The 45,039-nt window shown below is 74.4% G+C and carries 36 protein-coding genes and 2 pseudogenes (1 of these 38 running past the window's edge); 16 read left to right on the top strand and 22 right to left on the bottom strand.

What is annotated here, in order from left to right; all coding sequences use genetic code 11:
- Together ABT092_RS18200 and ABT092_RS18195 are read right to left on the bottom strand one after the other, a co-directional pair.
- The coding region (locus ABT092_RS18200) for an FAD-dependent monooxygenase (protein WP_502968458.1) at positions 1-1,243 on the bottom strand (1,243 nt) is incomplete at its 3' end.
- Between the two features lie 138 nt (positions 1,244-1,381).
- Positions 1,382-2,119 carry a TVP38/TMEM64 family protein gene (locus ABT092_RS18195; RefSeq protein ID WP_351244951.1) on the bottom strand — a complete coding sequence of 246 codons (738 nt, stop codon included), beginning with the start codon at positions 2,117-2,119 and terminating at the stop codon, positions 1,382-1,384.
- A 354-nt stretch (positions 2,120-2,473) separates the two neighbouring features.
- Here ABT092_RS18195 and tuf point away from each other — a divergent pair, with 354 nt between their 5' ends.
- Positions 2,474-3,652: an elongation factor Tu gene (gene tuf, locus ABT092_RS18190; RefSeq protein ID WP_351244949.1), complete on the top strand. Its 1,179-nt coding sequence runs from the start codon at positions 2,474-2,476 to the stop codon at positions 3,650-3,652.
- A 66-nt stretch (positions 3,653-3,718) separates the two neighbouring features.
- Entirely contained in the window at positions 3,719-4,579 is an 861-nt protein-coding gene (locus ABT092_RS18185) for a spermidine synthase (RefSeq protein WP_351244947.1), read from the top strand.
- A gap of 10 nt (positions 4,580-4,589) precedes the next feature.
- On the opposite strand, the gene ABT092_RS18180 is transcribed toward ABT092_RS18185, so the two are convergent.
- Entirely contained in the window at positions 4,590-5,867 is a 1,278-nt protein-coding gene (locus ABT092_RS18180; RefSeq protein ID WP_502968457.1) for an MFS transporter, read from the bottom strand.
- Positions 5,868-5,942: 75 nt separating this feature from the next.
- A complete protein-coding gene (locus ABT092_RS18175; RefSeq protein WP_351244943.1) occupies positions 5,943-6,983 on the bottom strand; it encodes a DUF8017 domain-containing protein in 1,041 nt (346 codons plus the stop codon).
- A 250-nt stretch (positions 6,984-7,233) separates the two neighbouring features.
- On the opposite strand from ABT092_RS18175, the gene ABT092_RS18170 reads away from it, so the two are divergent.
- Together ABT092_RS18170 and ABT092_RS18165 are read left to right on the top strand one after the other, a co-directional pair.
- The gene (locus tag ABT092_RS18170) at positions 7,234-7,806 is read left to right on the top strand and encodes a helix-turn-helix domain-containing protein (protein WP_351244941.1); all 573 of its coding nucleotides are present in this window, start codon (positions 7,234-7,236) and stop codon (positions 7,804-7,806) included.
- A 26-nt stretch (positions 7,807-7,832) separates the two neighbouring features.
- Positions 7,833-8,390: a YbaK/EbsC family protein gene (locus tag ABT092_RS18165; RefSeq protein WP_351244939.1), complete on the top strand. Its 558-nt coding sequence runs from the start codon at positions 7,833-7,835 to the stop codon at positions 8,388-8,390.
- Positions 8,391-8,407: 17 nt separating this feature from the next.
- Here the strand turns inward: ABT092_RS18165 and ABT092_RS18160 are convergent, their stop codons facing one another.
- The gene (locus ABT092_RS18160; protein ID WP_351244937.1) at positions 8,408-8,815 is read right to left on the bottom strand and encodes a CoA-binding protein; all 408 of its coding nucleotides are present in this window, start codon (positions 8,813-8,815) and stop codon (positions 8,408-8,410) included.
- A gap of 118 nt (positions 8,816-8,933) precedes the next feature.
- Between ABT092_RS18160 and ABT092_RS18155 the strand changes: the two genes are divergently transcribed.
- Genes ABT092_RS18155 through ABT092_RS18145 form a run of 3 tightly spaced genes read left to right on the top strand, consistent with a single transcriptional unit; the run spans position 8,934 to position 13,779 of the window.
- Positions 8,934-9,560: a YigZ family protein gene (locus ABT092_RS18155; protein ID WP_351244935.1), complete on the top strand. Its 627-nt coding sequence runs from the start codon at positions 8,934-8,936 to the stop codon at positions 9,558-9,560.
- Between the two features lie 56 nt (positions 9,561-9,616).
- Positions 9,617-10,780, top strand: a complete 1,164-nt coding sequence (locus tag ABT092_RS18150) for an exonuclease SbcCD subunit D (RefSeq protein ID WP_351244933.1) — start codon at positions 9,617-9,619, stop codon at positions 10,778-10,780.
- On the top strand, positions 10,777-13,779 hold the full coding sequence (locus ABT092_RS18145) for an AAA family ATPase (RefSeq protein WP_351244931.1): 3,003 nt from the start codon (positions 10,777-10,779) through the stop codon (positions 13,777-13,779). The genes ABT092_RS18150 and ABT092_RS18145 overlap by 4 nt, the downstream gene beginning before the upstream one ends.
- Before the next feature lie 25 nt (positions 13,780-13,804).
- Here ABT092_RS18145 and ABT092_RS18140 read toward each other — a convergent pair whose 3' ends face one another.
- A complete protein-coding gene (locus ABT092_RS18140) occupies positions 13,805-15,496 on the bottom strand; it encodes a DUF885 domain-containing protein (protein ID WP_351244929.1) in 1,692 nt (563 codons plus the stop codon).
- Between the two features lie 242 nt (positions 15,497-15,738).
- On the opposite strand from ABT092_RS18140, the gene ABT092_RS18135 reads away from it, so the two are divergent.
- A complete protein-coding gene (locus ABT092_RS18135) occupies positions 15,739-16,266 on the top strand; it encodes a hypothetical protein (RefSeq protein ID WP_351244927.1) in 528 nt (175 codons plus the stop codon).
- Here ABT092_RS18135 and ABT092_RS18130 read toward each other — a convergent pair.
- The 4 genes from ABT092_RS18130 to pdxR form a co-directional block, all read right to left on the bottom strand.
- Entirely contained in the window at positions 16,152-17,597 is a 1,446-nt protein-coding gene (locus ABT092_RS18130) for a GNAT family N-acetyltransferase (protein WP_351244925.1), read from the bottom strand. The two genes, ABT092_RS18135 and ABT092_RS18130, sit on opposite strands and share 115 nt — an antisense overlap.
- Before the next feature lie 95 nt (positions 17,598-17,692).
- On the bottom strand, positions 17,693-20,407 hold the full coding sequence (locus tag ABT092_RS18125) for a DUF7824 domain-containing protein (RefSeq protein ID WP_351244923.1): 2,715 nt from the start codon (positions 20,405-20,407) through the stop codon (positions 17,693-17,695).
- Entirely contained in the window at positions 20,404-21,846 is a 1,443-nt protein-coding gene (locus ABT092_RS18120) for an SWIM zinc finger family protein (RefSeq protein WP_351244921.1), read from the bottom strand. Before ABT092_RS18120 ends, ABT092_RS18125 begins: the two co-directional genes overlap by 4 nt.
- 131 nt (positions 21,847-21,977) lie before the next feature.
- Complete coding sequence (gene pdxR / locus ABT092_RS18115; RefSeq protein ID WP_351244919.1) at positions 21,978-23,441, bottom strand: MocR-like pyridoxine biosynthesis transcription factor PdxR; 1,464 nt, start codon at positions 23,439-23,441, stop codon at positions 21,978-21,980.
- Between the two features lie 47 nt (positions 23,442-23,488).
- On the opposite strand from pdxR, the gene ABT092_RS18110 reads away from it, so the two are divergent.
- The 3 genes from ABT092_RS18110 (at position 23,489) to ABT092_RS18100 (ending at position 26,453) form a co-directional block, all read left to right on the top strand.
- Positions 23,489-24,451, top strand: coding sequence for an EamA family transporter (locus ABT092_RS18110; protein ID WP_351244917.1), 963 nt, complete (start codon positions 23,489-23,491; stop codon positions 24,449-24,451).
- 54 nt (positions 24,452-24,505) lie between these two features.
- Positions 24,506-25,387: an RNA polymerase sigma-70 factor gene (locus ABT092_RS18105; RefSeq protein ID WP_351244915.1), complete on the top strand. Its 882-nt coding sequence runs from the start codon at positions 24,506-24,508 to the stop codon at positions 25,385-25,387.
- A gap of 304 nt (positions 25,388-25,691) precedes the next feature.
- Positions 25,692-26,453, top strand: coding sequence for a GntR family transcriptional regulator (locus ABT092_RS18100; RefSeq protein WP_351244913.1), 762 nt, complete (start codon positions 25,692-25,694; stop codon positions 26,451-26,453).
- Between the two features lie 95 nt (positions 26,454-26,548).
- On the opposite strand, the gene ABT092_RS18095 is transcribed toward ABT092_RS18100, so the two are convergent.
- From ABT092_RS18095 to ABT092_RS18085, 3 genes are all read right to left on the bottom strand, one after another.
- A complete protein-coding gene (locus ABT092_RS18095) occupies positions 26,549-27,706 on the bottom strand; it encodes an ROK family transcriptional regulator (protein ID WP_351244911.1) in 1,158 nt (385 codons plus the stop codon).
- A gap of 166 nt (positions 27,707-27,872) precedes the next feature.
- Positions 27,873-28,535 (bottom strand): response regulator transcription factor, encoded by a 663-nt coding sequence (locus ABT092_RS18090; protein ID WP_351244910.1) that lies wholly within the window; start codon positions 28,533-28,535, stop codon positions 27,873-27,875.
- A 4-nt stretch (positions 28,536-28,539) separates the two neighbouring features.
- A complete protein-coding gene (locus tag ABT092_RS18085) occupies positions 28,540-29,931 on the bottom strand; it encodes a sensor histidine kinase (RefSeq protein WP_351244908.1) in 1,392 nt (463 codons plus the stop codon).
- A 107-nt stretch (positions 29,932-30,038) separates the two neighbouring features.
- Here ABT092_RS18085 and ABT092_RS18080 point away from each other — a divergent pair, with 107 nt between their 5' ends.
- The gene (locus tag ABT092_RS18080; protein ID WP_351244906.1) at positions 30,039-30,965 is read left to right on the top strand and encodes an ABC transporter ATP-binding protein; all 927 of its coding nucleotides are present in this window, start codon (positions 30,039-30,041) and stop codon (positions 30,963-30,965) included.
- Position 30,966: 1 nt separating this feature from the next.
- Complete coding sequence (locus tag ABT092_RS18075; protein WP_351244904.1) at positions 30,967-31,704, top strand: ABC transporter permease; 738 nt, start codon at positions 30,967-30,969, stop codon at positions 31,702-31,704.
- Positions 31,705-31,723: 19 nt separating this feature from the next.
- On the opposite strand, the pseudogene ABT092_RS31030 reads toward ABT092_RS18075, so the two are convergent.
- Positions 31,724-32,196, bottom strand: a pseudogene (locus tag ABT092_RS31030) (uracil-DNA glycosylase family protein).
- Here ABT092_RS31030 and ABT092_RS18065 point away from each other — a divergent pair.
- Positions 32,119-33,693, top strand: a complete 1,575-nt coding sequence (locus ABT092_RS18065; RefSeq protein ID WP_502968456.1) for an eCIS core domain-containing protein — start codon at positions 32,119-32,121, stop codon at positions 33,691-33,693. The pseudogene ABT092_RS31030 and the gene ABT092_RS18065 overlap by 78 nt on opposite strands.
- 203 nt (positions 33,694-33,896) lie before the next feature.
- Here ABT092_RS18065 and ABT092_RS18060 read toward each other — a convergent pair.
- From ABT092_RS18060 to ABT092_RS18040, 5 genes and pseudogenes are all read right to left on the bottom strand, one after another.
- Positions 33,897-34,064 (bottom strand): annotated as a pseudogene (locus tag ABT092_RS18060) (uracil-DNA glycosylase family protein); the annotation flags it as partial.
- On the bottom strand, positions 34,061-35,503 hold the full coding sequence (purB, locus tag ABT092_RS18055) for an adenylosuccinate lyase (RefSeq protein WP_351244900.1): 1,443 nt from the start codon (positions 35,501-35,503) through the stop codon (positions 34,061-34,063). The gene purB and the pseudogene ABT092_RS18060, both read right to left, overlap by 4 nt.
- 60 nt (positions 35,504-35,563) lie before the next feature.
- Positions 35,564-36,349, bottom strand: a complete 786-nt coding sequence (locus tag ABT092_RS18050) for an SGNH/GDSL hydrolase family protein (RefSeq protein ID WP_351244898.1) — start codon at positions 36,347-36,349, stop codon at positions 35,564-35,566.
- Between the two features lie 66 nt (positions 36,350-36,415).
- The gene (locus ABT092_RS18045) at positions 36,416-37,429 is read right to left on the bottom strand and encodes a hemolysin family protein (protein WP_351244896.1); all 1,014 of its coding nucleotides are present in this window, start codon (positions 37,427-37,429) and stop codon (positions 36,416-36,418) included.
- Entirely contained in the window at positions 37,426-38,781 is a 1,356-nt protein-coding gene (locus ABT092_RS18040) for a hemolysin family protein (RefSeq protein WP_351244894.1), read from the bottom strand. The genes ABT092_RS18045 and ABT092_RS18040 overlap by 4 nt, the downstream gene beginning before the upstream one ends.
- A gap of 430 nt (positions 38,782-39,211) precedes the next feature.
- Here ABT092_RS18040 and thrS point away from each other — a divergent pair, with 430 nt between their 5' ends.
- Positions 39,212-40,468 carry a threonine--tRNA ligase gene (thrS, locus tag ABT092_RS18035; RefSeq protein WP_351244892.1) on the top strand — a complete coding sequence of 419 codons (1,257 nt, stop codon included), beginning with the start codon at positions 39,212-39,214 and terminating at the stop codon, positions 40,466-40,468.
- Positions 40,469-40,490: 22 nt separating this feature from the next.
- Here the strand turns inward: thrS and bioD are convergent, their stop codons facing one another.
- From bioD to bioB, 3 genes are read right to left on the bottom strand one after another with little or no spacing between them, the layout of a single operon-like run.
- The gene (gene bioD / locus ABT092_RS18030; RefSeq protein WP_351244890.1) at positions 40,491-41,234 is read right to left on the bottom strand and encodes a dethiobiotin synthase; all 744 of its coding nucleotides are present in this window, start codon (positions 41,232-41,234) and stop codon (positions 40,491-40,493) included.
- Positions 41,235-41,294: 60 nt separating this feature from the next.
- Positions 41,295-42,611, bottom strand: coding sequence for an adenosylmethionine--8-amino-7-oxononanoate transaminase (locus ABT092_RS18025; protein ID WP_351244888.1), 1,317 nt, complete (start codon positions 42,609-42,611; stop codon positions 41,295-41,297).
- On the bottom strand, positions 42,604-43,827 hold the full coding sequence (gene bioB / locus ABT092_RS18020; RefSeq protein ID WP_351244886.1) for a biotin synthase BioB: 1,224 nt from the start codon (positions 43,825-43,827) through the stop codon (positions 42,604-42,606). The genes ABT092_RS18025 and bioB overlap by 8 nt, the downstream gene beginning before the upstream one ends.
- A 203-nt stretch (positions 43,828-44,030) precedes the next feature.
- Between bioB and ABT092_RS18015 the strand changes: the two genes are divergently transcribed.
- A protein-coding gene (locus ABT092_RS18015) for an 8-amino-7-oxononanoate synthase (protein ID WP_351244884.1) crosses the window boundary here: on the top strand, positions 44,031-45,039 show its 5' portion. Its footprint extends 143 nt past the window's final position; only the first 1,009 of its 1,152 coding nucleotides appear in the window; its start codon is at positions 44,031-44,033; the stop codon falls past the right edge of the window.

Below are 45,039 nucleotides of genomic sequence, written 5' to 3'. Positions count from 1 at the left end.
CGACCTCCGCCCCGTCGTGCGGGAAGACCAGACGACGATCCTGCGGCTGCTGACCGAGCGACGAGACGACCTGGTCCACGAGCGCACCCGCGTCCCACCGCTTGACCCGGCGCAGCGCGTCCAGCCGCCCCGCCGCCCGGTCGAGCCGGTAGTACAGCCGCGGCGGCAGGTGCGGAAGCAGCGGTGAGTGCCGCTGCCCGAGCAACGCGAACATCTGCTCCGGAGGGAGCGCCAGGTACCGGGGGAGGTCCTCGTACCACCGGGCGCTGTAGCGCGCCGCGCTCTGCGCCGGTACGAGCGCGGTGCGCCGTTCCCGTTCGTAGCGGCGCAGGGCGGTACCCAGCTCGGGCGCGTCGTGCAGGGCGTCGGCCAGTGCCATCGCGTCCTCCAGGGCCAGCGTGGTGCCGGCGCCGATCGAGTAGTGCGTGGTGTGCGCCGCGTCGCCGAGGAGCACGAGGTTGTCCCGGTGCCAGGTGCGGTTGGTCACGGTGCGGAAGGTGAGCCACTGCGCCGGCTCGGCGGAGTGCTCGCGACCGATCAGCGGGTGGCCGTCGAGGGGCTCGGCGAACAGCTTCTCCAGGAGGACCAGCCCCTCGGCGCTGTCGGCGCGGTCCAGCCCCAGCCCGTGCCAGGTGACGGGCGAGCACTCGACGACGCAGGTGCTGCGGGTGGTGCTGAACGGATAGCCGTAGCACCAGATCCAGCCGTGGTCGGTCGCCGCGAAGGCGAAGGTGAACGAGTCGAAGACCCGGGAGGTGCCGAGCCAGGCGTACCGGTTGCGGCCGGTGGTCACCCCGGTGCCGAAGTGGGCGGCGTGCCGCTGCCGCAGGGCGCTGTGCACCCCGTCCGCGGCCACCACCAGATCCGCCTCGGGCGGCTCGGTGACGTTCCGGTCGAAGACGACCCGTACGCCGAGGGCCTCGGCCCGCCGCGCCAGCAGGGTGAGCAGCGCCTGCCGCCCGATGCCGAACCCTTGGTCGCCGGGTTGCACGGTGGTGCGGTCACCCACGTGCGCCACGCCCTGGCGCCAGCTCACCGCGTGCTCCCGGACGGCCCGAGCCGACTCCGGATCGCCCTCCCGCAGCCGGTCCAGCAGCGCGCTCCAGTAGGTCACGCCCCAGCCGTACGTGGATCCCGGGGGATTGCGTTCGTAGACGGTGATGTCATGGGACGGGTCGTGGCGCTTCATCAGAATCGAGAAGTACAGACCGGCGGGCCCGCCGCCGACGCAGGCGACCTTCACGCAGACTCCCCACAGTGACGTCATGTGCACGATGAGTCACACAAGGTAGCAGGGCGGGAGCCGTGCGGCGCCGCCCCGCGCGCAACGGGGGAGGCGGACACCCGGACGGGTCGGGCCCGACCCGCGAGGGGATGCGGATCAGGCGCGCAACCGGTGCCGCTTGCGCCAGGCGACCAGCGCACCGCCGACTCCGGTGACGGCGATGAAAGCCATGGCCACCAGGAACCCCGGCGAGGTGGGGGTCTCCGCCCGGGCGCCCGCGATCACGTAGGCGGCCGTGTTGGGGACGCACCCCACGGCGGTGGCGAGCAGGAAGGGCGACCAGCCCATGCGGGACACCGCCGCACAGTAGTTGGCGGCGATGAACGGGACCCCGGGGAACAGCCGTACCGCCAGCATCGAGCGGAACCCGTGACGGCTCAGTTGCCCGTCCGCGGCCTTCAGCCACCGTCCCCGCAGCAGGGGGCGCAGGGCGTCCTGCCCCAGGACCCGGCCCAGCCCGAAGGCGATCGCCGCCCCGATGACGGTGCCCGCGATCGCCGCCCCCAGCCCGAACTTCGCCCCGAGCAGGGCACCGGCCGCCAGGTTCAACAAGGGGCGGGGCACGAACACCATTGTGCACACGCCGTAGAGCACGGCGAACACCACCGCCGCCGCGGCCCCCTGCAACTGGACCGGCCACCCCTCGTGCGCGAGCAGCCGCTGCGGCTCGAACGCCACCATGCCGAGCGCGGCACCCGCCAACAGGACCGCCAACAGGGACAGTCGCGACCAGGGGGACCAGAGGGCACCCGCCAGGCGGACGGCCGTGGCCGTCGAACGCGCCGGGACGGTCGCGGATATCGGTGCGGGCCGGGTGGCGGTGGTCTCCAGCATCCGGGGAGCGTAACCGACCCGCACATATGATCGTCGTAGGGGCGGCGGTCCCGGCGCCCCGGCCGCACCGGCGGGTCGCGGGCCCGGCGCGATTAATTCGGTCGACGCGCACCGCCGACTGCGCGACGATCTCCCCATGTTCCGGCACGCCTTCCTCCTCGCAGCATCCGCGGTAGCGGATGCCCCGAAGGCTGCCGTCGTCTGCTCGTCCGTGACCGTCGGCGGCGCCCGAAGTTGACCCTTCCCGGATCGTCCGGCGGACCCCGCAGGGGGAGGGTCGGCGACACCGAGGGGTCCCCGGTCCGGAGCGTCGCTCCGGACCCGTCACGCACCTCCACGAGGCGAGGAACTCCCATGGCCAAGACGGCCTACGTCCGCACCAAGCCCCACCTCAACATCGGCACCATGGGCCATGTCGACCACGGCAAGACGACTCTGACCGCGGCGATCACCAAGGTGCTCGCCGAGCGGGGCACCGGCACCTACGTGCCCTTCGACCGCATCGACCGCGCCCCCGAGGAGGCCGCGCGCGGCATCACCATCAACATCGCCCACGTCGAGTACGAGACCGACACCCGGCACTACGCCCACGTCGACATGCCCGGCCACGCCGATTACGTCAAGAACATGGTGACCGGGGCCGCGCAGCTCGACGGGGCGATCCTCGTGGTCTCCGCGCTCGACGGCGTCATGCCGCAGACCGCCGAACACGTGTTGCTGGCCCGGCAGGTCGGCGTCGACCACGTCGTCGTCGCCATCAACAAGGCGGACGCCGGCGACGAGGAGCTGACCGACCTGGTGGAGCTGGAGGTCCGCGAGCTGCTCACCGCGCACGGCTACGGCGGGGACGCCGTGCCGGTGGTGCGGGTGTCCGGGCTGCGGGCGCTGGAGGGCGACCCCCAGTGGACCGAGTCCATCGTGGCGCTGCTCGACGCCGTCGACACCTTCGTACCGGTGCCCGAACGGTACGTCGACGCCCCGTTCCTGCTCTCCGTCGAGAACGTCCTCACCATCACCGGCCGCGGCACCGTCGTGACCGGGGCGGTGGAGCGGGGCACGGTGCGGGTGGGGGACCGGGTGGAGGTGCTCGGCACCGGCCCCGAGGCCCTCACCACGGTGGTCACCGGCGTCGAGACCTTCGGCAAGCCCATGGAGGAGGCGCAGGCCGGGGACAACGTGGCGTTGCTGCTGCGCGGGACCGCCCGGGACGCGGTGCGCCGCGGCCACGTGGTGGCCGCCCCGGGCAGCACCGTGCCGAGCCGGCGCTTCACGGCACGGGTCTACGTGCTCTCCGCGGCCGAGGGCGGTCGGTCCACGCCGCTCACCACCGGGTACCGGCCCCAGTTCTACCTGCGCACCGCCGATGTCGTCGGGGACGTGGACCTCGGGGAGACCGCCGTGGCCCGCCCCGGCGACACCGTCACGGTGACCGTCGAACTGGGACGGGCCGTGCCGCTGGAGCCCGGACTCGGATTCGCGATCCGGGAGGGCGGCCGGACCGTCGGTGCGGGGACCGTGTCCCGGGTCGACTGAGCGAGGGCTCCGGTGCGACCGCCGTCGACGGCGGTCGCACCGGACGCGGGCGGCGACAATGGAGGGGTGGAGCAACCCGAGGAACCCGTACCCGTCGTCCGGGCCGTGGAACACGGCACCGCCCGACTGCTGCCCGACGTCGACCGCCGCCGCGCCTGGCTGCTGACCGTCGACGACGCCCCGCAGTCGTACGTCGACCTCGACGACCCCACCCACCTGGAGTTCGAGTACGCCCGCCGGCTCGGGCACGTCATCGACACCGCCGCCACCGCGGCGCCGGGCCGTGCGCTGGACGTGGTGCACCTCGGCGGCGGGGCGCTCACCCTGCCCCGGTACGCGGCCGCCACCCGCCCGGGTTCCCGACAGCAGGTGGTGGAGGCGGACGGAGGGCTCAGCGCACTGGTCGCCGAGCACCTCCCGCTCGACCCCGGGGAGCCGATCGCGGTGCACCGGGCCGACGCCCGCGCCTGGTTGGCCGCGGCCCCCGCGCGGTCCGCGGACCTCCTGATCGCCGACGTGTTCGGCGGTTCACGGGTCCCGGCCCACCTCACCTCCCTCGACTACGCGCGGGAGACGGGCCGGGTGCTGCGCGAGGACGGCTGCTACGCGGCGAACCTCGCCGACGGCGCGCCCTTCGCCTTCCTCCGTTCCCAACTGGCCGCCTTCGCGGCCGTCTACCCCGAACTGGCGCTGATCGCCGAGCCGGCCGTCCTGCGCGGGCGCCGGTTCGGCAACCTCGTCCTCGTCGCCTCGTACGCCCCGCTGCCGGTGGCCGACCTGGCGCGCCGGGCGGCCGGCGACGCCTTCCCGGCCCGGGTGGAGCACGGCCCTGCGCTGCGTTCCCGCATCGGGGGCGCGACGGCGGTGCGGGACGCCGAGGCGGTGGCCTCGCCCGAGCCGCCGGGCGGAGCCTTCCGGGTCGGTTGAGGGCGTCGGGTCAACGGACGGGGTCGGCCACCGGCGGCTCGGCGGGTTCCACTGCGGGCGCCTCCCGCCGGGTCAGTCGTCGCACGTCGGGGACGAAGAGCACCGCCGCGGTCACCACGACCACCAGCACCGCACAGCCCCACAGGGCGGTCGACCGGCCGAAGGCCCCCTCGGCGGGGCCGGCCAGCGCGGTGAACACCGGGACCAGACCCACCGAGCCGAACCAGTCGTACGCGGAGACCCGGGAGAACTTCTCCTCCGGGACCTCCTGGTGCATGGCGGTGATCCACGAGACGCCGAACACCTCGATGGCGACCCCGCTCACCAACATCACCGCCACCAGGACCGACAGGGGCGCCGCCACCGCGAGGGCGGCGGCCGGCAGGGCCTGCACGAACACGCACAGGGTGCCCACGTACAGCAGTCGGCGCGGCTTCCAGCGCACCATCAACAGCGCCCCGAGGACCGTGCCGACGCCGAAGGCGCCCAGCGCGAACCCCCAGGGAGCCGCGCCGCCCAGCTCGTCCCGGGCCACCAGCGGCCCGTACACGGCCTCCGAGACCCCGATGACGGCGACCACGACGGAGAACTGCGCCACGATCGACCAGAGCCAGGGGCGGCCGATCACCTCCTGCCAGCCGTCCCGCAGGTCCGCCAGCAGTCCCGCCCCGGGCTCCCGGGCCGGTATGTGCCGCACGTCGAGGAACGCCCGCAGGGCACCGGCCAGGGCGAAGGCGGCGGCGTCGATCGCGAGGACCCAGCCGGGCCCCAGGGCGGCGACCATGGCTCCGCCGAGTGCCGCGCCCCCGATGCCCGCCCCGTGCATGGCCATCCGGTACAGGGCGAAGGCGCGGCTGGCCTGTTCACCGGTGACCGAGGACATCAGCATGCCCTCGGAGGCCGGGCTGAAGAACGCCTGCCCGGTGCCGCCGAGGGCGGAGAGCAGCATCATCTGCCAGAGGGTGGCCCCGTCGGTGATGACCAGGGCCGCGAACACCGCCTGGGAGACGCAGTTGAGGGCGTTCGCGGCCACCATCACCCGGTGGCGCGGCACCCGGTCCGCGACCGCCCCGCCGATGAGCAGGAAGAGCACCAGCGGCACGGTGCGCGCCGCCGCCACGAGTCCCACGTCACCGGTGCTGCCGCCCGACTCCATGACGGCGAACGCGGCGGCGATCAGCGCGCCGTGGCTGCCGAGGTTGGTGATCACCGTGGCGGCGGTCAGCAGGACGTAGTTGCGGCCGGCCCAGCGGGGCGACCGGGAGCGCTTGGCGGTGGCGGAGTTCACTCCGGGACTATTGGTCATGAACCGGTCGGGGGCCAACTCGTTTTCCGTCCGCCACCGCCGCGGGGCCGCCGGGGGTCAGTCCGTGGGCTCGCCGTGCAGTCTCACGGTCTTGAGGATCTGGGTGATCAGTGCGTCCGGGACCTCCTCCTTCACGCCCTTGGCGCCGAAGAGGTTCCAGGCGACGTAGTCGCCCTTGGAGTTCTTGAAACCGAAGGCGACCGACTTGCCGTCGGTGATGCACGCGCCCTTCTTGGGCGTGTTCACCGAGTGGGCGCGGGCGATGCTGCCCTTGATGCCGGAGGCGGTGGTGAAGGGGGTGCCCTTCTCGTCGAACCGCATGCTCTTGCGGTCGGGCTGGGTGTAGCCGCCGTAGACCCACCAGGGAGCCTGGCGGACGGCGGCGTCCTCGGCGCTGGTGGCGCCGTTGGCGCCCTTGGTGCCCACGGTGGCCAGGGCGGTCTTGCTGCTGTTGCCGTCCTTGTCGTCGTCGGACGTGCACCACTCGGCCTTGTAGTAGGCGGGGGCCGACATCACGATGAGGGGCTTGATCTTGTCGGACTTGGAGTCCTCGAAGCCGACGGACATCCCGGGCTGGTCGACCTCCCAGTCGGCCGGCACGTCGAAGGCGACCCCGCGCTTGGGGTTGTAGACGACCTTCCACCCGGCGACGGTGGGCTTCAGTTCCTCGCCGCCGCGCGGATTCTCGGTGGCGGAAGGTTCCGCCGGGGCCGCCGGGGCCGAGGGGGACGTGCTCGTGTCAGCGCCCTTGGCGTCCTTCTGCTTCCCGCCCTCGCCCTCCTCGCCGCCCAGCACCAGGTACCCGGTGACACCGGCGGCCACCAGGACCGCGAGCGCGGCTCCGATCGCCACGAACGCGGTCCGCTTCCCGCCGCCCTTGCCGCCGTCGCCGCCCGGGCCCGGCACCACCGGCCCCGCCGGCACGGTGGGCGCGCCCCACGGTGCCTGCTGCCCCGGCTGCTGGGCGTAGGGGTTGGGCTGCTGGTACCCGGGTTGTTGGTACGGGTTGGGCTGCTGGTACCCCGGCTGCTGGTACGGATTCGGTTGCCGCTGGTGCGGGTTCTGCTCGCCCCCGGGCTGCTGCTGTCCTGGCCACATGGGCAGTAACCCTAGTGGTGGCGGGCAACGACCCGGTCACGGGTGTTCGACGGGTTCGTGGTGGTCGGCGCGCCGGGTGGCGAGCGCCGCCCCCGGCACCCGTCCGGCGGCCGAGGTGCCAGCGCGTCCCGTTCGGTGCGCCCCGGCGCACCGAACGGCGCCCGCCACCTGGGACGGCGCGGGAAGTACAGTGCGGTGCACCGCCGTGGCGCCGCGTCGACGGCGCGCCAGCCCAGACCTTGGACGGAACGTGTCGGACCTCGATCAGCTCACCCAGTCCCTCGCCCGCAACCTCAAGCGCTGGCGCGGGGAGCGCGGCTTCACCCTGGACGCCCTCGCCGCCCGCTCCGGCGTCAGCCGCGGCATGATCATCCAGATCGAACAGGCCCGGACCAACCCCAGCGTCGGCACCACGGTGAAGCTCGCGGACGCCCTCGGCATCAGCATCGCGACCCTGCTGGACTACGAACAGGGCCCCCAGGTCCGCCTGGTCGCCGCGGAGCAGGCGGTCCGGATGTGGTCCACCGAGGCCGGCAGCCGCAACTCGCTCCTGGTGGGCACCGAACGCCGCGGCCCCCTGGAGCTGTGGTCGTGGCGGTTGATGCCCGGTGAGGGCAGTGCTTCCGACCCGCACCCCAACGGCACCGTCGAGCTCCTGCACGTCACGGCCGGGGAGATGACCCTCGTCGTGGACGGAACCGCCCATCCGATGCCCGCCGGCACCTCCGCCACCTTCGAGGCCAACGTCCCCCACGCCTACCGCAACGACGGCACCGCCCCCGTCGAGATGACCATGGCGGTGGCCGTTCCACCGGCTCGGTGACCCCGGCGGACTGCTAGCGTTCCGGCATGCCAGCCCCCCTCGACTCCTTCGACGACGTCGCCCCCGCCCTCCACCGCCTGCACGCGCTGCCCGTCCCCGTCGCCGACGCGCTCCGCCACTGGCGGGGGACCGTTCCCGCGGAGGAGGTCCTCCACGTCGAGACGGATCCGCGGTGGGCGGACACCGATGCCTTCGTCGAGCACTACGGGGCGGAACTGCTCCCCTTCTCCGCGAACTGCGTCGTGGTCGCCGGCAAGCGCGGCGGCGAGAGCACCCTCGCGGCCTGCCTGGTCCCGTCCGCCGCCCGGGTCGACGTCAACGGGACCGTCCGCCGTCAACTGGGCGCCCGCAAGGCGTCCTTCGCCGCCATGGACACCGCGACCGGGCTCACCGGCATGGAACACGGCGGCATCACCCCCGTCGGGCTGCCCGCCGACTGGGCGCTGCTCGTCGATCCGCGCCTCCTGGACCTGACGCACGTCCTGCTCGGCAGCGGACTGCGCCGGGGCAAGCTGATCATGCCCGGGAAGGCGCTCGCCGAGCTGCCCGGCGCCGTCCTGGTGGACGGGCTCGGCCGGGCCTGATCCGGACCGTCCGCGGATCACCCCAGCCGGGGCAGTTCGATGGCGGGGCAGCGGTCCATCACCATGTCCAGCCCCGCCGCGCGGGTGCGCTCGTACGCCGCCTCGTCCACCACCCCGAGCTGGAACCACACGGCCCGGGCCCCCTTGGCCACCGCCTCGTCGGCGATCGCGCCGGCGTGCTCCGCGTTGACGAACACGTCCACCACGTCCACGTCGAAGGGCACGTCGGCCAGCGAGGCGTACCCGGTCTCGCCGTGCACCGTCTCCGCCTTCGGGTGCACCGGCACCACCCGCTTCCCGAAGCGCTGGAGGACGCGCGCCACCCCGTACGCCGCCCTCGACTCGTTGTTCGACAGCCCCACCACCGCCCAGGTGTCACCCGACTCCGTGAGGATCCTGCGGACCGTGTCCCGGTCGCCGTACATGTGCCGCCTCCTCGTGCGATCCCGTCCGTTCCGGGCAACGCGACGGGGACCCCCGGGATTCCCGGCCGCTCCCGGTGCCGGCGCGAGGCTCCCGCCGCACACCGCATAGGCTGGGACGATGCAGGACGAGTACCGCACGGTCGCCCGGGAGGGCGTGCACGAGATCGAGATCAACCGCTCGCGCTTCCTGTGCGCGCTCGCACCCGCGGCCACCGAACGGGAGGCACAGGACTTCATCGCGCGCGTCCGCCGGGAGCACGCCGACGCCACCCACAACTGCACCGCCTACGTCATCGGGGCCGACGCCGCCGTCCAGCGCGCGTCCGACGACGGCGAGCCCGGCGGCACCGCCGGCGTGCCGATGCTCCAGATGCTGCTGCGCCGGGACGTGCGGTACGCCGTCGCCGTCGTCACCCGCTACTACGGCGGCGTCAAGCTCGGCGCCGGGGGGCTGATCCGGGCCTACGGGGGCGCCGTCGGCGAAGCCCTGGACGCCCTGGGGACGGTCACCCGCAGACGCTTCAGGATCGCCACCGTCACCGTCGACCACCAGCGCGCGGGCAAGGTGCAGAACGACCTGCGCGCCACCAGACGCCAGGTGCGCGAGGTGCGTTACGGGGAGGCGGTGGCCATCGAGATCGCCCTGCCCGACGCGGACGTCGAGGCGCTGCGCGCCTGGCTCGCGGACACCACCGCGGGCACGGCCGCCCTCGACCTCGGCGGGGAGGCGTACGGCCCCGCCTGAGTGCGGTCCCGCGACCCGCACCGGCACTGTCGGACCCGCCGGCTAGTCTCGGGGCCATGAGGCTCCTGCACACGTCCGACTGGCACCTCGGTCGGTCCTTCCACCGGGTGAACATGCTCGACGCCCAGGCCGAGTTCATCACCCACCTCCTCGCCACCGTCCGCGACCGCGGGGTGGAGGCGGTGGTGGTCTCCGGGGACGTGTACGACCGAGCCGTTCCCCCACTGGCCGCCGTGGAGCTGTTCGACGACACCCTCCACCGGCTCGCCGCCCTCGGCGTGCCCACCGTGATGATCTCCGGCAACCACGACTCGGCCCGCCGGCTGGGCGTCGGCGCCGGGCTGCTCGCGCACGCCGGCGTCCACCTGCGCACCGCCCCCGACGCGGTGGGCACCCCGGTCCTGCTCCCCGACGCCCACGGCGAGGTCGCGTTCTACGGGCTGCCCTACCTGGAGCCCGCACTGGTCGGCGAGGAACTGGGCGTACCCCGGGCCCGCCACGAGAGCGTGCTCCGCGCCGCGATGGACCGGGTCCGGGCCGACCTCGCCGCCCGCCCCGCCGGGACCCGCTCGGTGGTGCTCGCGCACGCCTTCGTCACCGGCGGACAGCCCAGCGACAGCGAACGCGACATCACCGTGGGCGGAGTGGCCTCGGTCCCGCTGGAGGTCTTCGACGGGGTCGACTACACGGCCCTCGGCCACCTCCACGGCTGTCAGACCCTGAGCCCCCGGGTGCGCTACTCGGGCTCCCCGCTCGCCTACTCCTTCTCCGAGGTGCACCACCGCAAGAGCACCTGGCTGGTCGACCTCGACGCCACCGGCGGGGTGCGTGCCGAACGCCTCGACTGCCCCGTCCCCCGCCCGCTGGCCCGCCTCCGCGGACACCTCGACGACCTGCTCGCGGACCCCGCGCTCACCCCCCACGAGGACGCCTGGATCGAAGCCGCCCTCACCGACCCGGTCCGCCCCGAGGACCCCATGGCCCGGCTGTCGGCCCGCTTCCCGCACACCCTGAGCCTGGTCTTCGACCCGGAGCGGCCCGCCGGGGACGGGCACGCCTCCTACGCCCGACGCCTCGCCGGCCGCACCGACCAGCAGATCGCCGAGGACTTCGTCACCCACGTCCGCGGCGCCGCACCCGACCACCACGAACGGACCGTCCTGCGCACCGCCCTCGACGAGGTCCGCGCCGCCGACACCCTGCACGAGGCCGCCCGATGAGACTCCACGAGCTGCGCCTCACGGCGTTCGGGCCCTTCGGCACCACCCAACGGATCGACTTCGACGACCTCTCCCGCGCCGGTCTCTTCCTGCTGCACGGCCCCACCGGCGCGGGCAAGACCTCCGTCCTGGACGCGGTCTGCTACGCCCTGTACGGATCGGTGCCGGGCGCCCGGCACAGCCCCCAGGGGGCCAACCTGCGCAGCGACCACGCCGACCCCGGCACGGTCACCGAGGTCAGCCTCGACCTCACCGTCGCCGGACGCCGACTGGAGGTGACCCGCCGACCCTCCTGGGCCCGCCCCAAGAAGCGCGGCTCCGGCACCACCACCGAGAAGGCGTACAGCGCCCTGCGCGCGCACCAGGACGGCGCCTGGAAGGACCTCAGCCGCTCCCACCAGGAGATCGGCGAGGAGATCGGCCAACTCCTCGGCATGAGCAAGGAACAGTTCTGCCAGGTGGTCCTGCTCCCGCAGGGGGACTTCGCCCGGTTCCTGCGCGCCGACGCCGAGACCCGCGGCCGGCTCCTCGGCCGGCTCTTCGACACCGGCCGCTTCGCCGCGGTGGAACAGCGCCTTGCCGAACGGCGTCGCGCCGGCGAACAGGCCGTCCGCACCGCCGACACCGAACTCCTCGCCCTCGCCAACCAGATGGTCACCGCCGCCGGGGACGCGGTGGAGTCTCCGCTGCCCGAGCTGTCGCCCGGCGACCCCGGCCTCGGCACCGCCCTCCTCGGCTGGGCCGCCGTGGCCCGCAGCACCGCGCTCGAACGCCTCGCCCACACCGAGTGCGCCCTCACCACGGCCGAGTCCGCCCTGCGCGCCGCCCGCTCCGCGCTGGACGGGGCCGGCGAACGGCACCGGCTCCAGACCCGGTTCGCCCGGGCGCGGGAACGGGCGGCGGCCCTCGCCGAGCGGACCGCGGAACACCGCGCGGACCTGCTCCGCATCGAGTCGGCCCGCCGGGCCGACACCGTGGCCCCCGCCCGGGAACTGCGCGACGAGGCCGAGACCCGCCGACAGCGGGCGGCCGGTGCCGAAGCCGCCGCCCGCACGGCCGCCGGCGACCCGGACACCCCGGTCCCCCTCGACGCCGACGGTCTGCACACCGCGGCCCGCCGGGCCGCCGAGGAACTCGGCGCCCTCGAATCGGCCCGCCGCGCCGAGCGCCGAGCGGCCGAACTCGCCGGGGAACGGGACCGGTGGCAACGGGAGGAGGCCGCCGACCGGGAACTGCTGCACGACACCACCAGCTGGCTCGACGACTGGGACACCACCCGTACCGCGCTGCGCGACGCGATCGACACCGCGCAGCAGGGCCTCGCCCGGGCCGAAGCGCTGGCCGGACGGCTGGAGTCCGCCGAGGGCCGCCACGCCGCGGCGCTCCAGCGCGACCTGCTCGCCGCCGCGGCCGTCGAGGCCGAACAGGAGCTGCGGACGGCCCACACCCGTGCCAACCGCGCCCGCCACGACTGGCTGGACCTGAGGGAACAGCGGTTGAACGGGATCGCCGCCGAACTCGCCGCCACCCTGACCAGCGGGGAACCCTGCGGCGTCTGCGGCGCCACCGAACACCCCCACCCCGCCCGCAAGGGCCCGGGCCACGTCGACCGGGGAGCCGAGGAGGCCGCGCACACGGCGTACCGGCAGGCCGACGCCGCGCACACCGCGGCCGGCGAGCGCTGCGCCCGGATCGAGGGGGAGCGCGCCGCGGCGACGGCCGCCGCCGGTGACGCCCCCGTCGAAGGGTTCGCCGACGCCGTCGCCGCACTGCGCACCGAGCTCGCGACGGCCCGGCGCACGGCCTGGGGACTGCACGCCGCCCGGGAGGCCCTCGACCGGGCCGAGGCCGAACACGCCCGGCGCGTCACCGCCCAACAGGAGGCCGCCCGCCGGTCGGCCTCACGAGCCGCCCGGCGGGAGGCGTGGGAACGCGAGGCGGCAACCGTCGAAGCGGAGCTGACCGAGGCCCGCGGCGAGGCCCTCAGCGTCGCCGCCCGGGCCGAGGCACTGCAACGGCGGGTGGACGCGCTGCACACCGCGGCCGAGGCGGCGCGGACCGCGGCCGAAGCCGCCCGGCAGCTCAAGGAGGCCGACGCGCGGCTGTCCGACGCCGCCTACCGCGCCGGTTTCGACACCCCCGACGCCGCTGCCGCAGCCCTGCTCGACGGTCCTGCGCACCGGGCGCTCCAGCAGCGGATCGACGCCTGGCAGCAGACGGAGGCCGAGGTCCGGGCGGTCCTCACCGACGCCGAGGCGCTCACCGCCGCCGGCCTGCCGCCCGTGGACCTCCCCGCCGTCGAACACGCCGCCGACCGGGCCGAGCAACGGCTGCGGGACGCCGCCTCCCGGCACGCCGCGGCCGTCCGCGACCGCGAGGACCTGACACGGCTCTCCGCCCGGATCACCGCGGCCGTCCGGGCGCTCGGCCCCCGGCGCGCGGAGCACGACCGGGTCGCCCGGCTCGCCTCGCTCACCGCCGGCACCTCCGCCGCGAACGAACGCCGGATGCGCCTGGAGTCCTACGTCCTGGCCGCCCGACTGGAACAGGTGGCCGCCGCGGCAACGGCCCGGCTCGCCCGGATGTCCCAGGGCCGCTACACCCTGGTGCACTCCGACGACCGCTCGGGCCGGGGCCGTTCGGGCCTCGGACTGCACGTGGTGGACGCCTGGACCGGCCGCGCCCGGGACACCTCGACCCTCTCCGGGGGCGAGACCTTCTTCGCCTCCCTGGCCCTGGCGCTGGGCCTCGCCGACGTGGTGACCGACGAGGCCGGCGGGGTGCGCTTGGACACCCTCTTCATCGACGAGGGCTTCGGCAGCCTCGACGACCAGAGCCTGGACGAGGTGCTGGACGTCCTCGACTCGCTGCGCGAACGCGACCGTTCGGTGGGCATCGTGAGCCACGTCCCCGACCTCCGCCGCCGGGTGCACGCACAGCTGGAGGTCGTGAAGGGACGCGGCGGATCACGGGTGCGCCAGCGGGCCGGCGGTCGCTGACCGGCGCGGCGCACCCGTGATCCGCTCAGAGCCGGGACAACTCGTCCACCAGGTCGTCCAGGCCCAGGGACCCCTGCGAGAGCGCGGCCATGTGCCACGCCTTCGCGTCGAAGGCGTCCCCGTGCCGGGCCCGGGCCCGTTCGCGACCCGTCAACCACGCCCGCTCGCCCAGCTTGTAGCCGATGGCCTGGCCGGGGATCGACAGATAGCGGGTCATCTCGCTCGCCACGTAGTCCGCCGGGCGGCTGCTGTGCGTGCCGAAGAACTCCTCCGCCGCAGCGGGCGTCCACCGCTCGCCGGGCCTGAACGGCGAGTCGGCCGGGATCTCCAGCTCCAGGTGCACCCCGATGTCGATGATCACCCGCACCGCCCGCAGCATCTGCGCGTCCAGGTAGCCGAGCCGGTACTCGGGGTCGGTGAGGAAGCCCAACTCGTCCATCAGCCGCTCCGCGTACAGGGCCCAGCCCTCGCAGTTGGCGCTCACCGCGCCCACGCCCGCCTGGTAGCGGGACAGGTCCGCACCCACGTGGGCCCACTGCGCCAGCTGGAGGTGGTGGCCCGGAACCCCCTCGTGGTACCAGGTGGACACCAGGTCGTAGGTGGGGAAGCTGTGCTCGCCCATGGTCGGCAGCCAGGTGCGCCCCGGACGGGAGAAGTCCTCGGAGGGAGCGGTGTAGTACGGGGCGGCTGCGCTGCCGGGCGGAGCGATCCGGGACTCCACCACCCGGACCCGGTCGGCGAGTTCGAAGTGGGTGCCGTCCAACTCGGCGATCGCACGGTCCATCAGCTCCTGGAGCCAGACCCGCACCTCCTCCACGCCCTCGACGCGGTGCCCGTGCGCATCGAGGTGGGCGAGCGCCGTCCAGGGCGTTGCGGCGCCCGGCAGGACCTTCTCCGCCTCCGCCCGCATCTCGGCGAGCAGCCGGTGGTACTCGGCCCAGCCGTAGGCGTACGCCTCGGCCAGATCGAGGTCCGTGCCGTTGTAGTAGCGGGCCCAGCGGGCGTACCGCTCGGCACCCACCGCGTTCGGCGCGCCGGCGATCCTCGGGGCGTAGGTACCGGTCATCCAGTCGTGCAGCGCCGCGAACGCGGCCCGGGCCGCCTCCGCGGCCTCGGTGAGGCCGGCGTGCAGCGACGACGGGGCCGGGGCCACGAAGTGGTGGAACCAGGAGAGGCCGTCCGCGTCCCGTGCGGTCCACTCGGCGAGCTGGTCGACGAAGGTGGCGGTGGGCCGCGGGCCCGCGTACCGCTCGCGTTCCAGACCCAGGGCGAGCGACTCCCGGTAGCCGGCCAGGGCGGCGGGCACCGCGCGCAGCCGTGCCTCGACCGCGGCCCAGTCCTCCGCCGTCTCCGTGGGGGTGAGGGTGAACACCTCCCGTACGGCGTGCGCCGGGGTCTCCATGTTGCCGACCGCGCGCAGGTGTTCCCCGGCGTCGTGGACGGCCAACTCGGCGGTGAGCCGTTCGCGCAGCAACCGGCCGCACCGGCGCTCCCGCTCGTCCTCGGCGCCCGGCCGCGCCTCGGCGGCCGTCAGACGGTCCAGGGTCCGGCGGGCGAGGTCGGCCAGGGCCGCCCGCCCCGGCGGTGAGTAGTCGGGCAGTGCGCGGTGGCTCTCCCGCACCCCGAGGTAGGTGCCGGTGACCGGATCGAGGGCGACGAGGGCGTCGACGTAGGCGTCGGCGACCTCACGGGGGAGCGGGTCGTTCTTCTCTGACATGCGGACATCCTCGTACGGGGACCCCCGCCCCGTCACGGCGGCGGCCCGTACGGGCACCGGTCCCGGCCACGGCTTCCCCGCCGGTCGCCGGCGGGATCGGGCCGCCGCCGACCGGGAACGCGGCGCAGCTGCTCGGATCGCACCTCGACGGCCCCCGGAACGCGTCCGTGACGTGTACCTTCGCCCCGAGCGCCACGATGGGGACGGGACGGGCGCTTTCGGACGTACCTGGGGGCGGGGCGGTGTCGCAGAAGCCGACCGGATTGACCGTGTGGCAGTGGGGTGCCCTGACCGTGGTGGGCGCCCTGCTGGTGGGCCTGACGCTGCTCCTCGGGCTGAACCGGATGCTGGGGGGCCTGCTGCTGGACGAGGACGACTGCCTGGGCACCCAGGCCCGGGCGGAGGAGATCTCCTCGGTGCCCTTGCTGGGCACCCCGCCGCAGGGGGCCCGGATCTCCGAGGGCTGGTACGTCCTGGAGGTGGGCTGCCTCGACGACCACGACGAGGAACTGCTGTCGGCGACCCGCAGTTACGAGTTCGACGGTGGCCACGACGCCGTCCGGGACCACTACCGCACCCTGGCCGAGGCGGACGGCTGGACGTGGGTGGCGTCCCGGAACGGGCCGGAACCGCGGGGGCTCCCGGGTGACGTCTGCTACGAGAAGGAACTGTCGGGTGCCCCGGTGCTCTTGCGGCTCACGTTCGACCCGGGGGCGTTCCGGGTGGGCACCGAGTCGGCGCTCGACGAGGACGACGGGGTCTCCTGCTGAGCAGAACCGCCCCGGGCGGACCGGTCCGCCTCCGGCCCGCCCAGTGCGGCGGTGACGACGAGGACGCCGTCGTCGGCCAGGTAGTCCAGGGGGCGGCCCAGTCCGCGCAGCGCCGCGATCATCGCCGTGTTGGACGGTCCGGTCACCGCGTGGACGTCGCGGCAGCCCGCCTCCTCGGCCAGTCGCACCAGCCGGCCCAGCAGTTCTCCCCCGATGCCCCGCCCCTGCCAGGCGTCCTCCACGAGCAGCGCCACCTCCGTCTCGTCGCCGTCCCACAACAGGTGGCCCAGCGCCACGATCCGTCCGGAAGCGGTGCAGACGGCCAGGGTGCGCCCGTACGCGGGGTGCAGCAGATGGGGCAGCCGACGGTCCGTGTCCCGGGACGAGCCGTGGTACCGCTGCCGTAGCGTCCGCGGCGAACAACGCTCGTGCAGCGCCGTCGCCGCCGCGAGGTCCGCCGGGGACGCCCGGCGCACCGTCACCGCGGCGCCGGAGCCCAGTTCCAGGACCGACCGCTCCTCGGGCACCCGGGGGCCGAGCCGCCCGTCCAACTCCACCAGGGCGCGGGCCCGCGCGAACTCGGTGGGGGTGAAGGGCAGGTGCGGGCGCTCCACGGTGAGGAGGCCGCCGTCCCGGGTGCGCAACCGCAGCACGGTGCCGTGCACCCCCTCGTCGTCGTCGACGGGCGCGGGGTGGGGGCGGACGGTGCAGCGGCCGAGGAGCCGGCGCAGCGCCGGGGGCAGTTCGGCCGGATCCAGCGCGGTCCGGGTGGCCAGGGCCAGCACCCGGGTCGGCGCGTCCACCAGGTCGTGGGCGTCGGCGCGTTCGATCCAGTGGTCCGTGCCCCCGGCCCGGTCGGCGGCCCGGGTGACCTCGGTCGGGGACAGCCCGGCCGGTACCCGCAGCAGGAACTCGTCGACGGTGCCCTCGGCCAACGGATGGGTCTGGAGGCTGAGGATGTCCACGCCGTGCGAGGCCAGGGCCGTGCACAGCGCCGCGAGGGACCCGGGGGCGTCGCGGACCGTGGTCCGCAGCCGCCACACGCCGGTGGTCGGTGCGTCGGCCGGTGGTGTGCCCGGCCGCCCCGGCCGCCCGGCGGTCCGGAGCGGGCGAGCGGGGCGGCGGTGCCGGTGGGCCCACCAGGCGTGGAACGCCGCGGTGGCCAGCAGGACCACCGCCGAGACGGCCAGCAGTTCGGGGCCGTCCGGGCCGTGGCCGATCAGATGGGCCACCGTGTCCGCGACGGCCACCGCCGTGAACAGGGCGGCCAGTTCCACGGCATCGCGCCGCCAGTGCGGACGCCGGGGGTGGTCAGATGTGTCCGGGCTCATGCGACCACCGTGGCGGGGCGGTGTTGCGGATGCGCGAACCGGCCGTGACCGGCGGGTAACAGCCCCCGCGGTCACGGTCGCCCCCGCTGCTCCGGTCAGCCGTCGGCGTCCGCCCCGGTCAGGGCCTTCAGCCGGCGGGCCTGACTCACCAACCGCGAACCACCGCCGCGTTCCGCCAACGACTCCAGGTGCGGTACGCCGGAGCCCGCCCCGCAGCGCTCCACGCAGTCCGCCGCGGTGGCCAGCAGGTCCGCCAGCCCCCGCGCGCCCTTGCCCGACCGGACGGCGTCCTCCAGCAGGGGCGGGAGCGCTTCGCGGAGCACCGCCCACACGGTGGCGTACGCGCCGGTCGTCGCCGCGGTGCTCATGCTGTCCACCAGCCGGCTCGCCTTCACCGTGCCGCCGGCCGCCAGGGTGCCCAGGAGGCCGCCCAACCGTGCGGCGTCGAGGTCGCCCCGGGCGGCGAGCACCAGCAGGGCGTCCACCGCTGCCGTCCGGTCCTCGCCGGCGCGGGCGCCCAGCCCGTACGCCACGGACAGGTGGACCGCGACCCCGGCGGGCCCCGGTGCCTCGGCGAGCAGGGGGAGGTAGGCGACGTCACCGCGGGCGTCCACCGTGGCGACGTGCGACACCTGGTCCACGATGCGGGCCGCCACCATTTCGCGTCGCCCCGGCAGGGCGGCCAACCGGTGGGCCTCGCCGGCGGCGGACCAGTGGTCGCAGCTCCAGGGGCGGCGGCCGTGGAAGGCGGGCAGCCCCAACCCCCGGAACACCTCGGGCCACTCCTCCTGGGACCCGGGTATCCCGCCCACGTTGACGAGCAGGTAGTGCGGGTCCCTCAGGGGAGCCGTCAAGGTCACCTCCGGCGCGGCCTCCTCGGTGGTCAGCCAGCGGGCGAGGCGCTCGCCCTCCGGGGTGCCGAGCGCGCTCGCCGCGGCGGCCCGGGCGCCCCCGTCCCGCTCCACCCGCAACAGTGCCTGCGCGAAGTCCGCCTCCGCCGGCCGGACGCCCCGGTCCCGGTACTCGGCGAGCCGCGCCACCAGGTCCTCGGCGGCCAGCAGCCCGGACGTCCAGGTGGGGGTGGCCAACAGGAACGGCGGGGGGTCGGTGCGCACCAGGTGCGCGGCCTCCCACAGCCGGGCCCGGCGGGGCCGGTTCAGCCAGGAGTGCGGGCACTCCCTCTCCTCGCCGGCCCCGTTGCGCTGCGTCGCCCGGTGCAGGGTGTCCGTCCCGACGGCGTCGAACAGGGCGGCCAGGACCACGTCGATCCCGAAGGTGCTCGTCGCGAACCTCTTGTCGGGGGTCAGGTGGGGGTGCTTCCCCGGGTACCACCAGCGGCGTGCGACGACCGGCCGCACCGCCTCGACCAGGGCCGCACGGTCCGCGTGGGCGTGGCGCACCAGACCGTCCAGCACCCGCTCGAAGACGGCCACCTCCTCGCGCCCGGACACCAGGGCGCTGACCTCCTCGGCCAGTTCCGCCACGGAGCCGATCGGCGGGGCCAGCCGCACCGGCTCGGGCACCGGCGGCAGGTACTCCTCGTGGGGTCCGGCGTCCAGGGGCTCCAGGGCCGCGGGGGCGAAGCCCAGGGCCGCGGCGGCACGGGGCCGCAGCACCGTGCTCAGCTGCTCGGCGACCCCGAGGAGGTCCGCCCGCACTCCTTCGTCCGCCCGTCGCGCGTGCTTCTCCAGCAGCTTGACCGCCCGCTCCTGGACGTCGGTGTCCGGGTGACCGAAGGCGTCCGCCACGGCGGGCAGCAGCTCCGACGCCGCACCCGGCGAGGCGGTGAGCACCTTGCCGAGCAGGACGAGCTGGGCGCGCACCAGCTTCTTCTCCGGGCGGAACAGCGCCCCGCGCGAGGCCTCCGCCACCTGGCGGGCCGTCAGCTGCCCGTCCAGCGCCAGCCTGCCCAGGACCTTCTGGGCGTGCGCGGCGACCGGACCCACCGCGTCCGCCAGCAGGGCCGTCCAGTCGGCGATCCGCTCCCGCTCCTCCTCCCGGGTCGGTGACAGGGAGGTGAGCACCCCCAGGAACGCCCGCTGGTCATGGGGCTTGCCCCCGCGCAGCAGCCGTGCCACGCAGGCGGCCACCATCGTGGCGCGGTCCAGGACCCCGGCGGCGGTGAGTTCCGTCAGGGCGGGCGTCCAGCCGTGGTCGGCGTCGTTGCCGTAGGTCCATTCGAGCTGCCAACCGACGTCGTCCTGGGCGAACAGGGCGGCGACCATGCGGACCAGGTGGGGATCGGCCGCGAGCCGGTCCTGGAACTTCGGTCCGCGGGACCCGCCGCTGCGGCTCAGGTGCTCCATCCACCCCCGGACGTACGCCTCGGTGGTGGGCGGTTCGCACCCCGCGCGCTGCACCAGCCCGGACATCAGCTCGTAGGGGATGCGGGAGACCAGCGGGCGGTCCGCCAACCGCCGGGCCACCTCCGCCTGCCACTCGGGGGTGCGGTCCGAGAGCAGGTCCAGCAGGTGCCGGGACTTCGCCCCGGACCAGCGCATGTCGGCCCCGGCGAGCCAGGTCGCGGTGGCCGCGGCCCCGGACTGGCAGCCGGCGCCCGCCGCGTGCAGCGCCGGATAGGCGGCACGGGCCGGGTCGTTCCAGCGGGCCCCGCGCAGTTCCTTGCGCAGTTCCTTCAGCGCCGGGAGCGCCGCCCGCCGTTCGGCTGCGTCCATGTCGCGCACCAAGGCGACCACCACGGCCGTCTTCCCGGTGCGCACGGCCGCCACCAGGTCCTGCGGGGTACCGGGCGCCGAACCGGTCGCCCCTGTCCGCACCGCCGTGCCGGCCGTGGCCGTCGTGTTCGTCATCCTCGTGCCTCTCCCGCGTTCCCACCGACGGCGACCGTCGTGTCCTCGCCCGCACCGGGCCCGTTCCCGTCCGCCCCGGGGGCGTCCGCCGCGCCCCGGCGGGCCATCCGCACGGCCAGGGCGTGCTTGCAGGGGCCCCGCCCGCCCCGGTACTCCGCCCACCACTGGCAGGTGCAGCTCAGCCGCCCGCGGTCCTCGCGCACCCGGTGCACGTGGCCGTCCGCGGCGGTCACCGTGCCCAGCTCGCCCGCCAGGGCGACCGCGCCGGCCCGCAGCAGGGCGAGAGCCGACCGCAACCGCGGGTTGTGCCGCTCCACGCGGTGCGCGTCGTAGGGCAGCTCGCGGTGGAAGTACGCGGCCTCGGCCGTGTCGTACCCCACCCGACCCGAGGTGCCCAGCCGGACCAGTGCGGCCCGGACGCGCTCCGGGGGGAGGCCGGAGGAGGCGGCCAGATCGGCGACGTCGATCCGCGGCTCCCAGGCGAGGAGCACCGAGATCAGGTCGGCGTCCTCACCCGCCTCGTCCGTCGCCAGGGCCTCCAACACCCCGCCCTCGCCGGAGAACCCGCGGGACGCCTCCGGGGACAGGGTGAGCGTCAGCCGCATGCCGGGCAGCACGACCTCCCAGGCGGCGGAGGCGGGCTCCTGCCCGACCGCGGCCGGACCGTAGATCCGCAGGGCGGTGGCGTGCCGGAGCACCCGCTGGAGCGCGACCAGCCGCTCCGGACCGGGCAGGCACACCGCGCCCGGCACCGGTCGGGTGGTCTGCCGCAGGCCGCGCCCGGCGGGCACCACCCACAGCGGGGGCCGGCCCCGGCCGGCCCTGGGCAAGGCCCGCAGGAAGCGCACCGCCTCGGCGGCCGGCAGTTCGGCCCGCAGCTCGAAGCCCGCCGCGATCACCTGGGCCTCGGCGAAGCCCCGCAGCCAACGGTCCGGCAACGGCACCTTCTTCTCCACGACGGGACCGTCCAGCGTGGTGACCGCCAGTTCGTCGGGGCCGACCCGCAGGTGCAGCGGATCGTCCGTGCCCAGCCGGGACAGCGCCTCGCGCAGCGGGTTGTTCACGTCCACGTTGGTCGTGCCGTGCCCGATCTCCCCGCCGTCCAGGCCCGCCGCCAGGACGTCGAGCCGGGCGTACACGCCGCCGCACCCGGAGAAGGACTCGAAGCGCAGACGGTCGCCGTTGCCCGTCACCACCGGGTCCAGCGAGGCCCGCAACTGCGGCTGGTAGTACCGGGCCGCCGCCACGTCGGCCACCGCGAGCAGCGCGGCCGAAGCGATCTGCGGGGAGGTGAGGAAACCGGCGAAGAACCGGGGGTGGTCCTGCCGTCCGGTCGGCGTCGCGCCCTGCGAGGTCTCCAGACCGAGCCGTCGTCCGTCCGGCGCGCTCTCCAGAGCGGACGGTCGTGCATAGGCCAGGGCGTGTAGTGATCGGGTCATGGGCACACCGTAGGGGCACCCACTGACAACGGGTTCCACCTGCACGGACGTTGAACGAACCGGGAAGCGCGCCGTCGCATTCGCGCCATCGGTCGACCGGGAGGGCCCGGGCTCGACGGCCGCACGGCGGGTCAACCGTCCACGGCGGCGACGAGCCGGCGCACGCCCGCCGCGATCCGGGCGGGGGACAGGTGGGCGTACCCCAGGACCAGCCGCACCGCGCCGTCCTCGGACGGCGCGGTGCGGCCGTCGGCCCGGTAGGCCGACAGCGGGCGGATCTCCACGGACGCCTCCCGGGCCCGGTGCAGGAACCGCGCCTCGGGGCCGTACCGCGCGGGGAGCGCCGCGATCAGGTGCAGCCCGGCGGAGATCCCCGTCACCTCGGCACCAGGGAACCCCTCCCGCACCGCCGTGACCAGGGCGTCCCGCCGCTCCCGGTAGGCCCGCCCGCACCGCCGCAACTGACGTTCGTAGCCGCCGCCCTCCACGAACCCCGCCAACACCTCCTGTCCCAGGACCGGGTTGCCCAGGTCCATGGTCCGCTTGCGCGCCACGATCGCGTCCACCCACCCGGTCGGGGCCAGCAACCAGCCGAGCCGCAGCCCCGGGGCCAGCGACTTGCTCACCGACCCCGTGTAGAACACCCGCTCCGGGTCGAGTCCCTGGAGGGCGCCCACGGGGGAGCGGTCGTACCGGAAGTCGCCGTCGTAGTCGTCCTCCACGACCAGCCCGTCCACCTCCCGCGCCCAGTCCAGCAGCGCGGCCCGGCGTGCGGCGGAGTACCCGATGCCGAGCGGGAACTGGTGGGCCGGCGTGGTCACCACGCACCGGGCCCCGGACGAGCCGAGCGGACCGAGCGCCACCCCCTCGTCGTCCAGGGGCAGCGCGACGGTCCGCAGCCCGACCGCCCGGAACAGTTCCGCGTGCGGGGGGCTGCCGGGGTCCTCGACCCCCACCGTTCGCCCGCCCCGCGCGTGCAGCGCGCCCCCGACCAGGGTCAACGCCTGGGCGACTCCGGAGCAGACCACCAACCGCTGGGGGTCGGCGACCACCCCGCGGCGTCGGGCCAGCATCTGTGCCAGGGCGGTGCGGAGCCGGGGCAGCCCTCCGGGATCCGGATAGCCCAGTCCGTCGTGCGCCAGGTCGGCCAGGGCCGTCCGGTGCGCGGCCGTCCACCCGGCGCGCGGGAACAGCGACAGGTCGGGGGTGCCGGGCAGGAAGTCGACGGCCGCGCCGTGCCGCCCCGGTGCGCGGTCCCGTGCGCCGGGGCTCGCGGCCCGAGCGGCGTCGCCCACCCAGGTGCCCGCGCCCCGGTCGCTGCGCAGATAGCCCTCCGCGGCCAGCTGCTCGTACGCCTCCGTCACCAGTCCGCGGGACACCCCGAGGTCGGCGGCCAGATCACGGCTCGACGGCAGTCGGGTCCCGGGGGCGAGCCGCCCGCTGCGGGCGGCCGCGCGCAACGCCGACTGGAGGGCGCGGCCCCGACGGCGGACCGGAGCGGTCACGGCGGGCCTCAGCAACTCCCACACCGGAGTGCCGGGCCCCGCGTCCCGTCCCCGTGCACCGCCATCGGAAGTGGTCCCCGATACGCTCATGGAAGTGGACCTTAAACCGGTCCACCACCGCCCCTAACGTCGCCCCCATGAACGCGAACCCGGTGCTCGGCGCGCTCTCCGCCGCCTTCGCCTGCCTCCTGGTCGGCGGCTCCTTCACGGCCAACAGCCTCCTCGGCGACTACCCCTACGCGGGTGGGCTGTTCCTGCGCTACGGGCTCGCCTTCCTGCTGTTGCTGCCCCTGCTGCCCGCCGGGTCGCTGACCGCGGTCCGAGCCCTGGCGGCCCGTCAGTGGACGCGCCTGCTCCTGCTCGCCGCCCTCGGCATGGTCGGCTTCAACACCGCCGTCCTCGCGGCCGAGCGCACCGCGGAGCCCGCGGTGCCCGGGGTCCTCGTCGGCTGCGCCCCGGTCGTCGTGGCCGTGCTGGTGCCGCTGCTCGCCGGCCGTCGCCCGGGCCGGGCCGTGCTGCACGGCGCCCTGCTGGTGGCCGCGGGGGCCTTCACGGTCCAGGGCTGGGGGCGTACCGATGCGATGGGGCTGGTGTTCTCGGTGGGGGCCCTGGTGGGCGAGGTGGGCTTCGCCGTGCTGGCGGTGCCCGTGCTGCGCCCGCTGGGGCCGGTGCTGTTGTCGGCGGTGGTCTGCGCGTTGGCGGCGGTGGAGTCCGCGGTGGTCGGGCTGGTCGCGGTCGGTGCGGCGGGCGGGACCTGGCTCCGGCCGCCCGACACCACCGAGGCGCTGGCCCTGGGGTGGATGGCCGTGGTGGTCACCGTCGTCGGATTCGTCTGCTGGTACGCCGGCGTGCAGCGGATCGGCGCCGAACGGGCCACGCTGTTCTCCGGGCTGATCCCGGTCGCCGCCGCGGGCACCGCGCCGCTGGTCGGGGCGGGGACCTACGGGGTGCCCCAGGCGGTCGGCAGCGCCCTGGTCGCGGCCGGCGTGGCCCTCGGGGCCGGCCTGCTCGGGGCCCGCGGCGCAGGCTCGCCACCGCCGCCCTCCGCCCCGGAGTCGGCGCCCGTCCGGGCGGCGCGGACGGACGACCGCCGGGGCTGAGCTTCCCCGCGGCGCGGGTTGGACAGCCGCCGCGGGCAGGGGTGGGATGGGGACATGGCCACCGACACCGCGACCGAGGTCTTCGAAGAACACCGTCCCGTCCTGATGGGCGTGGCCTACCGGATGCTGGGCCGGGTGGCCGACGCCGAGGACGTGGTGCAGGAGACCTGGCTGCGGTGGTCGGCCGCCGAGCGGCACGAGGTGCGCGCACCGCGCGGCTTCCTGGTGCGGATCACCACCCGGCTCGCCCTCGACCGGCTCCGCCAGCTGCGGGCCCGCCGCGAGTCCTACGTCGGCCCCTGGCTGCCCGAGCCCCTGATGACCGACTTCGGGCCGGTCCTCCCCGACGGTGCCGAACGGGCCGCGCTGGCGGAGTCCGTGTCGTTCGCCGTGCTGGTGGTGCTGGAGTCGTTGTCCCCGCTGGAGCGCGCGGTGTTCGTGCTGCGCGAGGCGTTCGGCTACCCGTACGCGGAGATCGCTCGGATCCTCGACCGCGGGGAGGCGGCCGTCCGGCAACTCGCCGCCCGGGCCCGGCGGCACGTCGAGGAGCGGCGTCCGCGCTACGAGGTCGATCCCGCCCAGCGCCGTGACCTCACCGAGCGCTTCCTCGCCGCGGCGACCGGCGGGGACTTCGCCGCCTTGTTGTCGTTGCTCGCTCCGGACGCGACCCTGGTCGGCGACAGCGGGGGCAAGAGCCGGGCCCCGCTGCGGGTGATCGCTTCGGCCGACAAGGTGGCCCGTTTCCTGTGGGGGGCGGCCCGCAAGAGCGCGGACGACGGCCTGACCTTCGAGTTCCTCGAACTCAACGGAGGGACCGCGATCCTGGTCCGCAGCGGCGGCGCACCCGATACGGTGTTCCAACTGGACGTTGCCGCTGGTCGCGTCCAGCGCGTCTACATCGTGCGCAACCCGGACAAACTCACCGCCCTGACGTGAGGCGATCCGATGCCGATCCGCCGGGGCGTCCGGGCGGGTGACCGTCGCGGGCATTCGGCGGAAAGTAAAGATTTCGTCATGTGACGGGCCCTGTACGCTATGTGACAGTGGCCTTACGGACGTGTGGGCATCGCTAACACCTCATGAATGTTGTCCGGGCGGAGCCGGGATCGGCACCGCGCCGTTTCAGAATTGGTCTTGACCAAGGGGTGTCTCGGCTCTATCGTCACAGGCATAGTGCAGGAACCTTTAATAAACAAGGGCGCTAAAACGCTTCTGGGACACGGCGATTGCGGAGGACAGGGTGGGGACCACGCAACTGGAGACGGTGCCGGAGCCCAAGTACTGGCACCTGAAGACCGTGCTCACCGAGGCACTCGACTCGGAGTTCACGGTGGGCGAGATCCTGCCCAACGAACGTGAGCTGGCCGCCCGCTTCGGGGTGGCCCGCGCGACCCTCCGGCAGGCGCTGGAGCAGCTCGAACTCGAAGGACGGCTGCAACGCCGCCGGGGCGTCGGCACCACCGTCGCACCGCCGCGGGTCGGGGTGGCCGTGGGCTCCCCCGTCCAGGACTGGCCGGGTGCGCTCGGCGACACCTGGCAGACCGCGGGCGGGGAGACGGACGCACCGCCCCCCGCGATCGCCCGGATGCTGGAGACCCCCGAGGGCGAGGCCGTGCACGTCGTGCGGCGCACCCGGGTCTCCCACGGGCAGCCCGTCGCCGCGGAACTGCTCTACGTCCCCGCCGCGTCCGTTCCGGACCTCTCCGGCATCGACAGCCCGTCCGGCACCGCCCGGGCCCGGGCCGTGCTGCGGGAGCTCCAGCGGCTGGGGCTGGAAGGCCAGGACCGGGCGGTCGAGTTGGGCTCGGCCCGCGCCGACGACGCCCGCGAACTCGACCGGCTGCCCGGCTCCCCGGTGCTCGTGGTCACCACCCGGTTCTTCGCCGCCGGCCGCACCGCCGCGGTCTCCGTGGCCACCTACCGGGCCGACACCTGCCGCCTCACCTTCGGTGACTCGGGCGGCGTCGAAATACACCACGGACCCGAGCGCCAGGCCTCCTGAACGTCCGCGACCGCCGGGACGCCCCACCGTGAAGGGGGGAAAGTCCCGGCGGTTTCGGCTGTCCGGGGCCGACCGGCGCGGTCTCGGCGACCTCCTCATCGGCGTGCGGTGACCGTGCCCTCCACGGCGAACAACTGCTCCTCGACGTGATCGAGCGCCAGCCGCAACGCCCCCGTCGCCACCGCGGCCTCGCCCAGGATCGACAGGGCCACCTTCGGCGCCCGCAGACAGTACCGCTCCAACTCCTGCCGCAACGGCTCCAGGACGTCGTCCAGCCCCGTCGCCCAGCCGCCGACCACCACCATCTCGGGGTCGAGGGCCAGCACCAGGGCGGCCACGTGGTGCACCAGCCGGCGCATGAAGCGGTCGACGGCGGCCCGGGCGCTCGCATCGCCCCGCCGGGCCAGGGCGAAGACCTCCGCCACGGCCTGCTCGTTCAACGGCTCCAGGGGCTTGTCCGTGGTGGACAGCAGCGTCTCGGGCGTCGACTCCCGGCCCAGCAGGTGCAGCGCCCCGATCTCGCCCGCCGCACCACCGAAGCCCCGGTGCAGCCGTCCGCCGATCAGCGCGCCGGCGCCGGGGCTGAGGCCCGCGAGGACGAAGACCATGTCGTCCGAGTCCTTGGCGGCCCCTTTCCAGTGCTCCGCCACCGCCGCCGTGTTCGCGTCGTTCTCCACCAGCACCGGGCACTTGAACGACCTGCGCAGCCGCTCGCCGAGTTGGAGCCCGGTCCAGTCCGGCAGTGCCGTGCCCAGCCGCACCGTTCCGTCCGCCTCGATGATGCCCGGCGTGCCGACCCCGACCGCCCACAGGGAACTGCGGGCCACCCCGGTGCGGCGCAGGGTGTCGGCGACGGTCATGCGCAGGCGTTCCAACCGCTCGTCGGCGGGCGCCTCGACGGTGACCTCCTTGACCCCGGTGCCCAACACCCGGCCGTCCAGGTCGGCCAGGACCACGGCGACCCGGTGCGGGCCGAGTTCCAGGCCCAACAGATGGCCCGCCTCGGAACGGAAACGGAACCTCCGGGCCGGTCGCCCCTGCTTGCGGGTGGTCCCCTCCTCGGCGGCCGTCTCGACCGCCAGGCCCGCCTCGATGAGGCCCTCGACCACACCCTCGACCGTCGGCCGTGACAGACCCGTCCCCCGGGTCACCTCGGTGAGTGTCGCGGAACCCGCCGCACGCAACGCGTGCAACACCACGGCGGAGTTGATCCGCCGCAGGAGAGAGGGGTCTCCGCCGGTCAGCTGCCCCAACGTGTGTCCTCTCAGCTCGTGCTCGTCTGGCCGGATCGTACTCGTCACCGCACGACCACGGCGAGCATCGATGCACTCCCGCAACCTGGTCGGTACGATTTTCTTCCTTCCGCCCGCTCGCACGAGCCGGCGAACACTCCCTACCGGTGCCGCCCGCCGGTGTCCGTCAGCCCGGCGAGACGAACCCCGACTCGTAGGCCGTGATCACCGCCTGGGTGCGGTCCCGCGCCCCCAGCTTCGCCAACACCGCGCTCACGTGCGACTTCACGGTCTCGGTGCCGACCGTCAAGCGGCCGGCGATCTCCGCATTGGACAGCCCCCGCGCCATCAGCCGCAACACCTCCTCCTCCCGGGCGGTCAGCGCCGCGGCACTGAACGCGCGACGTGCGCCGACGGTCCCGTACTCCCGGCCGTGCTCCGCGGCGAGCCGTCTGATCGCGGCCGGGAAGGGCAACGAATCGCCCTCGGCGACGAGCCGGACGGCGTGCACGATCTCCTCCGGGCGCGCCCGCTTCAACAGGAAGCCGTCCGCGCCCACCCGCAGTGCCCCGTACACGTACTCGTCGTTCTCGAACGTCGTCACCATGATGATCTTCGGTGGTTCGGGAACCGTCCGCAAGACCGCGCGCGTGGCTTCGATCCCGTCCATCAACGGCATCCGGACGTCCATGGCCACCACATCGGGGCGAAGCGTGCGCACCAGTGGGATCACGGCGGCCCCGTCACCCGCCTCGCCGACCACCTCGATGTCCGGCTGCGCCTCCAACACCGCGCGCAGACCGGCACGCACCAGCGGCTCGTCATCGACGAGCAGGACCTTCAGGGGCATGCACTCACCCTACGGGCCCGCCACCCCCGCCGAACCACCGGGGACGACCCGACGGGGCCGGCGGACCCGTACCGGCCACGGAGCCCGTGGCTCGGTCACCCGCGGGCCCCCGCAGGGGCAGGCGGGCTCCCACCCGCCACTCCCCGCCCACCGGGCCGGTCTCCGCCCGGCCGCCGAGCAGCGCCGCCCGCTCCCTGATCCCGCGCAGACCGCTGCCGCCCCGCTCGCCGAGGGATCCGCCGCCGTCGCCCGCCGGCAGCGGATTGACCACCTCCAGTTCCACCCGGTCGTCGAGCACCGCGATCCGGACCCGCACCGGGACCGGCCCGGCGTGGCGCACCACGTTCGTCAACGACTCCTGGAGCATCCGGTAGCACTCGCGCGACACCGGGCCCGGCAACCGGTCCACCGCGCCGGTCACCGAGGCGTCGACCGGCGCGCCGGCCGCCCGGGCGGAGGCGAGCAGGCGCTCGGCCTCGGTCAGGGCGGGACGGGCGCTGGCCGGCCGCTCGGGCTCCCGCAGGATCAGCAACACCCGCTCCAGGTCCTCCAGCGCGGCCCGGCCGGTCTCCTCGATGGCGGCCAGCGCCCGCTCCGTGAACCCCGGGTCCCCGGCCGTCCGGGCGGCACCCGCCTGCACCACCGCCACCGACAGCGCATGGCCGATCGAGTCGTGCAGTTCGTGGGCGATCCTGCTGCGCTCCAGCAGGCGCTCGGTGCGCTCCTCCAATTCGGCGAGCCGCTGCGCCGGCGAGGGGCCCAGCAACCGCCCGGCCGCCGCCGCGACCCCCGCCCCGAGCACGATCACCCCGCCGAACAGCACCACCAGCGGCACCGGGAGCAGCAGCAGCGCCCGCCACCTCCCCTCGGGCTCCCACAGCAGCGGTGCGCCCTCGTCGGCGGAGCCCCCGCCGGCCACCGCCACCAGCGAGATGAACTGGGGCAGGCACAGCAGCGACAGCGTGGCCGTGAGGCAGCCCGCCTCCAGCCGCACCACCACCCACAGGGAGGTACGCGCCCGCTCCGCCCACGAAGCCGACGGCGCGGCGCTGATCCGCGGTGCCCGCGCGGTCCTCCCGCCCCCGCGGGCATGGGGCCCGGGGAACAGCATCAGCTGTGCCTGGAGCCCCTCCACCCGACGCATCAGCGGGATCAGCCCGATCGCCGCCGCCGGCACCGTCGGGATGAGCACCGCCTGGAGCCACGTGGTCCACGTCATGTCGGTGTAGCCCGGCAGCACGAACCCCGACACCACCGCGAACGCCGCACCGAGCAACAGGTGCAACCAGCGGGTGTACGTGACGGCCCGCCCGAGCGGACGCGCCGTCGTCCGCGCCGCCCGCCCGACCCGTCGCAGGAGCCGGGGGACGGAACGGACGGAGCGTCGGGAGGACATGCCGGCATCGTGCCAGCCGGCCCCGGGCGCCGAATCCCCCGGGCGGGGGAGCCGGACTCCTCCCGCGGGGGAGGCACCGCACCCCTCGGGCGGGCCAGGCTGGCGCCATGAACAGCATCGACGTGCGTGACCTCACCAAGGTCCACGGAGGGAAACGGGCCGTGGACGGTCTGACGTTCTCGGTCCGGCCCGGCAAGGTCACCGGCTTCCTCGGCCCCAACGGTTCGGGGAAGTCGACGACCCTGCGCCTGATGCTCGGGCTGGACCGGCCCACCCGGGGCACCGCCACCATCGCCGGCACCCCCTACGCAGCGCTGGACGATCCGCTGCGCCGGGTGGGCGCCCACCTCGACCCCCAGAGCGCGCACGGCTCGCGCACCGCCCGGAACCACCTGCTGACCCTCGCGGTGAGCAACCGACTGCCCGCCAGCCGGGTCGACGAGGTGCTGTCCCGCACCGGGCTCGCCAGCGTCGCCCGGCGGCGGGTGCGGACCTTCTCGCTCGGCATGCGCCAGCGCCTCGGCATCGCCGCCGCCCTGCTCGGCGATCCGGCCGTGGTGGTCCTGGACGAGCCGGCCAACGGCCTCGATCCCGAAGGGATCATCTGGATCCGCGAGTTGATGCGTCACCTGGCCGGCGAGGGGCGCACGGTCCTGGTCTCCAGCCATCTGATGACCGAGACCGCCGGCTTCGCCGACCACCTGATCGTGCTGGGCGGCGGCAGGCTGCTGGCCGACGCACCGTTGGGGGAACTCCTCGCCGGCGGCGCCCCGCGCACCCGGGTGCGCACCGACCACCCCGCCCGGCTCGCCGAGCTGCTCGCCGCGGCGGGCCACCGCATGGTCCGCGCACAGGAGGACGGCTGGACCGTCGAAGGAGTCGAGGCCGCCCGGGTCGGGGCGCTGGCCGCGGACGGGGGAGTGGCCCTGCTGTCCCTCGCCGACGAGAAACCCTCCCTGGAGGAGGCGTACCTCGCCCTCACCGCCGACAGCGCCGAGTACACCGCCCTCGCCGACCCCCGCCAGGAGGTATGACATGTCGCCCACCGCCGTCCTGCACGCGGAGTGGATCAAGATCCGTTCCCTCCGCGCCAGCCTCGGCTCCCTGCTGGCGCTGGCCGTGGTCACCCTGGTGATCACGGCGCTCGTCCTCGGGTCCCTGGACCCCACCGACGGATCACCCGTGCACGACGACCCCCTGCTGCGGGCCTTCTACGCCCTCAACTTCGCCCAGGTCGCGGCGCTCGCCTTCGGCACCACGGCGATGTCCTGCGAGTACGCCCACCACGCGCTGCGCCTCTCCCTCACCGCGGTGCCGCGCAGGGACCTCTTCTACCTGGCCAAGGCCGCCGTCATCGGGGCCGCCGCCCTGTTGGTGGGGGCGGTGACCGTGTTCGGGAGCTTCTTCCTCGGCCAGGCGCTGCTGGGGGAACACGGCATCGGCATCGGCGACCCCGGTGCGCTGCGCGCCTGCCTCGGGGGCGCGGTCGGCCTCGCCCTGACCGCCCTGCTGGCCACCGGGGTGACGACACTGCTGCGCAGTGGCATCGCCACCCTCAGCATCCTCATCCCGCTGTTCCTGATCCTGTCGTTCGTGATCGGCGACACCGCCGGGGGCGCCGCCGAGTTCCTGCCCGACCGGGCGGGCCGCCAGATCCTGCACACCGATCCCGAGGGTGCGCTCGGCCCGTGGTCCGGCCTCGGGGTGCTGGCCCTGTGGGCGCTCGCGGCCCTGTGCGCCGGATGGTGGTCGCTGCGCCGGCGGGACGCCTGACGCGCCGCCGACCGGGGCCTCAGTCTTCGGCGGCCTCGCGCAAGCGGCCGTACTCCCCGGCCATGGCGGCGGCCGTCCAGCGCGCGTTCAGCCCGCCGGGATTGGGCAGCACCCACACCCGGCTGCCGACGGTGGCGGCCTCCTGCGGTCCGATCGCGGCCCGCCGGTCACCGAAGGCGGCGCGGTAGGCGGTGACCCCGACCACGGCCAGCCAGGAGGCCGCAGCCGGGCCACCTCCGCCGTCAGACGGGCGGGCAATCCCTTCTGAGGGGCGGTGGCGCACAGGCCCGACCGGCGGGCCTGTGCGTTCAGGCAGTGTGCTTGCCCGAACGGTCCTTCTTGGGCGGACGGGCTAACGCCGCGCTCCGTAGTGGGTGCAAGCTGGGGGCGAGTCGACGCCAGTGGGAGGACCTCGTGCGGGCGCAGCACAACGAAAAGAAGACCGGGCAGGCGCCCGCAGGCCCCACGGGCGCCGGGCACCGACCGGTTCAGGGGCCCGTTCCGCTCGGCTTGTCGGCGCAGCGCCTGCTCGCCCTGCAAGCCACCGTCGGCAACGCCGCGGTGGTCCAACTGCTGCGCCGAGCTGGACGAGCCGGCCAGGGTGGTCACGAGGACCCGCACCAGCACGGTGCCGGCTGCGGCCACCAGCAGGCCGAACAGGCCGCCGTCCAACGCTCCGCCGTGCACCGCGTGCTGCGCAGCGGCGGCCGGCCGCTCGACGCCGCCACCCGCAGCGACATGGAGAGCCGCCTCGGCGCCGACTTCGCCAACGTCCGGATCCACGACGACAGCGCGGCCAGGGCCTCCGCCGCCGAAATCGGTGCCCGGGCCTACACCTCCGGGAACCACATCGTGATCGGCAACGGAGGCGCCGACCGGCACACCCTCGCCCACGAGCTCACTCACGTCATTCAGCAGCGACAGGGGCCGGTGGCCGGCACTGACAACGGCGCGGGCCTCAAGGTCTCCGACCCCTCGGACCGCTACGAGCGGGAGGCAGAGGCCAATGCCACCCGGGTGCTGGCCGGCGGCCCGGCGGTGGTGCAGGGCTCCGGGCAGCACGTTCCGGCGGCGGGTGCGGAGGCCGTCCAGCGGGTCACGATGCAGGACGAGCCGGCCGTCCTCAGCAGTTTCACCCCTTCCAAGGCCGGCACTTCCGCCCTGCACGGGGTGCCGATCCAACGCCCGACGAAGGTGACCGGCCGGATCAGGCGGACCGGGACGGCGGGCCGCCCCGGCGCGCCCAACCCGCTCGCGGTCACGAGTCTGCACGCCCAGTACCGCCAGGCGGTGGCCGCCGGCCAGGCCACCGGCTCGCTGGCCGAGGCCGAGGTCTGGGCCGAGCTCTTCGGCGGCGCGGGGTACGACCGCGGTCACGTCATGGGCCTGGAAGTCGGCGGGCTGGACGTCTCCGAGAACATCGTGCCGCAGTGGTCCCTCAACCAGCAGTCCGGCGCCTGGCGGAAGATCGAGAAGGACATGACGGCCGCAAGCAACGGAGACGACGTCGAGTTCAACGTCACCTACGCATCGGCCACCGGCCACTATCAGACCGTCATGGTGCCCAAGGAGATCTCGGCCCGGGTCACCTCCCGGGCGACCGGCCAGTCGGGCAGCCTGACCTGGGACAACGGGCCGGACGACAACGACCTGTTCAGGGCCGGTGCCAGCCCGGACGATCGGCGCAGCGCGTTCAACGAGACGAAGGCCAAGCTCGGGCTCGCCACGAGCTCGGTGCTGACCGAAGCCCAGATGGACGAGTTCGCACTCAAGATGATCACCTACCCCAAGGCACTCGAACGATCGTACCGGGACTACGAACGGGCCCACACGAGCGGAGTCCCGCAGAAGCCCAGCCAACTCGCCGTCTACTGGGACGAGTACACGAAGTCGGACGTGCCGAAGAAGAACCGCACCAAGTTCATCCAGGAACTCGTGAACGCCAAGCTGGTCGCCAAGGGTCAGGGCAGTTACCAGCTCCTCCAGTAACCGTCAGCAGCCGTGCCGGGGACCGGTGCGCAGGTGAGGGTCCGTCATGTCCGGATGTGACGGCAGGCGTCATTGCCCGCGCCGGAACACCCGGGCCAGGGACGGACGCGTGTCCAGCATCCGCCACGTGATCGTCGCGGGTCAGTTCCTCCACCGCCCTCATCTTGTCCTTCGGCTCGACCTGAGGGTGAAGTGCAGAGAAGCAGCACCGGCCAGAACCGGTTGCCGGGACGGGCGAAGCGGTGGCCCGTCGCGGCCGTCAGCAGCCCCGGGTTGATGCCGCAGAACAGCAACCGGAGGCCGTCCGCGGTCACGTCGGGGACGAGACGGTCGCGGGCGGCCTCCAACTCGGCGGGGGACGGGAGGGTCAGAGGATCGCCCCGGGGGCGTAGCCGGCGGCCTCGGGGAACCGCTTGGCGACCTCGTCCACCCGGGACACCACGGCGGCGACCTGCTGGCCGGCGGCGCCGGTGAAGGACAGCTTGTCGGCCATCAGCGCGTCCAGCGCGGCACGGTCCAGCGGGAGGCGGTCGTCGGCGGCGAGCTTGTCCAACAGCTCGTTGCGCTCGGCGCCGCCCTCGCGCATCGCCAGCGCCGAGGCCACCGCGTTCTCCTTGATCGCCTCGTGCGCCAACTCCCGGCCCACCCCGGCCCGCACGGCGCCCATCAGCACCTTCGTCGTGGCGAGGAACGGCAGGTAGCGGTCCAGCTCGCGCGCCACCACCGCGGGGAACGCGCCGAACTCGTCCAGCACGGTCAGGAAGGTCTCCAGGAGCCCGTCCAGGGCGAAGAACGCGTCCGGCAGCGCGACCCGGCGCACCACCGAGCACGACACGTCGCCCTCGTTCCACTGGTCGCCCGCCAGCTCGCCCGTCATGGACGCGTAGCCGCGCAGGATCACCATCAGGCCGTTGACCCGCTCGCAGGAACGGGTGTTCATCTTGTGCGGCATCGCCGAGGAACCGACCTGGCCCGGCTTGAACCCTTCGGTGACCAGCTCGTGCCCGGCCATCAGCCGGATCGTCTTCGCCAGCGAGGACGGGGCCGCCGCGAGCTGCACCAGCGCGGTGACGACCTCGTAGTCCAGGGAACGCGGGTAGACCTGGCCCACCGAGGTGAACGCGTGCGAGAAGCCGAGGTGCGCGGCGACCCGCTGCTCCAGTTCGTCCAGCTTGGCGCTGTCCCCGCCCAGCAGGTCCAGCATGTCCTGGGCGGTGCCCACCGGGCCCTTGACTCCGCGCAGCGGATAGCGGGTCAGCAGCTCCTCGACCCGGGCGAACGCCACCAGCTGCTCGTCGGCGGCGGTCGCGAAGCGCTTGCCGAGGGTGGTGGCCTGCGCGGCCACGTTGTGCGACCGGCCCGCCATCACCAGCTCGGCGTACTCCCCGGCCAGCTTGCCGAGGCGGGTCAGCACCGCGACCGAACGGTCCCGGACCAGCTCCAGCGAGAGCCGGATCTGGAGCTGCTCCACGTTCTCGGTCAGGTCCCGGGAGGTCATGCCCTTGTGGACGTGCTCGTGTCCGGCGAGCGCGTTGAACTCCTCGATCCGGGCCTTCACGTCGTGCCGGGTGACCCGCTCGCGCTCCGCGATCGACGCCAGGTCCACCTGGTCGAGGACCCGCTCGTAGTCGGCGAGGGCTTCGTCCGGGACGGCGATGCCCAGGTCCTTCTGGGCCCGCAGCACGGCCAGCCAGAGCTGTCGTTCCAATCGCACCTTCCGCTCGGGGGACCAGAGGTCCGCCAGTTCCGCGGAGGCGTAGCGTCCGGCGAGGACGTTGGGGATACGGGGCTTCGAAGGCGCAGCAGTCACGTGGAGGGAGTCTACTGGGCGAAACCTCTCGGCCGACGCCCCGGTGGCCCTCGGAGGAAGCTACGAACCCGCGGTGCGCCCCTCGTAGGGCAGCAGGTCGGGGCGCTTGGGCGGTCGACCGTCCCCGGAGGAGCGGCCGGTGAGGCGGCGACCGATCCACGGGGCCAGGTGTCGACGGGCGAACCGCAGGTCCGCCGCCCGGCGGGCGCCCCAGGGGACCGGGGCGGCCGGGGGCAGCGGGGTGCGCCAGTCGAACGAGGCCGGGAGGCCGAGGGCCTCGCCGACCGCCTCCGCGGTCCTGCGGTGGCCCTCCGCGGTGAGGTGCAGCCGGTCCGGGTCCCACATCCGCGGATCGGAGAGGACCGGCGCCCCGTAGAGGTCCACGACCGTCGCGCCGTACCGGGCCGCGAGGTCGTCGACGACGGTGAACAGCTCCTCCATCCGGGGCCGGAACCGTTCCAGCACCGGTCCGCGGCGACCGGGGCTGCGCATCAGCACCAGCCGGCCGCAGTGCGGTGCGAGCCGGGCCACCGCCTCCTCCAGGTGGCCGCGGATCCGCCCCATGTCGCACGAGGGCCTGAGGGCGTCGTTCAGACCGCCCACGAGGGTCACCACATCGGCGCGCATGCCGGCCGCCGCCTCGACCTGCTCGGCGACGATCTGACCGATCAACTTGCCCCGCACTGCGAGGTTCGCGTACCGGAATTCGGAGTTCCGAAGGGCCAGCCGGGCGGCCAGGAGATCGGCCCACCCCCGGTAGGAGCCGTCGGGCAGCCGGTCCGACATGCCCTCGGTGAAGCTGTCCCCGACGGCGACGAAACTGGTGTAGGCGGGGGTCGTGTCCATAGCGCTGCGATGGTAACGCGCCGGTGGGGTGCCGCCCGGCGCACCGGACGGCACCCCACCGGGCGGTCACGCGGGCTGGCCGAACAGCTCCCGCAGCACGTCCTCCATCGTCACCAGACCCGCCATCTTCCCGTCCGCGCCGAGCACGGCCGCCAGATGGGTGCGGCTGCGCCGCATCGCGGTCAGCACGTCGTCCAGCGGGGTCGTCGCCCGCACCCGGGCGATCGACCGCATGTCCTTGACCTGGAAGGGAAGGTCACGGGGGGTGACGTCGAGGGCGTCCTTGACGTGCAGGTAGCCCACGATCCGACGGTTGTCGTCCACCACCGGGAACCGGGAGAAACCCGAGTGGGAGGACAGCTCCTCCAACTGTTCCGGAGTGACCCCGAGGTGGGCGTAGACCACCCGTTCCAAGGGGAGCACCACGTCGTTCACCGGGCGGCGCCCCAGCTCCAGGGCGTCGTGCAGCCGTTCCTGGGCGCGGTCGTCGATCAGTCCCGCGTTCCCGGAGTCCTTCACCATCCTGGCCAGCTCGGTGTCCGAGAACGAGGCCGTGACCTCGTCCTTGACCTCCACCCGCATCAGGGTGAGCAGGGCGTTGGCGAAGGCGTTGATGGTGAAGATCACCGGGCGCAGGGCGCGGGCGACGGCCACCAACGGCGGACCGAGGAGCAGCGCGCTGCGCACCGGCTCGGCGAGCGCGATGTTCTTCGGGATCATCTCGCCCAGCAACATGTGCAGGTACGTGGCCACGGTCAGCGCGATCACGAAGGCGATCGGGTGCACCAGCCCGTGCGGCACCCCCACCGCGTCGAAGACCGGTTCGAGCAGATGGGCGATGGCGGGCTCGGCGACGATGCCGAGGACCAGGGTGCACAGCGTGATGCCCAGCTGCGCCGCCGCCATCAGCGCCGACACGTGCCGCAACCCCCACAGCACGCTCCGTGCGCGGCGGTCGCCCTCCTCGGCGTGCGGTTCGATCTGGCTGCGGCGCACCGAGATCAGGGCGAACTCGGCGCCGACGAAGAAGGCGTTCGCCACCAGGGTGGCCAGGCCGATCAGCAACTGGACGACGGTCATCGTCGGCCTCCCTCGTAGGGCTCGTCCCGGTCGGCGCCCGTGCCGGTGTCGGGGGGCGCGTGCATCAGCAGGCGCGCGGCCCGGCGTCCGGAGGCGTCGAGCACGTCGAGCCGCCAACCGGCGACCTCGACCCGGTCCCCGGCGGCGGGGATGCGGCCCAGCTCGGTGGCGACCAGACCGGCGAGCGTCTCGTAGGGCCCGTCCGGGGCGCGCAGCCCGACCCGGGCGAGCTGGTCGGTGCGGGCCGAGCCGTCGGCGGTGTACAGCACCCGGCCGTCCTCGTCCTCACCGGCCGGCGCGAGGTCGGGCGTCTCGTCCGGGTCGTGCTCGTCGTGCACCTCGCCCACCACCTCCTCGACGATGTCCTCCAGGGTGGCGACCCCGGCCGTACCGCCGTACTCGTCGATGACGACGGCCATGGTCCGCTTGCCCGACAACCGGTCCAGGAGGCGGTTCACGGTCAGTGACTCGGGGACCAGCAGCGGTTCGCGCATCAGCGCCGAGACGGGCTCCCGCGGGCGCCGCTCGGCGGGGATCGCGAGGACGTCCTTGATGTGCACGACCCCGACCACCGTGTCGAGGTTGCCCCGGTAGACCGGGAACCGGGACAGCCCGGTGGCGCGGGTCGCGTTGGCGACGTCCTCGCAGGTGGCCTGCGCCTCCAGGGCCATGACCTGGACCCGCGGGGTCATCACGTTCTCCGCCGTGAGGTCCGCGAGGTTCAGCGTGCGGACGAACAGCTCGGCCGTGTCGGCCTCCAGCCGTCCCTCCTTCGCGGAGTGCCGGGCCAGGGCCACCAGCTCCTGCGGGCCGCGCGCGGACGCCAGCTCCTCGGTGGGCTCCATGCCCAGGCGCCGCACCACGCGGTTGGCGGTGTTGTTCAGGTGGGTGATGAGCGGGCGGAACGCGGCACTGAACACGCGCTGCGGGGTGGCCACCCACTTGGCGATGGCCAAGGGGGACGAGATCGCCCAGTTCTTGGGGACCAGCTCGCCGACCACCATCAGGAACACGGTCGACAGGGCGGTGCCCAGGACCAGGGCCAGGGAGGAGGCGACCGATGCGGAGATCCCGATGCCGCGCAGCGGGCCGGAGATCAGCTTGGCGATGGACGGCTCCGAGAGCATGCCCACGATGAGGTTGGTGACGGTGATGCCGAGTTGGGCGCCGGAGAGCTGGAAGGTCAGGTTCTTGACGGCCTTCAGGGCGCTGGCGGCCCCGCGCTCACCGCGCTCCACGGCCTGTTCCAGCTCGCCGCGCTCCACCGTGGTCAGGGAGAACTCCGCCGCGACGAAGGCGCCACAGGCGAACGACAGCAGGATCGCCACCCCGAGCAGGAGCACTTCGGTCATCGGGTCACCTCCGTCCCATGATCGGGCAGGAGCGGGGGAAACGCGCGATGTCTACTACTGGGAGGCTCGCCCATGGGCGGACGCTCACACCTTTCTGATCAGGGGGTGGGCCACCCACCTATACGGGTGGCACCCCTCATCGTAAAGGGTGCGCAAAGCCCCGTTCCGTCCCGCGCACGACGAATCGGTGCGCGACGGTCCCGACCGGGCGCGCCGCGCCCGTGGTGCGGCAACCGTCCCGACGCCGGCGCGCGCCGGATCAACCGTCGAGATTTCCCGTGCGCGCACCCCGCCGCACGGCTAGGGTGTGCGGCATGAAGCGCGCTGCCATGACGACGACGCCGGAGAGTGTCCCGGCGCGCTGACCACTGTCTGAGTCCGAAGCCCCGGGGCGAGTGCCCCGGGGCTTCGGCTTGCGGTCGCTCGCCCGGTGAACCGCGAGGAGACCGCCGTGCACGACCACCGCAAGCTCGGCCGCGAGCTGGGCCTGTTCGACACCGACCCGTTGATCGGTGCGGGACTGCCCTACTGGCCGCCCGCCGGCGCTGCCGTACGGCACGCCCTGGAGGAGTACGTCCGTACCGCCGAGCAACGGGCCGGCTACCAGCACGTGTACTCGCCGGTGCTCGGCAAGCGGGAGCTGTACGAGCTCTCGGGCCACTGGGCGCACTACAGCGACGACATGTTCCCGCCGATGCGCCTCGGCGGCGAGCAGGTCGTGCTCCGGCCGAGCCTGTGCCCCCATCACGCGCTGATCTACCGCTCCCGGTCCCGCAGCTACCGCGAACTGCCCCTGCGCCTGGCCGAACTGGGCGGCATGTACCGTTCCGAACTCTCCGGCGTCCTCGGCGGACTGACCCGGGTGCGGGCCATCACCCTCAACGACGCGCACGTCTTCTGCACCCCGGACCAGGTCGCCGCGGAAGCACGGGCGGCGCTGGAGATGATCCGCCGGGCGTACCGGGCCCTCGGCATCACCCCGACCCGCTACCGGCTCTCCCTGCCCGGACCCGGCGGCAAGTACGTGGCCGCGCCCGAGAAGTGGGAGCGTTCCGTCGCCCTGCTGATCGAGGTGCTGGACGCCTCCGGACTGCCCTACGAGGCGGCTGAGGGCGAGGCCGCCTTCTACGGCCCCAAGATCGACGTCCAGGTGGCCGACGGCTCCGGTCGGGAGTCCACCCTGTCCACCGTCCAGGTCGACTTCCACCAGCCCGAGCGGTTCGACCTCCACTACATCGGCGCGGACGGGGCCGAACACCGTCCGGTCATGGTCCACCGCAGCATCGTCGGCAGCGTCGAACGGGCCGTGGCACACCTCGTGGAACAGCACGGCGGCGCGCTCCCCGCCTGGCTGGCCCCCGTCCACCTGGTGGTCCTGCCGGTCTCCGACGCCGAGGCGCCGCACGCCGAGGCGTTCGCCCGGCGGTGCGCGGAGCGGGGACTGCGGGTCGAGGTGGCGGGAGCGGACCGGGGGAGTCTGGGGGCCCGGATCCGGACCGCCCGGCTGGTCCCCTACCAGGCCGTCATCGGCGCCCGGGAGGCCGCCGCCGGTCGGGTCGCCCTGCGGCTGCGCGACGGCCGTCGGATCGACCCCGGGCCGATCGACGACGCCCTCGCCCGGATCGGTGCGCTCGTCGACGCCCGCACCACCGGGTTGTGGGAGGACGCCACCGAACGGGCGGCGTAGCGGTGGCGCCGGCCGCCGGCGGTCAGCCCGCGGTCGGCGCCAGCCCGGACGGCGCCGGCCAGCGGGCGGTGAAGGCCGCCGCGTCCCAGACACCGTCCAAGCGGGGCGCCAGCCAGTGCGCAGCCGCGCTCCGGAAGGCGGCCGGCTGCCACCCGCCGACCCCCGCCGGCACCGCGCCCAACAGCGGGGCGCCCGCCGCCTCCGGCAGGTCGCCGAGGTTGCAGCGCGCGGCGAGGTCCGCCTCCGCGGGCCAACTGCCCACCACCACGCCCAGCGGCTCCACGCCGCGCACCCGCAGCGCCTCCGCGGTGAGCGCGGTGCTGTTCAGCGTGCCGAGCCCCGCCGGGGCCACGACCAGCACGGGCGCGTCCAACAGCCGGGCGGCGTCGGCCAGGGTGTCGCCCGCGTCGTCGAAGCGGACGAGCAACCCGCCGGCGCCCTCCACCAGGACCAGGTCGTGGTGGAGGGCGAGGTGCCGGGCGGCCCGGGCCGTCGCCCGGGCCCCGACCGGGGCGGCCCCGGCCCGTCGGGCGGCCGTCGCCGGGGCCAAGGGCTCCGGATAGCGAGCGAGTTCACGCGCCGTCACCGGGCCGGCCAGCCGCGCCGCCTCGGCGGCGTCCCCCGGTTCCCCGGGCAGCACTCCCGTCTGGGCGGGCTTGAGGACGGCGACCGACCGCCCGGCGGCCACCGCCGCCGCCGCGACCGCCGCCGTGGTGACCGTCTTGCCGACCTCCGTGCCCGTTCCCGTCACGACCAGGATCGCCATGCCCCGCTCCCATCCGCAGTTCGTCCGTGTGGCCCGCTCCCGTCCGGGACGGGGCCTGCGTCAGCCCGCCCGGGCCGCCGCGCACACCGCCCGCCCGATCCGGGCCAGGTCCTCGTCGCCGGTCACGTACGGCGGCATCGTGTAGACCAGGTCGCGGAAGGGCCGTAGCCACACGCCCTCGCGCACCGCCGACCGGGTCGCCGCGGCCAGGTCGACGGGACGGTCCAACTGCACCACCCCGATCGCGCCCCGCACCCGCACGTCCCGCACCCCGGGCAGCGCCCGCGCCGGGGCCAGTGCCTGGTGCAGGCCCGACTCGATGCGCTTGACCGTGGTCCGCCAGTCCTGGGCGAGCAGCAGGTCGATGGAGGCGGAGGCGATCGCCGAGGCGAGGGGATTGCCCATGAAGGTGGGGCCGTGGGCCAGCACCGGGACCTCGCCGCGGGAGATCCCCCGGGCCACCCGCGAGGTGCACAGCGTCGCCGCCATGGACAGGTAGCCGCCGGTCAACGCCTTGCCCAGGCAGAGCACGTCCGGGGTGACCCCCGCGTGGTCGGCGGCGAACAGTTCGCCCGTGCGACCGAAACCGGTGGCTATCTCGTCGAACACCAGCAGCACGCCGTGTTCGTCGCACGCCTCCCGCAGCACCCGTAGGTACCGCGGGGGGTGGAAGCGCATGCCGCCCGCTCCCTGGACCACCGGCTCCACGATCACCGCGGCCACCTCGTCGGCGTGCCGGGAGACCAGCGCCCGCAGGTGGTCGGCGTACCCCTCGTCGTACTCGGCGGGGGGAGCGTCCGCGAAGACCTGACGGGGCAGCACCCCCGACCACAGGGAGTGCATGCCGCCGTCCGGGTCGCACACGGCCATCGGCTGCCAGGTGTCCCCGTGGTACCCGCCGCGCCAGGTCAACAACCGCTGCTTCGCGGGGCGACCGAGGGAACGCCAGTACTGGAGGCACATCTTGACCGCGACCTCCACCGACACCGAGCCGGAGTCGGACAGGAACACGTGCTCCAGGCCTGCGGGGGTGAGGTCGACGAGTTGCTTCGCCAGGCGCACCGCCGGCTCGTGGGTGAGCCCGCCGAACATCACATGGCTCATCCGTCCGAGCTGTTCGTGCGCCGCCCGGTCGAGGACCGGGTGCCGGTAGCCGTGGATCGCCGACCACCAGGACGACATCGCGTCCACCAGCACGTCGGGGCCGCCCAGCCGCCGGCCGCACCCTTCGGCGAGCCGCAGCCGCACCCCCTCCGCCTCCACCACCACCAGCGGTTCCTGCTCGCCCGGCATCGGAGCGTACGGGTGCCAGACGTGCCGACGGTCCAGCTCCACGAGCTCCCGCACCGAGCCCGGCAGGGCGCCCGGCTCAGGCATTGGGGGCCAGGTCGGTGCCGGGGCCCCGGCGGCGCACCGCCACCAGGTCGGGCCGGGCGGCCTGCGGTTCCGCCTCGGGGCCGGCGGGCTCCGCACGTCCGCAGGGGCCGCAGCCGCCGGCCGTCGCCGGGTCGGCAGCGGCCCGGGGACCGGCCTCCTCGGCCGACCCGCAGCCACCGCCGCGCGAGCCGCAGCCGCCGCCCGCAGGCGCCGCCCGGTGCTCGGGCAACGTCACCCGGTCCGCGCCCTCCACCTCGAACCCGGCGTCGGCGATCATGTCCAGGTCGGCCTTGCCGGCCTGGCCCTCGCTGGTCAGGTAGTCGCCCAGGAAGATCGAGTTGGCCAGGTGCAGCGCCAGCGGCTGGAGGCTGCGCAGGTGCACCTCCCGGCCGCCCGCGATGCGCACCTCCACGTCGGGGCAGACGAACCGGGCCATCGCCAGGATGCGCAGGCACCGCTGCGGCGTGAGGTTCCACTCCTTCGCCAGTGGGGTCCCCTCGAACGGGATCAGGAAGTTCACCGGCACCGAGTCCGGGTCCAGCGCGCGCAGCGCGAACACCACGTCGACCAGGTCGGCGTCGCTCTCGCCCATCCCGGCGATGAGCCCCGAGCACGCGGAGAGGCCCGCCGCGTGGGCCTTGCGGACGGTGTCCACCCGGTCCGCGTAGGTGTGGGTGGAGGTGATCCGTTCGTAGGTCCCCTCCGAGGTGTTGAGGTTGTGGTTGTAGGCGTCGGCACCGGCCTCCCGCAACCGCTCCGCCTGACCGTCCGACAGCAGCCCGAGGCAGGCGCACACCTCGACGTCCTCGTGCCGGTCCTTGATCGCCCGGATGGTGTCCGAGACCCGGTCCACGTCCCGGTCGGTCGGACCGCGTCCGCTCGCCACCAGACAGACCCGCTTGGCCCCGCCGGCGAGCCCGGCCGTTGCCGCCTCGGTCGCCTGCTCGGGCTTCAGCCAGGTGTACTTGAGGATGCCGGCGGTCGACCCGAGCCGCTGGGAGCAGTAGGAGCAGTCCTCGGGACACAGCCCGGACTTCAGGTTGACCAGGTAGTTGAGTTTCACCCGTCGGCCGAACCAGTGACGGCGCACCCTCCCGGCCGCGGCCACCACGTCGAGCACCTCGTCGTCGGACGTCGCCAGTACCGCGAGCGCCTCGTCCCGGGTCGGCAGTTCGCGCCGCAGTCCCTTGTCCACCAGCGTGTTCAACAGGTCCATGGTGCCGATCCTGGCCTACGCCACCCCACGCGGCCAAGGAGGCATCTGACAACCCTGGCGCATCGATGTGTGGGTATCACCACATGCTGGCGCGGGGATTGGGCCGTTAGGGTCTGTGCACTGCCTACAAAACCACCGTCCGCCCGGACCCGGCTCCGTCGGGGCGCCCCGACGCGGGCGCACCCCACCGCCGGAGGCCGTAGATGAGGGCATCGCCGTTCGACTGGCTCGACGCCCAGGCCGACCGGCGGCGGGCCGCCGGGCTGGTGCGGGTGCTGCGCCCCCGGCCCCTCGACTCGCCGCTGCTGGACCTCGCGGGCAACGACTACCTGGGGCTGACCCGGCACCCCGGGGTGACCGCCGCCGCCGCGGAGGCGGCCCGGTGCTGGGGCGCCGGCGCCACCGGTTCCCGGTTGGTCAGCGGCACCACCGCCCTGCACGCCGAACTGGAGGACGAACTCGCGGCCTTCTGCGGCTTCGAGGCCGCGTTGGTGCTGTCCTCCGGTTACGCGGCGAACCTGGCCGCGCTCACCGCCCTGGCCCCGGCCGGCACCCTGATCGTCTCCGACGCGGCCAACCACGCCTCGCTGATCGACGGCTGCCGGCTGGCGCGCGGCACCACCCGGATCGTCGCGCACGCCTCGCCGGACGCGGTGCGCACCGCGCTCGCCGAAGGCCCCGGACCCGCCCTCGCCGTCACCGACTCGGTGTTCTCGGTGGACGGGGAGGCCGCCCCGCTCCGCGAACTGTCCGCCGTCTGCCGGGCGGCGGGCGCCGGGTTGCTGGTGGACGACGCGCACGGCCTCGGGGTCCTCGGCTCCGGCGGTCGGGGCGCCCTGCACGCGGCGGGGCTCGCCGGCGCAGAGGACGTCGTCGCCACGGTGACCCTGTCCAAGGCGCTCGGCAGCCAGGGCGGGGCGGTCCTCGGGCCCGCCCGGGTCATCGCCCATCTGGTCAACACGGCCCGTACGTTCATCTTCGACACCGGCCTCGCCCCCGCTGCGGCGGGGGCCGCCCTGGCCGCCCTGCGCGTGCTGCGCGCCGAGCCCGACCGGCCGGCCCGGGCCCGCGCGGTCGCGGGCCTGCTGCACGACCTGCTGTCCGGGGCGGGGTGCGCCGTGGCGCGCCTCGATGCGGCGGTGGTGTCCGTGCGCGCCCCGTCGCCCGAGGCGGCGGTCCGCTGGGCGGCCGAGTGCCGTGCCGAGGGGCTGG

Origin of the sequence: Streptomyces sp. NPDC002490 (assembly GCF_040296045.1) — a bacterium.
In the GTDB taxonomy this organism is placed as follows: domain Bacteria; phylum Actinomycetota; class Actinomycetes; order Streptomycetales; family Streptomycetaceae; genus Streptomyces.
This window is presented reverse-complemented; position numbering and strand designations above follow the sequence as displayed.

What these genes read in the sequence shown, in the direction of transcription:
- ABT092_RS18195 (WP_351244951.1), bottom strand. Translation starts at nt 2,119, where the DNA reads ATGCTGGAGACCACCGCCACCCGGCCCGCACCGATATCCGCGACCGTC.
- tuf (WP_351244949.1), top strand. Translation starts at nt 2,474, where the DNA reads ATGGCCAAGACGGCCTACGTCCGCACCAAGCCCCACCTCAACATCGGC.
- ABT092_RS18175 (WP_351244943.1), bottom strand. Translation starts at nt 6,983, where the DNA reads ATGTGGCCAGGACAGCAGCAGCCCGGGGGCGAGCAGAACCCGCACCAG.
- ABT092_RS18165 (WP_351244939.1), top strand. Translation starts at nt 7,833, where the DNA reads ATGCCAGCCCCCCTCGACTCCTTCGACGACGTCGCCCCCGCCCTCCAC.
- ABT092_RS18160 (WP_351244937.1), bottom strand. Translation starts at nt 8,815, where the DNA reads ATGTACGGCGACCGGGACACGGTCCGCAGGATCCTCACGGAGTCGGGT.
- ABT092_RS18155 (WP_351244935.1), top strand. Translation starts at nt 8,934, where the DNA reads ATGCAGGACGAGTACCGCACGGTCGCCCGGGAGGGCGTGCACGAGATC.
- ABT092_RS18150 (WP_351244933.1), top strand. Translation starts at nt 9,617, where the DNA reads ATGAGGCTCCTGCACACGTCCGACTGGCACCTCGGTCGGTCCTTCCAC.
- ABT092_RS18145 (WP_351244931.1), top strand. Translation starts at nt 10,777, where the DNA reads ATGAGACTCCACGAGCTGCGCCTCACGGCGTTCGGGCCCTTCGGCACC.
- ABT092_RS18140 (WP_351244929.1), bottom strand. Translation starts at nt 15,496, where the DNA reads ATGTCAGAGAAGAACGACCCGCTCCCCCGTGAGGTCGCCGACGCCTAC.
- ABT092_RS18130 (WP_351244925.1), bottom strand. Translation starts at nt 17,597, where the DNA reads ATGAGCCCGGACACATCTGACCACCCCCGGCGTCCGCACTGGCGGCGC.
- ABT092_RS18125 (WP_351244923.1), bottom strand. Translation starts at nt 20,407, where the DNA reads ATGACGAACACGACGGCCACGGCCGGCACGGCGGTGCGGACAGGGGCG.
- ABT092_RS18120 (WP_351244921.1), bottom strand. Translation starts at nt 21,846, where the DNA reads ATGACCCGATCACTACACGCCCTGGCCTATGCACGACCGTCCGCTCTG.
- pdxR (WP_351244919.1), bottom strand. Translation starts at nt 23,441, where the DNA reads ATGAGCGTATCGGGGACCACTTCCGATGGCGGTGCACGGGGACGGGAC.
- ABT092_RS18110 (WP_351244917.1), top strand. Translation starts at nt 23,489, where the DNA reads ATGAACGCGAACCCGGTGCTCGGCGCGCTCTCCGCCGCCTTCGCCTGC.
- ABT092_RS18105 (WP_351244915.1), top strand. Translation starts at nt 24,506, where the DNA reads ATGGCCACCGACACCGCGACCGAGGTCTTCGAAGAACACCGTCCCGTC.
- ABT092_RS18090 (WP_351244910.1), bottom strand. Translation starts at nt 28,535, where the DNA reads ATGCCCCTGAAGGTCCTGCTCGTCGATGACGAGCCGCTGGTGCGTGCC.
- ABT092_RS18085 (WP_351244908.1), bottom strand. Translation starts at nt 29,931, where the DNA reads ATGTCCTCCCGACGCTCCGTCCGTTCCGTCCCCCGGCTCCTGCGACGG.
- ABT092_RS18080 (WP_351244906.1), top strand. Translation starts at nt 30,039, where the DNA reads ATGAACAGCATCGACGTGCGTGACCTCACCAAGGTCCACGGAGGGAAA.
- ABT092_RS18075 (WP_351244904.1), top strand. Translation starts at nt 30,967, where the DNA reads ATGTCGCCCACCGCCGTCCTGCACGCGGAGTGGATCAAGATCCGTTCC.
- ABT092_RS18050 (WP_351244898.1), bottom strand. Translation starts at nt 36,349, where the DNA reads ATGGACACGACCCCCGCCTACACCAGTTTCGTCGCCGTCGGGGACAGC.
- ABT092_RS18045 (WP_351244896.1), bottom strand. Translation starts at nt 37,429, where the DNA reads ATGACCGTCGTCCAGTTGCTGATCGGCCTGGCCACCCTGGTGGCGAAC.
- ABT092_RS18040 (WP_351244894.1), bottom strand. Translation starts at nt 38,781, where the DNA reads ATGACCGAAGTGCTCCTGCTCGGGGTGGCGATCCTGCTGTCGTTCGCC.
- bioD (WP_351244890.1), bottom strand. Translation starts at nt 41,234, where the DNA reads ATGGCGATCCTGGTCGTGACGGGAACGGGCACGGAGGTCGGCAAGACG.
- ABT092_RS18025 (WP_351244888.1), bottom strand. Translation starts at nt 42,611, where the DNA reads ATGCCTGAGCCGGGCGCCCTGCCGGGCTCGGTGCGGGAGCTCGTGGAG.
- bioB (WP_351244886.1), bottom strand. Translation starts at nt 43,827, where the DNA reads ATGGACCTGTTGAACACGCTGGTGGACAAGGGACTGCGGCGCGAACTG.